Consider the following 57075-nt stretch of genomic DNA (forward strand, 5'->3'; position numbering starts at 1 on the left):
AACAGGACGAGCCCGAACACTACGGCACCGCCATCAACTGGAACGAGTTCCACACACCAGTCAGATACCCCAACACCACACTCTGACCAACACACAACCAAACCCACACACAGAACCTAAAACAACGCGTTTAGTTCCTATAGGCCCCGATCTGGCGTTTGCAAGCCCAACGAATATAAAAAGATCCCGAGGTGACCTCGGGATCCTATCTGTGGAGCTAGGGGGATTCGAACCCCCGACCTTCTCCATGCCATGGAGACGCGCTACCAGCTGCGCCATAGCCCCGTGCTTGCCTTGCTTGGTGAAGCCTTGCTTATAGTACACCGGGATTGGCGAATGGAGCAACTCAGTGTGTTGCCCCGGAATTGCAGGGATTGTGAGCTATTTGATGGATTTTATCCTCGAATGGTCTTGAGGCATTCCTGAGCTTGCAAGTGCGCTAGCATGATGAACAAGGGGCGACCAAGGGGGTCGGCAGCAACGGAAAGGCGGCGGACCATGACCGGCAAAAACGATGCCGAAGTGCGGGTTCAAAAGCGGAACGAGAACCATCCTGGGGACCAGCTCATCATCAACTGCCTGCCCTTGGACCAGAGTGAACGACAGGAATTCCTCCAGGCGGCTCCAGGCGTTCGTCAGGAGTTCATTGTCGACACGGACATGCGGCAGAGCATGCATTGGCTCATCGATGTCCCTGAATCCCTCCGATCGGAGGCCACGATCATTTTGGGTAATCCGCCGGCCGAGCAGGTGGTTGCCTGCCGTAACCTGGTCTGGCTGCAGACCAGCAGCGCGGGTGTGGATGCCTACATGAAACCGGGGGTTCTGCCTCCGGACGCCATGTTGACCAGTGCCTCAGGCGCTTACGGGCAGTCGGTCTCCGAGCACATGTTCGCCATGATGTGGGCTCTGATGAAGGACCTGCCGGCCTACCGGGACAATCAGCGTTTGGGCCGTTGGGAACCTCGCGGGGCCGTCCTTTCGCCGCATGGCTGCCAGGTCCTGGTTTTAGGCACAGGGAATATCGGAGCCTCCTTCGCACGTCTGGCCAAGGCCGTAGGCGCGCGGACCATCGGTATCAGGCGCCATCCCGACCAGCCGGTGGAAGGGTTCGACCGTCTGGCAGGTTTTGACGATCTGGATGCCCTGCTGCCTGAGATGGATGTAGCGGCTCTGGCCCTGCCTTCAACGCCGCTGACCCGGCACATCATCGATGACCATCGTCTTGCATTGATGAAGTCCACCGCCGTACTGATCAACGCGGGCAGGGGAGATGCCGTGGACTGCATGGCTCTGGCCCAAGCCCTGGATAAGGACGGCATTTTCGGTGCAGGGCTGGATGTGACCGAACCGGAGCCCCTGCCTGAAGACCACCCACTCTGGAGGCAACCACGCTGCCTGCTCACCCCCCATGTGGCCGGGGGAGCCCACCTACCCTCCAACATGGACAAGGTTCGGGAAATCTGCCTGGATAACCTTCATCGATTCATGGATGGCAGGCCCCTGCGCAACCGGATGAGGTGACCGTTATGCCGACAGAGCGAAACAACAGAGGCCGCAGCCAGCGGCGGACAGTGGTTCTGCGCTGGGCGGCTGTCCTGCTGGCGCTCGCATTGATTGTGGCGGGCTCCTTGGCCCTGGCTGGCAGGCTGGTGGGCGTCGGGCCTGCTCGCCATTCAGACAATCAAAGCTCCTCCGCAAACGGCCGCAGGACTGCTTCCCACGGCCCTCCCGGGTATTCTCCCGAGCAGACCGCGGCCCATTCGCCTCTGACCTCGCCTGTGGACTACAACCATGACGGCGTGGACGACTACACGGCCATGGTGCGTGGAGCCCATCAGGAGGCCCGCCGCCATCCTCATTATGACAGTGGCTACTATCAGGGCGGCTATCCCCCCGATGACCGCGGCGCCTGCACCGACGAGATCTGGAGGGCCTTCCGACAGGCCGGCTACGATCTGAAAGCCATGGTCGACGCCGACATCGCCTCGTCTCCTGGGGCCTATGCCGGAGTCATCAGCAGCCCGGATCCGAACATCGATTTCAGGCGCACCAACGTCCTGGGCGTATTCCTGTCCCGGCATGCCCAGCGCCTGACCAACGACACGGCGGCCACCGACCAGTGGCAGCAGGGCGACATCGTCATCTTCGACACCTCCTGGCACATCGGCATGGCCTCCGATAAAAGGGACAGCCGGGGCATTCCCCTGCTTCTGCACAACATGGGTCAGCGCGACAGGGAGAACGACTACCTGGGTTCGCCGGGCCACCGTCCCATCACCGGGCATTTTCGCTTCGACGCCTCAAAAATCCAACCCGCCGTCCTGCGGCCATGGCGGGGATGACCGGGGACTACCCTGCGGAATTGAACACGGCGGTAACTGGTTATCTGCTACTATCGGTTCGGCCAGAAACGTCGGCCAGGTTTGAGCACGAGAGGCGGTGATGGCGATGATGAGAGTATTCAGCACCATGAACGGGCAGATCGAGCAGATCGGCAAGGCTTCCAAGGGCTCATGGATATGCTTATCGGCGCCCACCGATGTAGAGCTGGCCAACGTCTCCCAGACCACCGGCATCGACCTGGCTGACCTGCGTGCCCCCTTGGACGATGAGGAGCGCTCGCGTGTGGACGTGGAGGACGAGTACACCATGGTCATCGTCGACATTCCCCGCGCCGAGGAACGCGACGGGCGGGACTACTACGAGACCATCCCCCTGTCCATCATCGTCACCGAGGATCTGATCGTCACCGTCTGCATGCAGGACACCGTCCTGCTTCATCCCTTCATGGAGGGCACCATCCGGGGTTTCAACACCTTCATGAAGTCCCGCTTCATCCTGCAGATCCTCTACCGGAACGCCACCCTCTACCTGCGCTACCTGCGCATCATCGACCGCGAGTCGGACCGGCTGGAGCTCAAGCTGCGCCACTCCATGCAGAACCGCGAGATCCTCATGCTGCTGGAGCTCAACAAGACCTTGGTCTACTTCGCCACCAGCCTCAAGTCCAACGAGATCGTCCTGGAGAAGCTGACCGGCCTGGAGCGGATCAAGCGCTACCCGGACGACGAGGACCTTCTGGGCGACGTGATCACTGAGAACAAGCAGGCCATCGAGATGGCCAACATCTACTCAAGCGTGCTTTCGAACATGACCGACGCCTTCGCCTCCATCGTCTCCAACAACGTCAACAATGTGATGAGGATCTTCACCATCATCTCCATCAGCCTGTCGGTGCCCACCCTGATCTTCTCCATGTATGGCATGAACTTCAACCAGGGCATGTTCGGCATGCCCTTCACCGACAAACCTTGGGGCTTCGCGGTCGTGGTCATTCTCTCGGGTCTGTTGACCGCCTTGGTAACCTGGTTCCTGACGCGTTCGAGAATGTTCAAGTAGGGGCCGATCATGTTTGCACGCAGGATTGCGGCGGCTCTGGCGGCACTGGTTCTGGCGGTGCCCCTGAGCGGGTGTGGCCGCCAGGAGGATCGTTACCGGGCGGGTTCCATCGGGCCCAAGATCAGCGTGGGTATCTCCTTCGACCAGCCCGGGCTTGGATTTGCCCAGTCCGGCCAGTACCGGGGTCTGGATGTGGATGTGGCCCAGTATGTGGTTCATGAGCTGGGATACGCCCAGTCGCAGATTGTTTTCCGCCAGGTGAAACCTGCGGACCGCGAGCGCATGCTCGAACAGGGTCAGGTGGACATGGTCGTGGCCGGCTACTCCATCACCCAGGAACGGCAGAAGCTGGTGGATTTCGCCGGGCCCTACCTGGCTGCCGGGCAGGACCTTCTGGTTCGTCGCGCTCAAAACGACATTGCCGGGGTGGAGGATCTGGCACAAAAGCGGGTCTGCGTGGCAGCGGGATCCACCTCCGGGGCTCTGGTGCGCTCGCTGGCACCCCAGGCCCAGGTCCAGGAGCGGGAGGAGTTCCCCGAGTGCATCACGGCCCTGCTCAGCGGGGATACGGATGCCGCCAGCGGTGACGACTTTGCCCTGGCCGGACTGGCTCATGTTCGTGGCGGTGGCCAACTGCGCCTGGTCGGTAAGCCCTTCTCCAACGAACATTACGGTATCGGCGTGCCCCACGGGGATCCGGAGCTGGTGGACGTCATCGACCAGGCCTTGAAGAGGATGATGCGGGACGGCTCCTTCAAGGCCGCCCTGGGCCGGGCATCCAAGTCCATCGGCTATTCCATTGATGCCGCCGCCCGCACCCTGCGGCCCGGCGATCGCTGAGCAAGGCTTCCGCCAGGATGACGGATGCTGGACATTGGCTCGGCCGTGTCCATGTGAATGGCGATAATTCACCATATGAACGCGAATGAAGACAGGGATCATCAGCAGACCCAGGAATCCGATCAGCCCAAGTTCCGCTACGATGCCGCCATGGCGCAGACCATCGAGGAGCACTGGCAGAAGCGCTGGGACAAGGAGGGCACCTTCTGGGCAGCCAACACCAAGGGTGATTTGACAGATGCCCAGGGAGATCACGCCGGAGGCCGCAGTCCCTACTTCGTCATCGACATGTTCCCCTATCCCTCGGGCAAGGGCCTGCATGTGGGCCACCCACTGGGCTACATCGCCACCGACGTGGTCAGCCGCTACCACCGGATGAAAGGTGAGAACGTCCTGCATGCCATGGGCTACGATGCCTTCGGCCTGCCCGCCGAGCAGTATGCCGTCCAGACCGGCCAGCATCCCCGGGTCACCACCGAGCAGAACATCGCCAACATGCGCTGGCAGCTGCACCGGCTGGGACTCAGCTTCGATGACCGGCGCTCCTTCGCCACCATCGATACGGACTACGTGCGCTGGACCCAGTGGATCTTCTCGCGCATCTACGAGTCCTGGTACGACCCCGACTACCGACGTGCCGACGGGGGTACGGGCTCGGCCAGGCCCATCAGCGAACTGGTCGAGGCTTTCAAGTCAGGAAGCAGGCCCATCCCCGGCCATCCCGATGCCTCCTGGGAGGACCTGGACGAGGCCGAGCGCTCCGAGGTGCTCAACGACTTCCGCCTGGCCTACATCTCGCGTTCGCCGGTCAACTGGTGCCCCGGACTGGGCACGGTCCTGGCCAACGAGGAGGTGACCGCTGAGGGCCGCTCCGAGCGTGGCAACTACCCGGTCTACCAGCGTGAACTCAAGCAGTGGTCCATGCGCATTACCGCCTACGGTCACCGGCTTCTGGAGGATCTGGACATTCTGGACTGGCCCGAAAAGGTCAAGCTCATGCAGCGCAACTGGATCGGGGAGTCGCACGGGGCCTCGGTGGACTTCACCGTGCCCAGCCCTGACGGCGATCAGACCATGGAGGTCTACACCACCCGTCCCGATACGCTTTTCGGTGCCACCTTTGCTGTGGTCTCTCCCGAGCACGACCTGCTGCAGCACCTGCCCCAGGAGTGGCCTGAGGATGTGCCTGAACAGTGGAAGGGCGGTTATGCCAATCCTGCGGAGGGTGTGCAGGCCTATCGACGGGCCGCCGAGGCCAAGACCGCCAAGGATCGTGTGGACGAAGGCGGGGCCAAGACCGGCCTGTTTACCGGTCTGTATGCTCTCAATCCCATCACCGGGGCCAAGCTGCCCATTTTCACCGCCGACTACGTGCTGATGGACTACGGCACGGGCGCCATCATGGCTGTGCCTGGGGGCGATCAGCGCGATTACGATTTCGCTGTCAAGTATGGTCTGCCCGTCGTCTACACGGTCAGCCCGCTGGATGATTCCGGACAGACCCTGGACGACTATCGCGGCAAGGCACCTTTCGTCTCCCATGACGGTGTTGTGGTCAACTCTTCGGTCCAGGCCACCCAGGCCGCTGGCGATCCGCTCAGCCTGGACGGTCTGCGGGTTGACCAGGCCATCGAGAAAGTGACCGCATGGCTGGAGTCGGCCGGCGTGGGCCATGGAACGGTCTCCTACCGGCTGCGTGACTGGCTCTTCTCCCGTCAGCGCTACTGGGGCGAGCCATTCCCCGTGGTCTATGACGACCAGGGCTTGCCCCACCTGCTGCCCGACGACCAGCTGCCGGTGGCCCTGCCGGATGTGCCCGACTATTCGCCCAAGACCTTCGACCCCGAGGATGCCCAATCCAGCCCCGAGGCACCGCTGAGCCGCAACCAGGACTGGGTGAACGTGACCCTGGATCTGGGCGACGGCCCCAAGGTCTACCACAGGGACACCAACACCATGCCCAACTGGGCCGGCTCCTGCTGGTACTACATGCGCTACATCGACCCCAAGGACGACCAGCACATGGTTGATCCGGAGGAATACGACTACTGGCTGGGTCCCAAGCACAATGCCACTGCCGGGGAGTCAGGCGGCGTCGATCTCTACGTGGGCGGTGTGGAGCATGCGGTGCTGCACCTGCTCTATGCCCGCTTCTGGCACAAGGTCCTCTACGATTTGGGATACGTCTCGTCCAAGGAGCCCTTCCACAAGCTCTTCAACCAAGGAATGATCCAGGCCTACGCCTACACGGACCAACGCGGACAGTACGTGCCTGCCGCCGAGGTGGAGGAGCATGATGAGGGCGGCAAGGTCAGCTACACCTGGCAGGGGCAGCCGGTCAACCGCGAGTTCGGCAAGATGGGCAAGAGCCTTAAGAACATCATCACCCCTGACGACATGTATCGCACCTATGGGGCTGACACCTTCCGCCTCTACGAGATGAGCATGGGCCCCCTGGACGAGTCCAGGCCCTGGAACACGCGTAATGTGGTGGGCGGCATGCGCTTCCTGCAGCGGCTCTGGCGCAACGTGGTGAACGAGCAGACCGGCGAGGTGATCCTGGACGAGGGAGAGCCCGACCAGAAGACCCTGAAGCTGCTCAACACCACCATCCACGACGTGACGGTGGAGATGGAGGCCATGCGGCCCAACACGGCCATCGCCAGGATGATCGTGCTCAACAACCATCTGACCGGCCTGAATCCGACACCCAGGGCAGCCATCGAGCCCCTGGTGCTCATGCTCTCGCCCATCGCCCCCCACATCTGCGAGGAGCTCTGGAGTCGTCTGGGTCACAAGGAGTCCCTGGCGCATGCCCAGTGGCCGACCTGGGACGATCGCTATCTTGGCGAGGACACGGTCACCGCCGTGGTCCAGGTCAAGGGCAAGGTCCGTGGCAAGCTGCAGGTCAGCCCCGACATCGCGCCTGATCAACTCGAGGCCATGGCCCTGGCACTGCCCGCCGTCCAGGAGCGGCTGGGTGGCAAGGAGCCGCGTAAGGTCATCGTCAAGGCACCCAAGATCGTTTCGGTCGTGCCAGCCTGATCCTGCACTGTCCACAGACAGGCTGTGGACAGGCGATGACCTTCGACCACATAGCCCCCCCGACCTCATATCGGGGGGCTTTTTCATGTCAGGCTGGGTCCATGAGCATCAACATCACCCAGCCGCCGGCGCCGCCCCTGCAGGCTCTGGCTCTGAATCAATCCGCCCGGTCAAGGGGGTCGGCCGAAGATATGGCCGAATCCCAGACTCGGCGTGATCGGCCCGTCTGGTCGTTTACGCCGCTTCAGGCCTTGACAGCCATTCTTATCCTGGTGGTTGCCCTTGCGATCAGTCTGACCCTGCTGGCCCAGCAGGGACGGGCGCTGGCCGCAGGAGTGGCAGTCGACGGATCCGGGGGCAAGTCATCGGTCCCGGCAAAGGACGATGCCAACGGTGCTGCACACCGAAGCAAGCATGTTTCAGGAAGCGATGGTAGACGGAACACCCATGATGACGAAGGCAGCGAGCATACCGAATCGGCCTCGGATTCCGCTCAACATGGTGAAGGGGCAGGCAATGCCTCTGCAGCTCCGGCCTCCAGTGCCTCCGCGGGAACAGCGGATCAGACCGGACGGGTGAATCTCAATAGTGCCAGCCAAGAGGATCTGGAGAATGTCAAGGGGATCGGTCCGGTCACGGCAGCAAAAATACTGGAGCATCGGCGTGCTCTCGGCGGTCACTACGTTTCGGTCGATCAGCTTCTGGATGTCCCCGGCATCGGTGCCAAGACCCTGGCCCGATTACGCCCATATCTGGTGGCACAATGATGACCTGCCGGGCAGAAGATCGTCTTGCTGCTGATCGAGACAATGGCAATCGCAATCTTCGCATGCTTCCCGCTGCTTGTCTGGCCTGGGCTATTGCCCTGCTGATCCCATGGCTTCTGGACCGGAGCGTGGGTGAATCTGTGGCCGGATCAGCCAAGAACGAGGACTGGTCCAAAACGGCAGGGGAGTCCAGAGGCGACATGGGTATGTCGGTCTGGTTGATGCCGCTTGTCTTGGCGCTCCCATTGCTGATAGCCATGGTCCTGCTTGCCTTCAAACTCGTTTGCTTGCTTGTTACAGGGGACGCTGATTGCAAGAGACAGGTACTGCGTCCGCCCTATCGCTCATGTCGGCGGATCTGGCTGCACCAAGTTTGTCAGTCTCCCTGTATTCCCACCTGGCTTGGTCCTCGGAAGCTGCCGACATTGGCTGTCTTGGCTGCTGTGGCTCTGACTGTGGCATTGGCCGCCGCAGTTGGTCATGAGTCAGTGCGCAGCGGGCCGGCAGCCCGGCAGATTCGTCAGGGAAAAGCACTGGCTGAGGTTCGTGGCTGGGCTGTGGGCCCCATGAGTGCATCCTCTCGGCGAGGCTGGGACTGTCAGGCGGAGGTCAGGCTGGCATGGGTGACTGTGGCCGGGGTGCGCATGCCTTCCGATGAACGGATCATCCTCTTCGCCCGAAGCCGTTCATGCCTGCTGCAACAGGGCGGGCAGTATCGTGCGCGAGGCCTCTTGGAGCCCTCTGCTTACGGCCGTCCTATTCCCTGGCTGGCTGTGGAAGAGGGGGCGAAAGAGGTCGAGCCGCCAGGCCCCTGTAGACGATTGATCGCCCGTATGCAAAGGGCCTTTCTCGAACAGACCAGCAGACTGGACGATCAGGGACGGATCCTGGTGCCGGGTTTGACCATGGGCATTCTGGGCAACCAGGCTCTGCCCGGGTCGGATGGCTCCCTGGGCAGGCCGGCAGTGGAGCCTGCCTATGCCACCCGTCTGACCCAGGACTTCCGGACATCGGGCATCCTGCACCTGATGGCGGTCTCTGGCGGGCACTTCATGATCCTGGCCTCGCTGCTGGTCAGGATCATGCGAGCCCTGCGCTCGCCGCCCTTGCCGATGGCCTTGGTTTTGTCTGCCGCCTATCTGGGTTTGGGCATGCTAATGGTCCCAGGTGATTCAGTTCTGCGAGCTCAGGCCATGGGGCTTCTTTCGGCCTTGGCTCTGGCTGTCTGCCGGCCGGCCCAGTCATTGAACACGCTGTCCTGGTGTGTCCTGCTGGTGCTGATCCTGCGACCTTCCATGGCTGCCAGCTTCGGCTTCGCGCTCTCTTGTGGAGCCGTGCTGGGCATCGGTCTGGGTAACCGGCGGTTGGCGGCCCTTCTTGAAGATCATCTTCCGACATTTTTGGCACGTCCATTGGCCACGACCCTGTGCGCCCAGGCCGGAACCCTGCCCGTGCAGGTGTTGATGAGTCCCGGGTTGCCGCTACTGGCTCCACTGGCCAACCTGCTGGTCACTCCTGTGGTCGACGCTGCCACAGTGACCGGCCTGCTGGCTCTGCTCACCTCCTGGCTCTGGCCTCCAGTGGGTCTGTTCCTGGCCCGACTGACCTCTCTGGGTACCGGAGTCATGGCTTTTGCCGCCAGGTGGTTGGGCGAAGCGGCTGCTCCGGCGGCCTGGCCACCGGGACCGGTCGGTAGCGTCTGCCTGGTTGGTCTGGGTCTCATGGCCGTGATCGATCATCGGCTGATTCGATTCATCCGTGATCTGGGGCGAGACCATTCATGGCCGGCTGTAACAGGGGTGAATTCCGGGGTTCCCTTCCGGCCGTCCGCTTGGGTGTCAATCAAGGGCTGGCTACGGCAGACCTATGGCCTTCTAGCCCAGCTGGTCTTCAAAAATGACCGAGGGTAATGTCCAGCGATGAAGGGAGATTTGAGTCATGACCAAAGCTCAGCAGGAGAACCCTTCCGTCCATCTGGTGGTCGGCGGCGATCCCTTCCTCAACGCCCAGCGTTTCAAGGAGCTGTGCGCGCAGGCATGCGCCGCTCACCCGGACAGCGAATACATTGAGCTGGACGCGGCGGACTGCGACGCTTACGCCTTTCAGGAGGCGGTCGGACCCTCCCTGCTCAGTCAGACGGCCGTGGTTTGTCTGGATGATCTGCAGGCGGCTGATGAAGCCCTGAGCCAGGCCTTGATCGATTTCTGCCGCGAGAGCGCAGGGGACGAATCCAGTATCGTCATCGCACGTCATGACGGGGGCAACCGGGGCCGCAGGCTCCTAGACCAAATGGCGCGGGTCGGAGCTGTCACGGAGCGGATGCCGGATCTGAAGAAGTTCGACGACAAGATCGACTTCGTCTATGGGCGTTTCAAAGCTCATCAGCGCCGTATACAGCCACGGGCTGCCCAGCGCCTGGTGGATGTTCTGGGCGAGCGCACTCCGGAACTGGCTGCCATGTGCTCCCAGCTCTGCTTCGATTTTGACCAGAATCCCATGACCCTGGAGATCGTCAACCGTTATCTGACCGACAACCCGGCTGTATCCGGATTCGCGGTGGCGGATAGGGCCCTTGCTGGCAGGCCGGCCCAAGCCGTCGTCGCTCTGCGTACGGCTCTGGAGCAGGGCAACGAACCAGTCTCCCTGATTGGCGTACTGGCCCTGAAGCTGCGGACGCTAGCCAAGGAGGCGGCCATCGAGTCGGGATCCATTACCACAGCCGAGGCCAAGGCTGCCTACTGGCAGTTGCGGGAGGCCAAGAGACAGCTGCATGGATGGACCTCCTCCGGCTTGGCGGCCTGCATCGAGGCCTTGGCCCAGGCTGATGAGATCAGCAAGACCAGCAGCGGCGACGCCCGCTATGCTCTGGAACGGGCGGTGGAGCTGATCGCCGCCAAGGGAAGGACATTGGCATGAGCCAGCAGGATGGATTGGAACTGGCGGTGCCTACAGGCGAGGACATGCAACGCCTGGGCAGAAACCTGGCCTCGTGTCTGCAAGGCGGGGACGTGATCCTCCTGTCCGGGCCTCTGGGGGCGGGTAAGACCACCCTGGCTCAGGGGCTGGGCGACGGACTTGGAGTGGACGGCCCTGTGGTTTCGCCCACGTTCACCATCGCCAGGGAGCTGCATGGTCGCCTGTCCGGCGGCTCGCCGGTTACCTTGATCCACGTGGATGCCTACCGGCTGGGCGGACAGGACTATCTGCCTGGCGAGGATGCCGTGGATCGGCTCTTGGACGAGCTGGAGTCCCTTGGTCTGGATGAGGAATTGGAAGACCCGGGCCAAAGGACCATCATTCTGATGGAATGGGGCGAGCAGATGGCCTCTGCCCTGGCCGATCAACGTCTGGAAGTGAGCATCGCCCGACCCGTGGATCCCCGGGAAGATCCTGAGGCGCCACCCAGCTCCCAGGGTCAGCGTATGGTACGTCTGCGTGGAGTGGGTCCGTCTTGGGCCAATAGAATGGATCAGCTGAGAAAGGCGATGACGGCATGAGCGGGACCGATACGTCCCTTTTGGTGATCGATACCTCCTATGGCTCGACTGTGGGGCTGCTGGGGCGGGAGCCGTGCATCGAGACCGACTCGCGCTCGCACGTAGAACGCCTCCAGGTCAATATCGCCAAGGTCATGGATCAGGCTGGGCTGTCTGCAAACGATCTGCGGACCATCGTGGTGGGACTGGGGCCTGCACCCTTCACCGGTCTGCGGGCGGGCATCGTCACTGCCAAAGCCCTGGCGTTTGCCACGGGTGCCCGTCTGCTGGGACAGGACATCCTGGAGCCGCAAGCCCGCTATGCCTACAGCCGGTTCAAGCGGCAGGGCCAGGATCATTCACGGCTTCTGGTCCTGGCTGTCAACGATGCACGACGGCGGCAGCTCTACTACCGTCTTTTTGACGACTTCGATGGCGCGGAGGCCCCGGCCCAGCCGCTGACCGACATGAGCATCGACTATCCAACGGTGATCTGTGAGAAGATCGCGGCCATCGTGGAAGAGCGGGAGTCTGTGGACCAGGGGCCAGTCACTCTGGTCATTAGCGGTCATGGAGCCGGCCGCTATGCCGACCAATGGGAGCGTCTGGATAAGCGTTCCGATATACGGGTGGTGCTGGATGAAGGATCCTTCCTGGAGGATCGGACACGGGGGACAGGCCTGATGGCTGCTTGCGCTAGCAGACGTGCCCAGTATGGGCTGATCGACCCGGTGGAGCCCCTTTATCTTCGCCGGCCGGACGTCTCAGTCCCCAATCCGCTTAAGCACGTGGCAATCCAATCATGATTCGCGGGGCGGTCTTTGAGGACCTGGACCGGCTGGTCGATCTGGAGTCACGCGTCTTCGGTGACCAGGCCTGGAGCCGGCAGGAGCTGCGGTTCGAGTTGTCTGCGCCTTCGCGCACCTACCTGGTCTGGGAAGACCAGGGTGCCATCCTGGGCTACGGAGGTTATTGGTCAGGCGAAAGGGATGCCGAACTGATGACCCTCGGGGTCTTGCCGGAAGCCCGGCATCGGGGTATTGCAGGATCTCTGCTGGCCAGGATAATTACGGGAGCCGATCGCGAGGGTCTGCAACGCATGAATCTGAAGGTCCGCGTAGATAACCCTGTGGCCATTGACCTCTACAAGAACTTTGGCTTCTCACAGGCCGGTCTATGCAAGGGTTACTATCAGCCTGAAGACGTGGATGCCTGGGCTATGACCAGACCTTTGAGCTCGATTGGACCGGGACCGGTGGGTTTTGTCAGTAACAAGCCTTCGGAAGGACAGGAAAGGATCATTGACCATGAGTGAGCCACTGGTGCTTGGCATCGAATCCACCTGCGACGAGACCGCTGCCGCCCTGGTTCAGGGCAACCGGCTGCTGTCCAACGTGGTGGCATCCTCCATGAACGAGCATGCCCGCTATGGTGGCGTCATCCCCGAGATCGCCTCGCGGGCACATGCTGAGTCCTTTGTGCCGGTCGTCTCCAAGGCCCTGAAGGATGCGGATATGGACCTGTCCCAAGTGGATGCCATAGCGGTCTCGGCTGGTCCTGGACTGGCTGGATGCCTTGCTGTAGGCGTTTCCGGTGCCAAGGCGTTGGCTTGGGCGGCGAAGAAGCCCTTGTATGGCATCAACCATGTCATCGGACACATAGCGGTCACCCAGCTCCAATTCGGACCATTCCCTCAGAATGCCCTGGCCCTGATAGTCTCCGGCGGCCACACCTCGTTGCTGCATGTGGATGATCTGGCGCGATCGGTCCAGGTGGTGGGCACCACCCTGGACGACGCGGCGGGGGAGTGCTTCGACAAGATCGCACGCCTGCTTGGCTTCCCCTATCCTGGCGGCCCCCACATCGACCGCCATGCCCGTCTGGGCGACCCCCACGCCATCGCCGTGCCCCAGGGATTGACCAAGGGCCGGGCCGGAGCCGAGCATCCTTATGATTTCAGCTTCTCCGGAGTCAAGACCGCCGTGGCTCGATGGGTCGAACGCAGACAGCAGGCCGGACTCGACATTCCCGTGGACGATGTCTGTGCCTCCCTGGCTGATTCCGTGGGCACCGTCCTGTCCCGCAAGGCCATGGCCGCCTGTCACAGTTTCGACACGGATACCTTGATTGTCGGCGGCGGGTTCTCGGCCAACTCGCAGCTGCGTGGCAAGCTTCAGGAATTCGGCGAGCAGGAGGGCATCAAGGTCCGCATTCCCAAGATCAACCTGTGCACGGACAATGGCGCCATGGTGGCCATGCTGGGCGTCAATCTGGTCCAGGCCGGACTGTCCCCCTCCGCTCCTGACTTCTCCATCGATTCGGCCATGCCCATGGACAGGATTCTCATGTAATCGACACGCCAAGTTGTCGGATGCAAGGGTCCTGACTATAGTATGGTAATTGTGTTCAGCGAGAGTTGAACGGGACATTCCCGCATAGCTCAGTTGGCAGAGCGTTCGACTGTTAATCGAAATGTCGCTGGTTCAAGCCCAGCTGCGGGAGCTCTCAACCGCCGGTTTTCCGGCGGTTTTCTTTATGTGAGCCATATTGGTTTGGTTCTATCTGCAAGGAACTGGCCTGTCATTGCAATGGGCTAGCTTATTGTTTTCTACTTAGTGACTGATGGGAAATTGTCAAGGCTCTGCCTCCCTACGTGTTTCCTTTAACCCAATGTGTAGATAGTCGGCTTTGAGATTTAGCTATAGATATAGCAGTCAAAAGACCCAACAGACCCTTAGGCATCGTGTTGCATCGGATGGCGTGTCGCGTGTATTCTCAGGCGAGTTAGAACAACGTTGTATGTCTTGTTGGTTCTGCACTTTCTTTTTGTTGTATAGTGTATTTAGTGATGTGCAGGGTTGCACGGAGAAAAGCGAGGCAAAGAAATGATTCTTCTGCATATTTCGTGGTAAAACAACGTTGTACTCAAAAGAGAGAACCCTGCACTGCTGATGGACATAAAAGGCAGGGGAAAGGAGACCAGATCCATGGAAGAACGGCAACAATCAAAGCCTGGAAAAGCGCATCTGATTCTGGACACGCAGACAAGGTCCATCCCCATCAATGAACGCGTTTTCGGCTCGTTTGTTGAGCATTTGGGTCGTGGTATCTATACAGGCATCTACGAACCAGATCATCCGACTGCAAACAAGGCGGGATTTAGACAGGATGTCATTGATTTGGTAAAGGAGCTTGGCGTCACTGCTATCCGCTATCCCGGCGGGAACTTTGTATCCGGCTATCGCTGGGAGGATGGTGTCGGGCCGCGCTCTGAACGTCCAAAGCGCATCGATCTGGCCTGGCATTCGGGCGAAAGCAATGAATTCGGTCTTCATGAGATGGCGGATTGGCTGGATGAATTGGGCGGCAACGAACTCATGGAAGCTGTCAATCTTGGTACACGGGGTATTCAAGAGGCCCTTGATCTACTTGAATACGCCAATATTCCTTCTGGTACGGCTTTATCTGACATGCGCCGACGCAATGGTCGTGAGCAGCCGTTCGGAATTCGAATGTGGTGCTTAGGCAATGAGATGGATGGTACTTGGCAGATCGGTCACAAGACCGCCCATGAATACGCCAGACTGGTCACTCAGACTGCAACGGCGATGCGTATGGTCGACCCCGATCTAGAGTTGGTGGCCTGCGGCTCTTCTTCGCACAGCATGCCTACTTTCGGTGAATGGGAACGTACTGTACTGGAGGAAGCCTACGATCAGATTAATTTCATTTCCTGCCATGCGTATTATGAGCCGCACAATCGCGATATGGCCAGCTTCTTGGCTTCCGGTGTCGATATGGATGGGTTCATCCGCGATGTGGCTTCAGTCATAGCGGCGGTTCGTGGCAGACTCAAGAGTAAGCACAAGGTCTATATATCTTTCGATGAATGGAATGTCTGGTATCAGGATGCAGAGCCGAGTAAGCCTCCAGTAGGTATAGGTAACTGGCCTCAGGGTTCGAGACTTCTGGAAGATATCTATTCAGTTGCTGACGCAGTGGTGTTTGGCGATCTGCTCATCACCCTGCTCAGAAATGCTGATGTCGTGCATTCCGCCAGTCTGGCTCAATTGGTCAATGTCATTGCTCCAATCATGACAGAACCTGGTGGTCCTGCTTGGAGACAAACCATTTTCTTCCCGTTTGCTCTGACTGCCAAATATGCCAAGGGTGGCAGTGTGCTGCCCTCTCAGGAAGATGCCGACAGATGCGAAACCAGCCAATACGGCGATGTGCCGATGACGGACTCTGTTGTGGTAAGAGGAGCTGATGGCTCGCTGACTGTTTTCGTTGTCAACCGCAGCCTTGATCGGAGTGTAGAGTATCGTTCCGATCTTTCCGGACTCTACAGAACTGGCAAAGTGGTTGTTCGGAGCCTCCATGACGAAGATATTGCTGCTCGCAATACGCTTGAGGATCCAGAGCGTGTCGGTTTGCAGACGCGTAAGGACTTTACCTTTGAGAACGGCAAACTGAGTATCATGCTTCCTCCGGTTTCGTGGACGGCTATCCACATAGATTGATAATTACAAATTGTTGGTTTCCACATATATTCAAAGGAGAAATAATGAGGAGAACTGTGAGAATCATTGCAGCGGCACTCTCGGGAGTCTTAGCGATTTCCATGGCTGCCTGTGGCGGCGGTGGAGACGCCAAGAGTGAAAGTCAGGCTGAGCATAGTGATAAAACTGCGAATGCCAATGCACAATGCCAGAACAAGGTTAAAAAGCCGAATGCGGAAAAGGTCACCGTGTGGGCCTGGTATCCAGCCATTCAGAAAGTAGTCGATGAGTATAACGAGAACCATGATGACATCCAAGTGTGCTGGACGAACGCTGGTCAGGGAAGTCCTGAATACACCAAATTCAATAATGCTATAAAAGCCAAGTCCGGCGGTCCTGACATCATCCAGCTTGAGTATGAAGCGATGCCGCAATTCGTTGCGGGGGCTCAGAAGCACCTGGTTGACCTTAGCAAGTATGGAATGAATGATCACAAGCAGGAGTACACGGAAGGCGCCTGGAAGAGCGTCAGCATGGGCGGCGGCAACTCCGTTTATGGCGTTCCTGTCGATCTTGGTCCCTTCGTCATGTACGTGCGTCAGGACATCTTCGATAAATACCATGTCAAAGTTCCAACCACTTGGAAGGAATTCGAGCAGGCGGGCAAGGATCTTAAAGCTGCCGGTTTCGACGGATTCCTGAGCGATTGGGCTCCTAACGGCACCGCTGTCAATCCTGCGCTCTTTGCTCAGGCGGGAGAGAAAGTCTACAAGTATTCGTCAAAGACGCCTGACAAGGTAGGCATTAAGTTGGATACCCCAGGTGTGCAGAAGGTTCTAGAGTACTGGCAGAACCTGGTCAAGGAGGGCCTTGTCGACACGACGGACGCCAACACGACTGACTGGAACAACAATATGATTTCCGGCAAGTATGCTGCCTATGTTCAGGCTTCCTGGCTGACTGGTTACATCAAGGGCTTGGACAATTCTTCAAGCGGCAATTTCAGGATCTATAAGGCACCGGTTTGGGATGACTCCACGCCTCAGGTCAACCAGGGAGGATCCGCTTGGGCTGTAACTGATCAAGCAAAAGACACCAAAGCAGCGGCCAGCGTTGCTCACGATCTGTTCGATTCAGATACAGCACAGCATATCGGTGTCACCGATGGTGCATTGTTCCCATCTTGGAAGAAGCAGCTCGCATCGGATGCTTTCAAGAACATGCAAGAGCCATTTTTGGGCAACCAAAAGCCTAATGAAGTCACCATTCCAGTGGCTAATGCTTGGAAAGGTGACGAGTTCCTGCCCTTCCAGACTTATGCCTATGACGAACAGACCAAGTCCTTCTCTGCAATTGTCAAGAAAGGCAATGATTGCAAGGAGACCCTGAAAGCTCTGGAAACCAAGCTGAACAATTATGCCAAGCAGCAAGGTTTCACTATAGAGTGACTGCTCATTTTAATTGGAGGGATGTCGTGATCGGTATCCCTCCTTTTTAGGAGGTTCTGAAATGGCTTCGAACGCAATAGTTAAGCCGAGAAAGACGAAAGCCAATATCGGCAGCAGTCGTAGGGCAATGTGGGGATGGTTCTTCACGGCTCCTTTTGGGGTCATCTTTCTGCTGTTTCTTGTGATACCGCTTGCTTACGCATTCTATGTATCGTTGTTTACTTATACTCAAGTCAAAGGGGAGTCCTTCTCGGGGTTCGCCAATTATCAGCGCGTTTTTACTGACTCGATATTTCTGGTCGGCATGGGGCGCGTCATTCTCTATACCGTCGTCATGGTTCCGATCCAATTGGGTCTGGCCCTGATATTCGCTCTGCTCCTGGACTCTTTTAAAAACAAGTTTGCCTCGGTCTCTCGCCTGGTTATTTTCCTGCCTTATGCAATTCCTGGTGTTATCGGTGCCTTGATGTGGGGATTTATGTACTCCAAGAATATGGGTCCGTTCACTACCATATTTGGGCTGTTTGGAATGCAGACTCCCGGTTTCCTCACCGCCAACGGCATCTTTGGTTCATTGGTCAATGTCGTGACTTGGCAATGGACGGGGTACTACATGGTGATTTTGTATTCGGCCTTGCAGTCCATTCCGCATGAACTCTACGAGTCAGCCAGAATAGATGGGGCTTCAGAACTGAAGATTGCTACAAGAATCAAGGTGCCGATGGTGTCAGGATCATTGGTCATGGTGACTATCTTCTCCCTTATCGGGACCCTGCAGTTCTATACAGAACCCACCATTTTGCGCAATCAGGCGCCAACAGTCATACCGCCCGAGTATACGCCCAATATGTATGCGCAAGCTCTCGCTTTCAACTACAACCAGACCAACTACTCTGCCACGGTTTCGTTTGCTCTGGGATTGGTCGTGGTGATATTCAGCGTTTTGTTCATGAGACTGACTCGTCATCAGTCTGGATTGGAGGACTGACATGTCAGCCACAAGAACAAGTGGCACTCGCAGAAGTGCTAAGCGCATCCAGGGTAATACCAGCGTTTTCGTGTATGTAGTACTGATATTGGCAATGGTCTATTTCCTCCTGCCTGTATGGTGGTTGATCGTTGCCTCCACAAAGTCGAATTCGGGATTGTTCTTCGGCGCCCACGGCTCTATGTGGTTCGATAAGGATTTCGACCTGTGGAAGAACATCGGTCAACTTACGACCTATCAGGATGGCATTTACTGGCGCTGGATTTTTAACTCCTTCCTTTACGCTCTTGTAGGAGGATTTGGTGCCACAGTAGTGGCGGTTATGGCCGGGTATGGTTTTTCCAAGTTCAGATTCCGTGGACGAAATCTATATTTCAACATTGTTCTTGGTGCTTTGATGATTCCTTCGACGGCCTTGGTGATACCCACGTTCCTGCTGATGTCTGACATCGGTATGACCAACACCATTTGGGCTGTGCTTTTGCCATCTCTGCTTAATCCAATGGGTGTTTACTTGATGAGAATCTACTGCATGCAATCCCTACCCGATGAGATGATCGAGGCGGCTCGAGTTGATGGGGCAGGTGAATTGAGAACTTTCACACAAGTTTCTCTGCCCATTATGACCCCAGCAATTACTACAGTCTTTCTGCTTTCCGTGGTCGGTGCTTGGAACAACTTCTTCCTGCCCCAGGTTGTTCTCACTAATCCAAAGTTGTTCCCGATTACGGTCGGGCTGACCCAATGGCAGACAAAATCCCAGGCCGGAGCAGCATCAGAACAGGTATGGAATTTGGTGACTTCAGGAGCCTTCATCTCGATTATTCCCATGGTCTTGGCTTTCCTCTTCCTGCAAAGGTACTGGGTAGGAGGATTGACGGCCGGATCTGTTAAATCATGATTCAAGGAAGGACCTGGTATTTAGGCTGTATGTTCTTTGTTGAGATAAACTGAAAACAGAATTGTTGTTACATATTCCGAATTCGCATAAGTCCACTATGTGGAGTTGCGCGAATTCGGAATATATGTAATTACCGACTGGTAAGGGGCTCTATTGACAACCAGAGTGACTATCAAGGATGTAGCCAGGCATTCTGGTGTTTCCATCAAAACAGTGTCCAATGTTATCAACGGTACCGGCAGTATGCGTGATTCCACCAGACAACGCGTGCAGAAATCCATTCGTGAACTTGGCTATATGGTCAATGTATCGGCTCGTTCATTAAAAACGGGTGCCACCAAGCTCATAGGTCTGGGAATTTTTGATTTTTCGCAGCCATTCGCCCCTTATTTGGCAGATAAAGTCATAGACATATCACGAAAACACGGTTATGGAACAGTGATTAGTACATACGGGTCGGACGGATCAGGTCTGCCTGTCATCATGGACGAAATTACAAAGCTGTCAGCAGATGGGTGGCTGCTTTTTTCGGACCAACCTTTAAAGAACGAAGGTATCATCCTTGATCAGCCCTATCCGATTGTTCTAGCCGGTGACTACAACTCCTACGATCGTGTTGACTGGGTGACTATGCCCAATACGAGAGCCATTCGGTATGTCACAGGCAGGTTGCTCGATATGGGATGTCGTCATATAGCAGTCTTCGGTGCACCGGAAAAGCCAAAGACGCGCAATGAATACATGTGCGCTACCGAAGGCCTGCAAGAACTGAGAATTAGGGGATATATCGAGGCCTTCGAAGAGCGGGGGCTATCGGTGGATTGGCAGATGCTTCTGCCCAAGGATTGGATGGAAGGAGTTAGCGGCGTACAGGCTGTGACACAAATGTTGTCCAAAGGTATACGCCCGGATGCGATTATTTGCCTGACTGATGCCATGGCGCTGGGTGCCTTGCATGGTTTGCAGAACGAGGGAATTCGCATTCCCGAAGATGTTCAAGTCGTGGGATTCGACGATGTACCGGAGTCGTCCTACTCGACTCCATCACTGACTACCATCGATCCATACCTAAATGATTACGTTGAGCATGCTATTGATATGTTGATTGAGCGCATTAATGGGTACAAGGGCAAATCTCGGACTTTTGTGACTGATTTCCGACTCGTTGAGAGAGATTCAACCTTGGCTTTCCCCACAGAAAAACATACTAAAGCAATATCCGCAACAAACTAGGCAGAAGCGGCTTGATCTTTAATTATGGTTCAACAATTGCACGAAATGTAATTTTTTGTTGAAGTAATTACTGATGAATTCGTTTTGGGCCTATACATCTGTGAGCTTTGCTGATTCTAGTTCTCCAACTTTTTAATAGCTTGGCAGTAGTTTCTTATTCGCATATTTACATTAGACGATATATACGTAGGAACCCATCTGCATTCAATAACAGTTTGTGTAACCTTTACCTAATTTTATTAGAAGGATTCTCAGTTTACAAAGTATAAGTTCGGTCAACACTTTTGACAAGTCTTTTTCGCATTCCTTGCGCTCTTGTAGGAACAATCACCATTAGGTTTTCGCCGGACGAGCTGTGGAAGACTACATATTTGACCACATGCCTCTTTCTGGTTCACATGGCTTTGGCATCCAGTCCATCATGATGGTGGACGCCCAACCGGGCATCCGTAATGACGGAATGAAGGTGCGACTTTGGCCTGTGCGCGTGACCATAAGAACAAGGGCATTGGGCGATTTACCAGCCGGATGCCCATCATGCCTTCCGGCTGTCGGCCCCCTTGGTTTCCCAGGTCGCTGCTGGCACTGACGCTGGCCCTGGTCCTGTCGACCGCGGGGCCTACGGCAACCGTCGCGTCTCAGCCTGCGCCGACCCTGCCTTCGGCTGCAGCTCCGGCGCAGAACGGTCGAGTTACCTCATCGACCTCAGCCTGTCGCCGGGGCTGGCTGTGGCCCCTTGAACCTTTGCCTGGTGATAAGGCCGCCCCAGAGATTATGCGTCCCTTCGATCCTCCGAATCATCCATGGCTGAGTGGTCATCGCGGAATCGATCTGGTAGTGCAACAAGGCAGGCACATCCGGGCCCCGGCAGGTGGTGTCATCACTTTTGTCGGTTCTGTAGCAGGCAAGGACGTGGTCTCCATTCGTCACGGCAAACTGACCTCCACCTATGAGCCAGCGAAGAGCTCATTGCCGGCAGGAACCCGGCTGCAGGCCGGCACAGTCTGGGGAAAAGTAGATGGGGTCTCTGACCACTGTGATCAAGATTGTCTGCACTGGGGGCTGAAAGATGGTCACAATCACTATCTGGATCCAGGCGCTAAAGTCGGACGGCACCGCATTCGTCTCAAGCCTCTATAGGAGTGCGTGGTCCGCCTGCGAGACTCGCGCGTCAGCAGACCAGGTATATCGCCGGCCCGGGGGAGCGGTTAGAATCGTAAAGCATAACGCCGTTTCAGCAGGGAGTGGTCATGCAGAACATGCAGGAAGAATTTACGCGTCCGCTTGAGAAGCCCATAGACGCCGATGCCGGTGTCTTCTCCCTGCTTGAGGACAGGGTGGAGCGCCTGGGCGACGATCCTTTGATCGAATACCGGAGCGGACGCGAGTGGAGTACGATAACGGCCCGTGAGTTTCGCGACCGTGTGATCGCGCTGGCCAAGGGGCTTATGGCCCGGGGGGTAGGCCGGGGGGATTCAGTGGCTATCGTCTCGCACACCCGATGGGAATGGACTGCCCTGGACATGGCCATCCTGTCCATCGGAGCCGTGACGGTGCCGGTCTACGAGACCGACTCTCCCGATCAGATTCGGCGCATCTTCAACGACTCCCATGTCGGCATGGCCTTTCTGGAGGATGACGATATGAGGGCCCGAGTGGATGCGGTTCGCTCCCAGTGTGCCTATCTGAACGACTTGTATGTGATCACCAGGGGAGCGCTGACCACCATGACCGCCTACGGACGGGCGGTGGACCAGGCAGACTTCCAGGCCCGTGCCGACTCGGTGCAGGGTTCCGACTTGGCCACCATCGTCTATACCTCAGGCTCCACGGGTAAGCCCAAGGGTATAGAACTCAGCCATAGCAACATCGTCTTCACTGTCCGTTCAGGTACTCAGGCAGTCCCTGACATCTGCCTGGGTGAGGGCAAGCGGCTTCTGCTCTGCCTGCCCCTGGCCCATGCTTTCGCCCGCTGCCTGCAGTTCTTCGCCATTGCCACGGATCTCACCCTGGGGCTTACCGGGTCCATCCGCAATCTGTTGCAGGACATGCAGACCTTTAAGCCCACTTTCATCCTGGCTGTGCCGCGAATCTTCGAGAAGATTTACAACGCTGCCTCCCAGCGGGCCGGAACAGGTGCCAAGGGCAGGATTTTCCTGGATGCTGCAGGAGTGGCCAGGCAGTGGTCCCGTCATCAGCAGACCGGAAGCCGGGTTCCCATGTCGCTGAAGACCAAGCACCTCATGTACACAGGCACCGTTTACGACCCCATCCTGGAGGCCTTGGGCGGCCGGGTCCGGTATGCCATTTCGGGCGGTGCCCCCCTGGACAGGGACATTGCGGACTTCTTCAACGGCATAGGTCTGCCCCTGCTGGAGGGCTACGGCATGACCGAGACCATGGGCCCGGTGACGGTCAACCCCACCGAAGGCTACAGGCTGGGCACCATCGGCCTGCCCATGCCCGGCATCACCGTAGGCATCGACCAGGAGGGTCAGCTGTGTGTCAAGGGCCCCGATGTCTGCATGGGCTACCACAACCATCCGGAAATCACCACGAGGCAGATTCGCGACGGTTGGCTGCTGACCGGCGATCTGGGCAGTCTGGACGAAGACGGGTTCGTTCGTTTGACCGGTCGGCGCAAGGAGATCATCATCACTGCAGGGGGCAAGAACATCTCGCCGTCGTTGCTGGAAACAGCCGTTGAGCGTTCGCCCATCATCAGCCATTGCATGGTCATCGGGGACCGTAGGCCTTTCATTTCGGCCCTGATCACCCTCAATCTCGAGGAGGTCAACAAGTGGTTGCGGGACCAGGGCGCTGAACCCTTGAACGATGCCGCTTCGGCTGGGGAGAACCCTATCATCCGCACGGAGATCGATCGCGCGGTAGACGCGGCCAATGCGCAGGTCTCCCGGGCCGAGGGAATCCGACGCTATCTGGTTCTGGACCAGGACTTCACTCGTGAAAATGGACTGCTCACCGCATCATACAAGCCCCGTCGCCAGGAGGTTCTCAAGCGGTATGAAGACCAGATCGAGCAGAAGATCTATGCTCAGAGACCCGCGTCGGCTGGCTTGATGTAGCCTGTATCAATCAGAGCCGCCTTGAGGTTGGAGGCCGAAACCGCAACCAAGGGTCTTGACAGGCGGCGCTGTTGCTTGCCGTCCTGGTTGACGGTGTGGATCGTATCCATGGCTGGCACCTTGCCCTGGCTGTTGAGCCCGACACAGGCCTTGGCCATATCAGCCGCAAGACCCAGTCTGTCCTCCAGACCAGTCATCCACTGCCGTCCGTCCACGATTTGAGGGATGTTGTCCACGTAGGCGCCGTATCCACTGATGACGGGCCAGGCAGCATGGTCGTCCGAGGGTGTGGAATCCTGAGTCCTGCCCGTGGTCTGTGAAGGATCAGCCTGCGACGCTGTCGGATTCTGGGTTGCAGGGCTCTGAGCGGGTTTGGGCACGCGTTGCCGGTGCAGATCCTGATGACCGACCATGGATCCCACAATGCCTGATATTGAGATCTCAGGGTTGACGTCCGCCGAAGAACCCCGATAACCCAAATCCCCGAGCTCAGAGACCACGCCGGAAACAATGAAGTCGTTCATGGCCAGAATACCGTCCACCTCGGTGTGGGTCTTGGCGTCATCGTTCGTGGCCAGGCGGGTCGCCAGCTCTTTGCCGGTAGCCGAAGCGTCCTTGCCTGGATCAAAGGCGATCGCCTGCCAGTCCTTTTCGGTGCTGTCTGCCTTCAGGAGCCCGGAGGGGCTGATAGCCCGTCCATCCTTGAAGTAGGGCCCCAGCACCTGCCAGATTCCAGCGAAAGCCTGGGCGGGGAAGGAATCCTGCTCAGCCTGGACGGTTTCAACACCCTTGTCAGCAGGGGATGCATCAGATGATGCGTCAGCTGTCCGGTTCGGCAGCAGAATCTCGATGCGGCAGGGGTTGTCCTTGCTGGCCTTGTCCAGTTCAAGTTTGCTGGCCAGCTTGTCCGCCTGCATCTGACCGATGGCCCGTGCATCAGATAATTGCACGAACAAATCCGGTTGGATGCCCGGCACCTGGTTGGCCAGCAGGACCACATGCATGCCCGCGCCCGCAGCCAGACGCAGAGAAGAGACCAGACGTGCGCGCGCCTTGTCTTTGGCATCGGCATCCAATGGCTGGCTGATATAGTCGCCATACTGGCGGGTAATGGAATCTGGCGAGGTCATGGGTGCCACCACCAGTGTGGTCGGCTCTGAAGTCTTTCCGGCCTTGCGCTCCGAAAGGCGGTTGACCAAGTAATCCTGCAGCTCCTTGCTTTGATCCTCCAGGTTCCCGCTGGTGTAGGCATCGATGTGTTTATTGGGAAGATGCTCCTTGGCCAGTGCTGCCTTAAGCTCAGGAACCAGCGCGGCCCACTTGTTGATGGGCGTGTGCTGGGAGAGGGTGATGCCGTCGGAGGGAGTGAAAATGGCCACCCGACCGGGGACCTCAGCGGCCGCAGTGGCCCCCTGGCTCGGTGGGGCGCTCGGAGACTGTTGCCCACTGCCCAAGGCCGGACCACCGCAAGCACCAGCCGATGCCACCATGGCCAAACTCGCCAGCAGGGCCAGCAAGCCGGACAAATGCCGTGCAAAGCCGGTCTTCTTCACGTTCGCTCCTTCGTTCCGACAGAGCCCGACTCTGGCCGGGTCCCGAGCAACCATTCTATGGGCTCTCGGGCAGGAGCGTATGAAGGGCCGATGTTTCGCTTACACGGTCCTCGCCGGTGGGACTGACAGCGAAGGCTGATCTGTGGAGAGTAACCGCCTGCAATAACCGTCTGCAATGGCAAGGAGAGAGGGTTGTTGTCTTATCTGCTAGTCTGCCTTGGCCGCCTTGCGTCCCCTGGCATCTGCAGCACCTGAAGACATACGCTCGGCAAGAGCATGGTCCAAGGCGTCCATGAACCCTTCGGTGTCCAGCCAAGGCTGATCAGGACCCACCAGGCTGGCAAGATCCTTGGTCATGCGACCGGAGCGTACGGTCTCGATGACCACGGATTCCAGTGTTTGCGCGAACTCGGCCACCTTGGGGGTGTCATCCAGCCGCGCCCGCTGCTTGAGCCCGCCGGTCCAGGCGAAAATGGAGGCGATCGGGTTGGTGGAGGTGGTTTCCCCCTTGAGCCAGCGCCGGTAATGCCTGGTCACGGTCCCATGGGCGGCCTCAGCCTCTACGGTCTGCCCATCGGCCGTCATCAGCATGGAGGTCATGAGACCAAGGGACCCGAACCCCTGAGCAATTGCATCGGACTGGACATCGCCGTCGTAGTTCTTGCAGGCCCAGACATAGCCGCCCTGCCACTTGAGCGAGGAGGCCACCATGTCGTCGATCAGCCGATGCTGGTAGGTCAGCCCCTCTTGTTCGAACCGACTCTGGTACTCCTGCTCGTAGACCTGGGCGAAAATGTCCTTGAACCGGCCGTCATAGGCCTTGAGGATGGTGTTCTTGGTGCTCAGGTAGACCGGATAGTGCCTCTGCAGGGCGTAGTTGAAGCAGGAACGCGCGAAGTCGCGGATGGAGTCGTCGAGGTTGAACTGGACCTGGGCCACGCCAGGACCTGGGTAGACGGTCACCTCTCGGGTCACCGGGTCGCTCCCGTCTTCAGGAGTGAAGACGACGCTGAGCTTTCCCGGCCCGGGAACAGTGAAATCAGTCGCCTGGTATTGGTCGCCGAAGGCATGGCGGGCCACCACGATGGGCTTGGACCATCCGGGAACCAGCCGGGGGATGTTGTCGATGACGATGGGCTCGCGGAAGATGGTTCCGCCAAGAATGTTGCGGATGGTACCGTTGGGCGACTTCCACATGCGCTTGAGGCCGAATTCCTTTACCCGGGCCTCGTCCGGGGTAATGGTGGCGCACTTGACGCCCACGTGCTCGCGCTGAATGGCCTGTGCCGCCTGTACGGTGACCTTGTCGTCAGTGGCGTCCCTGTTGCGGATGCCCAGGTCGTAATAGTCCAGGTCCACGTCCAGGTAGGGCAGAATCAGCCGTTCCTTGATCATTTTCCAGATGACCCGGGTCATCTCGTCACCGTCGAGTTCGACGATGCGTCCTTTCACGGCGATCTTGTCCATGGCGGCCTCCTATCGATCGGCGGGTCGGGGGCCGGATCCTGCTCCCGATGTCTCAGTTGCGCTCGCGAACTGTTTTATCCCAAGTTTGTTACTCTCTGTTCCCATGCTCGTAACCCGTTCGTAGCACGCCAGAGCGTCATTGTGAGGCGCTAGGCTGGCAGACATGACACAGGAAATCGAAATCGGTCTCGGCAAGAAGGCCACGGTGGCCTACACGCTCGATGATGTCTCCATACTCCCCTCAAGAAGGACCCGGGATCCCCAGGATGTCTCCACGGCCTGGCAGGTGGATGCCTACGAGTTCGACCTGCCACTTTTGGCAGCGCCCATGGATTCGGTCACCAGCCCGGAGACGGCCATAGCCCTGGGACGGATGGGCGGATTGGGCGTGCTGGACCTGGAGGGACTGTGGACCCGTTATGAGGATCCGCGTCCGCAGCTGGACCGGATAGCCCATGCCTCGCCGGAGCAGGCGACCGGGGTCATTCAGGAGGCCTACCGGGAGCCGGTCAAGACGGAGCTGATCACCCGCCGTCTACAGGAGATTCGCAAGGCCGGAGTCACGGTGGCCGGAGCCCTGTCCCCTCAGCGCACCCAGGAGTTCTATGCCACGGTGGTCGATGCGGGCGTGGACCTCTTCGTGATCCGAGGAACGGCGGTCTCGGCCGAACACGTGTCCACCAGCCATGAGCCCCTGAATTTGAAGAAGTTCATCTACGACCTGGACGTTCCAGTCATCGTCGGCGGGGCCGCCACCTATCAGGCTGCCCTGCATCTGATGCGCACCGGAGCCGCCGGGGTGCTGGTCGGGTTCGGCGGGGGAGCGTCATCCACTGATTCCGCCACCATCGGAATCCAAGCGCCTATGGCCACGGCCATCTCGGATGTGGCCGAGGCGCGTCGCGACTACCTGGACGAGTCGGGCGGACGTTACGTTCAGGTCATCGCTGACGGGGAGACCGGTACCTCGGGTTCCTTTGTCAAGGCCTTGGCCATGGGGGCCGACGCGGTCATGCTGGGCACGCCCTTAGCCAAGGCTACGGAGGCTCCCGGCCAGGGCATGCACTGGGGGGCCGAAGCTCATCATCCTGAACTGCCGAGGGGCCGCAGGGTCCAGGTCGGTCAGGTGGGCAGCCTGGAGCGCATACTCTTCGGTCCCAGCGATCGCACCGACGGCAGTCTGAATCTGATCGGGGCCCTGCGCCGGGCCATGGCTTCCACCGGTTATGTGGATGTCAAGAACTTCCAGAAGTGCCGTGTGGCAGTGACCCCCGCCCCCCGCTGCTGAGTAGAACAGGACATTCACGGTCCATTTATCCACAATCTGTCTAAAGGCCGGTCCAGGTTGACCACATTCCTGAACCGGCCTTTACAATCCCTCAGCGCATTCCTACTCTGGACGTATTCGCTGTCGTTGCGTCGGTTGCCCAGTGCACCTCGCCGGCATGGGAGGGGGAACAAGCACATAGTAGTGCGAGGGGAGAAGTATGACGGAGTATATGGATCTGGCACCGGTCTGGGACCAAGATCAAGCAACCGAGGAGTCGACAGGACAGGAAGTCGGCGGCTGGTGGCCGTCTACCTGTACACAGGTGCCCTTGGGATTTGGTGACATCAATCTGACAGTGCGAACGGTCAACTTCATCCGGCCTGGGGATGCTGCCGGGCATGAGGGTCTGTCTGCGGATCTCAAGCGTATTCTTGTCAATCTGTGCGCCTTGGCATCCAGGGTCTTCGATGTGTTGCGGGGTCGTTTACCTATGAAGAGCCTGGATCGTGTGCTCAACCGCGTCTGCATGGAACGATTGGCCCTGCTGGCCCAGTTGCTACGGGATCGGCATCTGGGCATGGTCCGTACAGCGGACCATGCCGGCATGACTTACCTGCCGCTGATTCCTAAATTGGTCGAGATCTACCGCGTAGACCGTGACCGGTACGAAACCACCATCGGATTCCTGGTCGGCGAGCGCACTGTGCTGACCAACCTGATCGTCGCCAGAAGCGGTTCGCGCTGGGTCTGTGTGCGCTTCGACATGGGCTAGGCGGCGGCTTTGGCGGGTTGACCCATATGATGGTGGGTATGTTGCGTGAATATACGGTCGAGCTTCAACACCCGACGACGGACAAGGACACCATCTATTCACTCCTGGCAAAACGCACCGCCCGTGACCCTGAAGAGCTGGTTGCCCAGTGGCAGGATCCCATGACCAGAAACTGGCACGATGTCAAGGCCGGGCAGATGTCCGCACGGGTTCGCGCCGTGGCCAAGGGCATGATGGCTTTGGGCGTGGAAAAGGGCAGCACTGTGGTCATCTACGCCTCCACCAGTTATGACTGGGGGGTCACGGACTTTGCCTGCGCTGCCATCGGGGCGGTCTCTGTCCCCATTTACGAGACCGACTCGCCCAGCCAGGCCCAGAAGATCGTTCAGGATGTGGACTGCATCCTGGCCTTTGCCGGTGACTCAGAGCATGCACAGATCCTGGAGCAGGTCCGGGGATCCTCGCCCAAGCTCAAGTACGTCTTCAATTTCGAAGCCGGGGGCCTGAACGCAGTCAGTGAATTCGGCCAGGGGATCGAAGATGAGCGCCTGGATCAGGCCATTGCCCAAGTCAAGGCCGACGATCTGGCCACCATCGTCTACACTTCGGGCTCAACTGGGGAGCCCAAGGGCGCCATGCTCTCCAACCGGAACTTCGTCCACATCGTCTTTGTGGGCTGGGATGTGCTCTACCACATGCTGGCAGCGCCCTCCCGCCTGATGCTCTTCCTGCCCCTGGCCCACTGCTTCGCCCGCTACATCCAGTATGTGGCCATCGGCGCCCAGGGCGTGGTCGGATACGTCTCCAACGCCAAGCACCTGCTGACCGATCTGCGCACCTTCCGGCCCACATATCTGCTGGGCGTGCCACGCGTCTTCGAGAAGGTCTACAACGCTGCCTCGCAAAAGGCCGGCACCGGCATGGCCGGCAAGGTCTTCGCCAAGGCCACCAAGCACTTCATCAAGTGGTCCAAGGACGAGCAGGAGGGGAACGGTCATTCGCTGTTTACCCGCCTCGCCCACGCCTTCTACACCAAGACCGTCGGCAACACAATCGAGTCCGCCCTGGGCTCCAACTTGAGCTACCTGGCCTGCGGCGGCGCACCCATGAACGCCGACCTGGCCCATTTCTTCAATGGGATCGACGGGATCACCTTCATTCAGGGCTACGGGATGACCGAGACGGCAGCACCCTGCATCGTCAACTTCGAGGATGCCAACGAGGTGGGATCGGTCGGCCGCCCTGGCTCGGGCATCACGGTCAGGCTGAGCGACGACGATGAGCTCCTGGTCAAGGGTCCCAGCGTCTTCATGGGCTACTACCACCAGCCTGAGCTTGATTCCACCGTGCTCGATAAGGATGGCTGGCTGCACACCGGTGATCTGGCCCAGATCGACGACCAGGGCTTCGTCTTCATCACCGGCCGTAAGAAGGACGTCATCATCACCGCCGGCGGCAAGAACGTGAGCCCGGCTCCCCTAGAGGATGTCATCAGCACCTGCCCCATAGTCTCCCAGGCCGTGGTCGTGGGCGACGGCAGGCCCTTCGTAGGTGCCCTGGTCACCCTGGATGCGGGCATGCTGAAGTCCTGGCTGACCTCACAGGGTCTGGACGCTGACATGAGCATGGAGCAGGCCAGCCACAACGAGGCCATCCATGCCTTCATCCAGCAGTACGTGGACAAGGCCAACTGCAACGTCTCGCGGGCCGAGTCGGTGCGCAAGTTCCTGGTGCTGGACAAGGACTTCAGCCAGGAGGACGGCACCCTGACCCCCAGCCTGAAGGTGGTGCGCCCCGAGGTACTCCGCCAGTACGCTGAACTCGTGGACAAGGTCCTCTATGCGCCCAGGACGCCAGCCAAGCCTGCTGCCAAGGAGAACGATATTGTCAGCAGGGCACGGACCACCATGAGCGATTCCCTGGCAAGCATGACCGGACGCAAGCGTGATGGCCGCCAGGAGGAGGAAGCGGCCCCGGAGGACGAGAAGGACGGCCACGACGGCCGGGATGACGAGGAGTAAGCAGTGGCGATTCGTACAATCAGAGTGGTTCCCGATCCGGTTTTGCGAACCCCCTGCGATCCAGTGACCAGCATCACCCCGGCTGTGCGCAGTCTGGTCCGTGACCTGGTGGACACCGTGGACGACCCGGGCAGGGCAGGCCTGTCGGCCAATCAGATCGGGGTGGGCCTGCGCGTCTTCTCCTACAACATCGGCGGCAAGGTGGGCTACATCATCAATCCGGTCATCGACAAGACCTCCGGTGAGCAGTATGGCGAGGAGGGATGCCTGTCCCTGCCCAACCTCTGGTATCCGACCAGGCGTGCCGACTACGCCCGAGCACACGGCATCGATCTGGATGGCAAGACGGTGACTCTTGAGGGCCATGGCATCATGGGACGGATGATCCAACACGAGTGCGATCACCTGGACGGCCATGTCTATGTGGATCGGCTGGAGAGCGACGTCCGCCGCAAGGCCATGCAGCAGCTGAGATCAGCCAGGTAGGCAGAGGGCGAACATGATACTCGAGGTCATTGGCCTCGGGTATCATAGTAATTCGGCGTGTCACTGCGCAGGTCTGCTGTCACGGGCGGGCAGGCGCGCCAAGAGTATTCCCGAACACACGCCGCAAATTCGCGCCATGTCCGCGACGTCCTGTGTCGGTCGGCTCCTCGGAGTTGCACGCAGGTGCACATGGCCAGGCAATAACCGACAATGAAAGGTATAGACATGGCACAGATCACCATGAGCGAAATGCTGAAGGCCGGCGTCCACTTCGGACACCAGACCCGTCGTTGGAACCCCAAGATGAAGCAGTACATCCTGATGGAGCGCAACGGCATCCACATCATCAACCTCTTCAAGTCGCTCGGTCTGATCGACCAGGCCTATGACTTCATCAAGCAGACCGTGGCCCACAACGGCACCGTGCTCTTCGTGGGGACCAAGAAGCAGGCCCAGGAGGCCATCAAGTCCCAGGCCACCCGGGTGAACATGCCCTACGTCTCCGAGCGCTGGCTGGGTGGCATGCTGACCAACTTCCAGACCGTGACCAAGCGGGTCGGCCGCTTGAAGGAGCTGGAGGAGATGGACTTCGACGACGTGCATGGCTCGGGACTGACCAAGAAGGAGCTCCTGCTGCTGCGGCGCGAGAAGGATAAGCTGGAGCGCCAGCTGGGCGGCATCCGCAATATGAACCGCACCCCCTCGGCCCTGTTCGTGGTCGACATCAACAAGGAGGCCCTGGCGGTCTCCGAGGCCAACAAGCTGGGTATCCCGGTCGTGGCCCTGGTGGACACCAACACGGATCCCGAACTTGTCACCTACCCCATTCCCGCCAACGATGATGCCATCCGTGGCGTCGAGCTGCTGACCAGGCTGATGGCCGATGCCGTGGCTGACGGTCTGTTGGAGCGCTCCGGCAAGGCTGCCAAGACCGAGGAGGCCTCCGACCAGCCCATGGCCGAGTGGGAGAAGAACCTGCTGGAGAACAAGGACGGACAGCCGCAGGAGCAGGCCCAGGAGACCGCCCAGGCTCCCCAGGCCGAGCAGCCTGCGCAAGAGCAGCAGGAGACCCCCGCTGCCGATCAGGCCGCCTGAAATCTGACGTCTAGATAGGAGAGTTTCATGGCAAAAATCACCGCTGCACTGATCAAGGAGCTGCGCGATCAGACCGGCGCCGGCATGATGGACGTCAAGAAGGCCCTGACCGAGGCCGAGGGCGACATGGCCCGCGCCAAGGAGATCATCCGCGCCACCGGTATCCAGGCCGCAGGCGCCCGCGAGGGCCGCAAGGCTCAGGAGGGCCTGATCGCCTCTACCGTTGTTGAGGGTGGACAGGGTCAGATCGGCTACGCCGTCGAGCTCAATTCCGAGACCGACTTCGTGGCTAAGACCCCTCAGTTCGTCGAGTTCGGCCAGGAGGTCATCGACGACGTGGCCAAGGCTGATGCCTCCAACGCCGAGCAGGTCGATGCCGCTCCATCCAAGTCCGGCACCGTCAAGGAGACCGTGGAGGAGGCCGGCGCGCTCTTCCATGAGCACGTCAAGGTCGGCCAGGTGGCCCGGGTCGAGGGCCCCCGTGTGGAGATTTACGCCCACCGCAAGTCCGTGGAAATGCCCCCCTCCATCGTAGCCATGATCGCCACTGATGAGGCCGGCGCCCAGGTGGCCCATGAGGTGGCCCTGCAGATCTCCGCCATGAGCCCCAAGTGGCTCAGCCGCGAGGATGTGCCTGCCGACGTGGTGGAGTCCGAGCGTCGCGTGGCCACTGAGAAGTCCCAGGCCGAAGGCAAGCCCGAGAAGATCATCCCCAAGATCGTCGAGGGGCGTCTGAACGCCTTCTTCAAGGAGACCGTCCTGCTGGAGCAGCAGTACGTCAAGGACACTTCCAAGACCATTGGCGACCTCTTCAAGCAGGCTGATGGCAAGGCTCTGGCCTTCGCCCGTCTCGAGGTCGGCAAGGGCGACGAAGAGGAGTAGCCCAGCAATGTACTGAGTTGCCTGGCCTGATCCTGAGCTGAGGGATAGGCAGATGACCAGCATTGATGGTAATTGACGATAGGGGAGTGGCTTTCGTGGCTGCTTCCCTTCTTTTGTCCCGAGCCTGACCAGGAAGGGGTTGTCGTCCAGCACCGATACCCTAGTTAGCGGCGTATTCCGCCCATCATCATGTTTGGAGAAAGGGCTTTTATGACCGGATCCGATTCAGCGCAAAACCCAGCATCGCCTCGTCGTGTGCTACTCAAGCTCTCCGGAGAGGCCTTCGGGGGAGGCGAGGTCGGCATCGACGTGCAGGTGGTCAAGCGGGTGGCCAAGGAGATCGTCCAGGCAGTACAGAGTGGCGTGCAGGTGGCCATCGTGGTGGGCGGCGGCAACTTCTTCCGCGGAGCCGAGCTCAGCCAGGCCGGGATCGAGCGTTCGCGCGGCGACTACATGGGCATGCTGGGCACGGTCATGAACTGCCTTGCCCTGCAGGACTTCCTGGAGCAGGATGGTCAGGCCACCAGGGTACAGACAGCCATCACCATGGGTCAGGTGGCCGAGCCCTATATCCCGCTCAAGGCCATCCGTCACCTGGAAAAGGGTCGTGTGGTCATCTTCGGTGCCGGATCAGGCATGCCTTACTTCTCCACCGACACCGTCTCCATCCAGCGGGCTCTGGAGATCCATTGCGTCGAGGTCCTCATGGGCAAGAACGGTGTGGACGGCGTGTACACGGCTGATCCGCACAAGCAGGCTTCTGCGCGCATGTTCACCAATCTGAGCTACCAGCGGGCTCTGGTGGACAATTTGGCCGTCATGGATGCGGCAGCCCTGTCCATGGCCCGGGACAACGATATGCCCATCCGTGTCTTCGGACTGGAGGGTGAAGGCAACGTGACCGGAGCGCTCAAGGGCCAGCGTCTGGGCACCCTGGTCCACGGTGGTCCTGACCGTACCCTGTGACCGGTTGCGGGCACACCCCGCGCCGCTTGGCCCCTGTGGCCCCATGGCCGTAGAGTATAAGAATGACGGACCTCGCGCGCACAGGCGGATGGTCCATACAGCAAGGAGCAGATCATGACCACAGTGGTGGACCAGGCCGGAAGGCAGATGGACAAGAGCATCGAGGCGACCAAGGAGAACTTCTCGGGAATCAGGACCGGGCGTGCCAACCCCTCCTTCCTCAACGACATCATGGTGGAGTACTATGGCACTCCCACGCCCATCAAGTCGCTGGCATCCATCGGCGTCCCGGAGCCTCGCACCCTGGCCGTCACCCCCTTCGACCCCTCCCAGGCGGGTGCGGTCGAGAAGGCCATCCGCGATTCGGACCTGGGCGTCAATCCCAGCCGTGACGGCAACGTCATCAGGGTCACCATGCCCGAGCTGACCGAGGAGCGCCGCCGGGATTACGTCAAGCTGGCCAAGACCAAGGCCGAGGAGGGCAAGGTGGCCGTCCGCAACATCCGGCGCAAGGTCAAGGAGGAGCTGGAGGCCAAGGTCAAGGATGGCGACCTGGGCGAGGACGAGGGCAACCGGCTGCAGAAGGAGCTGGAGACCGTCACCAAGCAGAAGAACGACATGATTGATCAGCTCCTGGATGCCAAGGAGAAGGAGATCCTCGAGGTCTGATCCGCCTGGGGAGGGTCCACACTTCATGAGTACTAAGGAAAGCTCGGCCGAGAAGGCCGGTCAGGATGCCGTCGCAAGCCTGAACAAGCGGACCGGGCGCAACATGCCGCAGGCGGTGGCCACTGGCGCGCTTTTGGTGGTCATCATCCTGGCCTGCATCCTGGTGCGCATCGACGCATTCATCTACCTGATCGTGATCTTCATGACCCTGGGGCTCTGGGAGCTCAGGGTGGACTTTGCCACGGCTGGCCTGCATATACCGGTGGTCGAGCTCTGGATCTGCTCGGCTGCCACCATGCTGGCCTCCTTCTACGCTCCTGATCACGTGGCGGTCATGACCGCCGGAGTTCTGATCACCGCCCTGGTCGGGGCCCTTGCGGCCACCCGCAACCATCGCCTGGGCGGTCGGCTGGTCAAGGCGGTGAACGCCAAGCTCTCGGGTAAGGATGCGCAGACCATGGCCGATGCCTCCTACGGCGCCGTAGATGGGGAGAACCGATCAAGCAGCCTGGCCAATGTGGGCGTCACCCTTCTGACCGTTGTCTACATCACCCTCCTGGCCTGTCTGATAACCCTGCCCACCACCTTCGGCGGGCATCCCGCCGCACACGCATTCATGGTGATTTTCCTGCCCGCCTTAAGCGACATCGGTGGTCTTCTCTTTGGCTCGCTCTTTGGCAAGCACAAGATCTCGCCCCGTATCTCTCCCGGCAAATCCGTGGAGGGGTTGGCAGGCTCCATGCTCTGCTGCCTGGTTGGCGCCCTGGTCATCTTCGCGGCCACCTATCCCATGGCGGTTTGGGGGCAGATCTGGTGGGTCGCCCTGCTCATGGGCATCATGGTCGGAGTCACAGGCACCCTAGGGGATCTGAGCGCATCCTTGATCAAACGTGACCTGGGAATCAAGGACATGGGCCACCTGCTCAAGGGCCATGGCGGAGTACTGGACAGGGTGGATTCCATCCTCATGTCCGCACCATTCATCACACTGGTTCTTTTGATTACCGGTCTGTGACCGGTAATCGACGGCTGATACAGGATGAGGTAGAGGTATGACAGATGTCGATTTGACCGGTGCCGAGCCTGAAACCGGCATCACCCCAGGAGGCAAAGATGGGGCTTTCCGCGACGTTCTGGCGGCCGACCACGCCCGTCGAGGCAAGCCACCGCGCCACTTTACGGATATGGACCAGCAGGAGCGTCAGGAGGTCTGCGCGCAACTGGGGCTGCCGAAATTCCGGGTCTCGCAGCTGGCCAACCATTACTTCAACCATCTGTCTACCAATCCGGACGACTTCACGGACTTTCCCGCAGCCAGCCGTCAGGAGGCCGCGCACCGCTTCTTCCCTGAACTGATCACCCCGGTCACTGTCCAGAAGGCTGACCAGGGGACGACCATCAAGACTCTCTGGGAGCTCTTCGACGGATCCAGGATTGAGTCTGTGCTTATGCGCTATCCCTCCAGGGCCACCCTCTGCATCTCCAGCCAGGTCGGCTGCGGCATGGGCTGTCCCTTCTGTGCCACCGGTCAGCTTGGATTGACCCGGAACATGTCGACCGGCGAGATTCTGGAACAGGTCAGGGCCGCCTCCCGGATGATGCGGTCCGGACAGGTTGCCGGAGGGCCCGGGCGTCTGAGCAACATCGTCTTCATGGGGATGGGCGAGCCCATGGGCAACTATCGGGCTGTGCTTTCCGCGGTCAGGCAGATCAGTGCCCTGCCGCCCAAGGGATTCGGCATCTCGGCCAGGAACATCACCGTCTCCACGGTGGGTGTGGTCCCCGGCATCCGCAAGCTCACCAAAGAGGGCATTCCGGTCCGTCTGGCCGTCTCCCTCCATGCTCCCAGCGACAAGCTGCGCGACGAGCTGGTGCCCATGAACAGGCGCTTCAACACCACCCAGGTTCTGGACGCGGCCCACGACTACTACCTGGCCAGCGGCAGACGGGTCAGCATCGAGTACGCCCTGATGCGCGGCATCAACGACCAGGCCGAGCATGCCCACCTTCTGGCCAAGCGCCTCAACCACTACGGGGACGACTGGGCTCATGTCAATCCCATACCCTTGAATCCAATCGAGGGGTCTCGTTGGACGGCCTCCAAGCCCGAGGACGAGCAGCGCTTCCTGGACATCCTCCACAAGGCTGGTATCACTGCAACCATGAGGGACACCCGCGGATCGGACATCGACGGTGCCTGCGGGCAGCTGGCAGCCAAGGCCGTCAAGCTTCAGGCCTGAATCAGCTTTTACAATGCGTTCATGCCATAGTGTGGACATGCCAGGGTCTTCGGACACCAGAGCAGCTAAGGTCTTGACTCAAACAAATCGGTTCAGGCAGGAAGGCAGGTCGCATGGCGGTAGCGGTTCGTGTCATTCCCTGCCTGGACGTAGACCAGGGCCGTGTGGTCAAAGGCGTCCACTTCAAAAATCTGCGCGATGCGGGCGACCCGGTCGAACTGGCTTCCGCTTACTACCAGCAGGGCGCTGACGAACTGACCTTTCTGGATGTGACAGCCTCTGGAAGCGGACGAGCCACCATGGTGGACCTGGTCAAGAGCACTGCCGACCAGATCTTCATTCCATTGACCGTCGGCGGAGGCGTGCGGACCCCGCAGGATGTCGATACTCTTTTGCGGTCAGGGGCCGACAAGGTCGGCATCAACACGGCAGCCATTGCCAATCCGCAGGTCATCGGGGATATCGCCCAGCGGTTCGGTCGCCAGGTCCTGGTGCTTTCGGTCGATGCCCGCCGATCCAATGCCCAGGGCATTACCTCAGGATATGAGGTGACCACCATGGGTGGCCACCAGTCCACCGGCATAGATGCCATCGACTGGGTCAAGCAGGCCCAAGAACTCGGAGCCGGTGAGATCCTCCTCAACTCCATGGATGCAGACGGCACCCGTCAGGGATTCGATCTGGAGATGATCGCCGACGTGCGCAAGGCCGTATCCCTTCCCCTCATCGCCAGCGGTGGCGCAGGCAAGGCCGCCGATTTTCCTCCTGCGGTCAAGGCCGGGGCCGATGCGGTCCTGGCGGCTTCCGTCTTCCATTTCGGCCAGGTGTCCATCAAGGATGTCAAGCAGGCGCTCCATACGGCCGGGTATCCGGTTCGATGGCAGGCCTGAACCCAATCTGGCAGATAATTTCGACATCACATGCTGCATGGCACTTGCTGGCCATGTTGGCAGTCATCGGGAAACCATACCCATACCATAAACAATCAACCGGCAAGGATGTGTCGGACAAATCAGGAGAATGAGGATCAATGTCACAGTCTTCGAAGGACCAGGAAGCACGTTTGGATCCGAGCATAGCGGCCAGGCTGAAGAAGGATTCCAAGGGACTTGTTGCCGCTGTGGTCCAGCAGTATGACAGCCGTCAGGTGCTCATGGTCGGATACATGGATGAGGAGGCCCTGAGACGGACCCTGACCACGGGGAGGGTCACCTTCTGGTCCCGCTCCAGGCAGGAATACTGGCGTAAGGGGGACACCTCCGGACATGTCCAATACGTCAAGGGCGTCAGCATCGACTGTGACGGGGACGCCTTGCTTATCGAAGTCGACCAGGTGGGGGCGGCCTGCCACACCGGACACAGGTCGTGTTTTGAAGCCGGAGGACCCTTGCCTGCGGTGCAGGGCAATCGTACTCAGGCACAGATGCAGAGCGAGGAAGGGTAATGGGTAATCCAGTGCAGAAAGACGCTAAGGTTGTGACAGGGAATACACAGGAAACTGGAGGGAAGGGCTCTATGACCGTCTTGGATGAACTGGTTGCCGGCGCCGTGGAGGATGCAAGGAGCCGGGTGCAACAGATTCCCTTGGAAAGTCTCAAGCAACAGGTCAGGAGCATGAAGCGCAAACCTCTGGATGCCGCGCGACTGCTCAGGGAGAGCGTCGGCATTCCGATCATCGCGGAAATCAAGCGAGCCTCGCCCTCCAAGGGGTACCTTGCCGACATCAAAAATCCCGCCGCTCTAGCCCGGCAGTATGCCAACGGGGGTGCCTCGGCCATATCGGTCCTGACCGAGGGCAGACGCTTCCTGGGATCCTTGGAGGATCTGCGGCAGGTCAGACAGGCCGTGGGCATTCCCGTGCTCAACAAGAACTTCATCGTCTCCGACTACCAGGTCTGGGAGTCCAGGGCCAACGGGGCCGACATGATCCTGCTGATTGTGGCAGCCTTGGATGACACACGTCTCAAGCACCTGCTGGACCTGGCCGGGAGCCTGGGCATGACCGCCCTGGTCGAGACGCATGATCGTCAGGAGATCGAACGGGCCATCGCGGCCGGTGCCAAGGTGATTGGCATCAACGCCCGGAATCTGAAGGACCTGAGCGTCGACGTCGACCAGTATGCCCGCCTGGCTTCCAACCTGCCCAAGGATGTGGTCAAGGTGGCCGAGTCCGGAGTGTTCGGCACGGTCGAGCTGGAGCGGTACGCGCGGGCCGGGGCCGATGCGGTCCTGATAGGAGAAGGTCTGGTCACCTCCCAGGACCAGGAGGGTACGGTTCGCTTGCTGGTTCAGGCTGGTCACCGCTTCAAGGCCGCCGAGGCCAGACCCCTGTCGACCCATGACGGTCCCTATTTCGGCCCCTATGGCGGACGTTTCGTCCCTGAGGCCCTGGTGGGCGCCCTTGATGAGCTGGAGCGTGTCTACAAGGAGGCCAAGGCCGATCCGGCCTTCCGTGAGGAGCTGAACAGACTCAACCGGGTCTATGTGGGGCGTCCCTCGGCCCTGACACCAGCTCCTCGATTCGCCAAGCTGATCGGCGATCGGGTCGGCGGCCAGGTCAGGGTCTTCCTGAAAAGGGAGGACCTGAACCACACGGGCGCCCACAAGATCAACAACGCCCTGGGTCAGGGGCTCCTGGTCAAGCGCATGGGCAAGACCCGGGTCATCGCTGAGACCGGTGCCGGTCAGCACGGTGTGGCCACGGCCACGGTCTGTGCCCTCCTGGGCTTCAAGTGCCGAATTTACATGGGGCAGATCGATGCCCGCAGACAGGCCCTGAACGTGGCCAGGATGCGGATGCTGGGAGCCGAAGTCGTCGAGGTGACTACAGGGACCAGGATCCTCAAGGATGCCATCAATGAGGCCTTGCGTGACTGGGTGACCAACGTAGAGTCCACCCACTACCTGCTGGGCACGGTCGCCGGCCCCCATCCCTTCCCAACCATCGTCAGGGACTTCCAGAAGATCATCGGCGAAGAGGCATCCGCACAGCTTTCCGCATACGGCATCGACCATCCTGACGGGGTTGTGGCCTGCGTCGGCGGGGGTTCCAACGCCATCGGCATCATGAACACCTTCCTGGACGATCCACGGGTCTCCCTTTACGCATATGAGGCCGGCGGGGAAGGGCCCAAGTCGGGCAAGCACGCCATCCGCCTGTCGCCAGGCACCGGTCAGATCGGCGTCTTCCAAGGAACCAAGTCCTATCTCTTGGAGGACGACCAGGGTCAGACCATGGACACCTACTCCATCTCCGCCGGCCTGGATTACGCTTCGGTTGGACCCGAGCATGCCTGGCTGCACGACATGGGCCGGGTCAAGTATGACTACGCAACCGACAAGGAGGCCATGCAGGCTTTCAGTGACCTCTGCCGGACCGAGGGCATCATCCCCGCCCTGGAGTCCTCGCACGCCTTGGCCGGAGCCAGCAAGGCAGCCACCGACCTTTTGCGCAAGGGAATCAGGAATCCTGTCATTCTGATCAACATCTCGGGCAGGGGCGATAAGGATGTAGCCACGGCGGGCAGATGGTTCGGCTACCTGTCCGAGCAGGAGGCCAGCGCTTTGGAAGCCCAGGCCGGGCACAGCAGAAGCGATCAAGCAGAAGAGGAGGCCTGATGATGGTCAACCAGCAATGGCAGTGGCAGAAAGCGCCCGTCCAGCCTGTCCAACCCCAGCCTGTGCAATCCCAGCCTGTCCAGCCTAAGGGGTTCAGCCGCACGGCCAGCCCGGTGGCGTCCACGCTGCAGGCCCTCCGCCAAGAGGGCAGGCCAGCATTCATCGGCTACTTCCCTTACGGGTTCCCTGACGTGCCCACATCCTTGGAGGCCATGCGGGTCATGGTGAAAAGCGGGGTCGACATCGTCGAGATCGGTCTGCCCTACAGCGACCCGGTCATGGATGGTCCGGTCATCCAAGCGGCCAGCAAGTGTGCCATCGACAATGGCGTCAAGGTCGAGGGTGTCTTCGACGCGGTCCGTCAGGTTCAGGCGGACGGTGCCAGGGCTCTGGTCATGAGCTACTGGAATCTGATCATGCATCACGGAGTAGCGGATTTTGCCGCCCGGATGGCCGAGGCCGGCGGGTCCGGGCTGGTCACCCCGGATCTGATCGTCGACGAATCCGGGGAATGGATAGAGCAGTCGGACCGGTATGGTCTTGACCGGGTCTATCTGGTCTCGCCCGACTCAAGTGATGCACGTCTGCAGATCACCTCCCGTGCAGCCAGAGGATTCGTCTACGCGACCTCCCGGATGGGCGTGACCGGCGAACGTACCAGCATGTCCAACTCGGCGCAGAACCTGGTGGCGAGAGTCAGGCAGGCTGGGGCCCCTTATGTCTGCGTGGGCATCGGGGTGTCTACCGCCCAGCAGGCCTCTCAGGTTGGCGCCTACGCGGACGGGGTCATCGTCGGCTCGGCCCTGGTCCACTGCCTTCTGGATGACGAGGGCAGGCCGCGGAAGGACCGTAGAAAGGCACTGGAGTCCCTGGCTGAGGTTTGCTCCGACCTGCGTTGGGGCATCTCCCAGGCCAGGAAGTGAGTGGGGCTGTAAGGCCCAGGGGCTAGATTGGGGCTTTATGACGCTTGCCTACATTCCATCGCCAGGAATCTCCAGCTTCCATCTGGGGCCGGTCACCATCCGGTTCTATGCGCTGACCATGCTTCTGGCCATCATCGTGGCTGCCTGGATCACCGCCAGGCGCTGGAAGAAGGAGGGTGGCCGGACCGACCAGATTCTGGACATCGCCATCTGCGCAGTACCGGCCGGCATCGTCGGCGCCAGGCTCTACCACGTCATCACCACCCCTGAGCGGTATTTCGGAGCTGATGGCAATCCAGCCGATATTCTGCGCATCTGGCGTGGCGGTTTGGGCATCTGGGGTGCAGTCCTCCTGGGAGCACTGGCAGCCTGGGCCTGGTGCCGTCACAAGAGCTACCCGACCGCCCTGCTGGCCGACAGTGTGGCTCCTGCCCTTCTGGTGGCCCAGGCCATCGGGCGGCTGGGCAACTGGTTCAACCAGGAACTCTACGGGGCCCCCACCACGCTGCCCTGGGGACTGAAGATCGATGCGGCAGGTTCCGCCATTGGCAGCAGCGAACAGTGCTATGACGGGGCCACATGTCCGACAGGCACCCTCTTCCAACCCACATTTTTGTATGAGATGATCTGGAACCTGATTGGCGCAGCCCTCCTGGTCTGGATCGGCCACAAGGCCGTGAACGTGCTCAAAGCGGGCTCGCTCTTCGCACTCTATGTCATGTGGTACACCCTGGGGCGCACCTGGATCGAGGCCCTTCGCATCGACTTCGCCCACGAATTCCTGGGTGTCAGGGTCAACGTCTGGGTGTCCATGACGGTCTTCTTCCTGGCGGCTGCAGCCTTCGTCCTCATAGCGCGCAAGGGCAAGCCGACCTCCCTGCTGTCCGAAAAGCTGCGGACCATCACCGAGCTTGAGGTGCGTCAGGAATCCGAGGCCCGGAGCAAGTAGGACAGGGGTCAGCTATCTGGGGGTCGGTAGGTGTGCAATTGAGCCACAAACCGGTGCCGCCGGTCTTCCGTACAACATAGAATAATCTCCATGAGCATTCAGATAGCACCCAGCATTCTTTCCGCCGATTTCGCCAACTTGGAGCGGGATCTCAAGGCTATTGCCAATGCCGATATGGTTCACGTGGATGTGATGGACCACCATTTCGTTCCCAACCTGACGCTTGGCGAGCCCGTGGTGGAGCGCATCTGCCAGGTGACCGACCTACCGGTGGACGTGCATCTGATGATCGAGGATCCCGACCGTTGGGCCCCGGAATTCGCCAAGCTGGGTGTTGCCTCCGTCACCTTCCATACCGGAGCCGTCCATGCCCCGGTCCGTCTGGCCCGCCAGCTGCACGACATGGGGGTCAAGGCCTGCCTGGCCGTGCGCCCTGCCGAACCTGTGGAGCCGATATTCGACATTCTCGATGAGTTTGACATGATTCTGGTCATGACGGTGGAGCCAGGCTTCGGCGGCCAAAAGTTCCTGGACAATCAGATGCCAAAGACCCGCCGTCTTCGTGACCAGATCACCGCACGCGGTCTGAAGACCCACATCCAGGTGGATGGCGGGGTAAGCCCCACCACGGCTCCTATAGTGTCAGAAGCTGGAGCCGACGTTTTGGTCGCAGGCTCCGCGGTCTACGGCGCTGACGACCCGGCCAAGGCCATTGACCAGATCAGGCAGGCCGCGCAGGTAAGCTACAAGGACTGACGGGTTTTGCAGGAAGAATGGAGATAGCCAGATGAAGACCTTCGATGGGTTGTTTGAGGAGCTTACGACCAAGGCCAAGGAACGTCCGGATGGATCCTTGACCGTGGGCGAGCTGGATAAGGGCACGCATTTCATCGGCAAGAAAATCAATGAAGAGGCTGGAGAGACCTGGATCGCCGCTGAGTATGAAGGCAAGGAGCGGACGGCCGAGGAGATGAGCCAACTGCTGTACCACATTCAGGTCATGATGATCGATCGGGGCATCACCCTGGAGGATGTCTACAGGTATCTGTGACCCCTGATCCTATCCCGCTGTAGATTCGCTTCCGCAATTAGGAGGTTGCCGTGTTGAAGGTCGCGGTGCCCAATAAGGGCATGTTGTCCCAGCCCGCATGGAGGCTGCTGTCAGAGTCTGGCTACCGTCTGCGTTCCAACGATCGGCAACTGGTGGTGGATGACGTCGACAACGACATTCAGCTCTTTTACTTAAGACCCAACGACATAGCGGTCTATGTCGGCTTGGGAACCATCGATCTGGGCATCACCGGGCGTGATCTTCTGCTCAACTCCGGAACCCGGGCCGTCGAGGTCACGCAGTTGGGATTCGGTGCGTCCACCTTCAGATTCGCCGCTCCGGAAGCCAGTGCCATCAGCACCTTGCAGGACGTGGACGGCAAACGCATTGGCACCACCTTCGACCGGCTTCTTGAGGACTACCTGACCAGCAAGGGACTCAAGGCCGAACTGATCCACTTGGACGGCGCAGTGGAGTCTTCGGTTCAGCTGGGGGTAGCCGACCTGATCGCCGATGTGGTCTCCACCGGCACCACCCTGCGTAATGCCGGGCTACGGGTCTTCGGCGATCCCATTTTGAAATCGGAAGGGATTCTCATCAGATCACCCCGTCTGGATCCAGACGATGAGCGGTTGGCGGTCATGTCCCGCAGGCTGGAGGGTGTGCTGACAGCCCGCCGCTATGTACTGATGGATTACGACATCCCGGTTGAGCGCGTGGCCATGGCCGTGGGCATCACACCAGGCTATGAGTCGCCGACAGTCTCCTCCCTGCACGACAAGCAGTGGGCCGCAGTCAGGGCCATGGTTCCCAGGGACCAGGTAAACAACCTCATGGATCGCCTTTATGGGATCGGTGCGCGTGCCATCCTTGTAACTGCCCTTCAAGCTTCTAGAATGTAGTCGGATGGCACTGATTGATCGAATTTCACGCAGCAGGTACAGCCCTGAGCCAAGGTCGGTAATTCTCACCGTACCCAATGTCATCAGCCTGCTTCGTATCCTATCCATACCGCTTATTGCCTATCTGGTCGCCAACCGGCATCTGATCATTTCCTTGGTGGTCATGCTGATTTCGGCCCTTTCAGACGGTGTGGATGGAATCATTGCCCGCAGGTTCAACCAGGTCAGCAAGCTGGGGCAGATCCTTGACCCGGTTGCCGATCGGCTGCTGATTCTCTGTTCCGTCCTTGCCCTGAGCATCGCCTCCATACTCCCATGGTGGCTTCTGGCCCTAGTCGGTGCCCGGGATGTGCTCATGGGTCTGTTGGTTTTGGCGCTGGCCCAGCATGATTATGGCCCCTTGCCGGTGCACTTCGCTGGCAAGACCGGCACGGCCGTGCTCATGCTGGCCATACCGGCCCTGATTTTTGCGGATGTGGGCACTTCAGCCTTCTTCCGTTTCTTCCACCTGGTGGCTCTTGCGGCTGTCATCTGGGGGGTTGGCCTTTACTGGCTGGCAGGGCTGATCTACGCACGCCAGGGCATCGGGCTGCTTCGTCAGGACCGCCATCATGACTGAACCGCAGATGACCCCCCAATCCTTCCCTGTGCCGCCTGACCGTGCCTTGATTCACCGCCGGGCGGCTTTTTCGCATTCCAGCGCAGGTCTGGAACGCCACTATGTGGACCAGGAAAGCTCGGAGCCCGCCCAGGAATCCATGCGTCGGCGCATGGCTGATGAGTCTCTGAGGCTGATTGATGACCTGACCAACCGTCCCATGGATCCCATGTTCGAGGATGCCCGTCTGCTGCCTGCCGAGCGTAGATCGCCGCTGAGCATATGGGTCAACCGAATACTGGTCTTCGTCATTTGTGTGCTGGTCGGCCTGGCAGGCACGGGTATAGTGCAGGTGTTGCACCGGGACCCGCGTCAGAAGGTACGTGAGAAGCTCATCTCCCAGGTGGAGGCGGTCAGCAAGCGTGCCAACGATCTCAACGGTCAGATCTCGGATCTTAACGGCAACATTGATACGCTCTCGGCTCAAGAGGGCGGCCAGGGGCAGAGCAGTACGCAGACCGCTGACGATCTGACCAACGGCACCAGCAAGGTACAGGGGCAGGGCGTCGTCATCACCTTGGCCAACCCAATTGCCTCCAAAGATTCCCGGGAGAATGCTGATCAGATCAAATTGCTCACCGACCAGGACCTGCAGTGGTTCCTGACCAAGCTTTGGTCTGCGGGGGCCGAAGCCATCGCCATCAACGGCAATAGAATAGGAACACAGACATCAGTGCGTACGGCCGGTCAGACCATTTTGGTGGGGACCACATCGATCGAGTCACCCTATAAGATCGAAGCCATCGGCGATCAAGGTGCCTTGTCCGATCTGATGGTTCGTAGCGATCTGCAGGGCCGCCTGCGGGACCTGAAGAAGGCGAACATCACTGTCAATGTGGTCAAACAGCGACGCCTGAGTCTGAATGCAGTGAGTTTGCCCAATCTGTCCTATGCCGGAAGGAGTCATTGACATGTCGGCAATTCTCGGCCTGATCCTAGGCGTGGTGGCGGGCATCTTCCTGAAGCCCGACATTCCCATTGTCCTGCAGCCTTATTTGCCCATCATGGTGGTGGCCGCCCTGGATGCCCTGATGGGCGCGGTCCGCTCCTACTTCGAACGCAGCTTCTCGGACCGGGTCTTCGTGGTCTCCTTCATCTCCAATGTGATCACGGCTACACTTCTGGTCTTCCTGGGCAACCAGTTGGGCGTTGGTTCTCAGCTGTCTACGGCCGTCATTGTGGTGCTGGGCATCCGCATCTTCTCCAACGTCTCCGCTATTCGACGGTTCATTTTCAAGGGGTGAGCATATGAGACACACCCTGAGGAAGAAGCGCGATGAGGGAATGCCCAAGAGCATTCCGCCTAGGAGGCCTGGACGGGTCAGGGCTCCGGCCGACGACACGCAGACCGGTGCTTTTCCGGTGGTTCGCCGTCGGCCTCTGCGCACCCTTAATTCCAACGCCACCAGGGTCAGGCTGGTTACCAGCGTCCTGGTGGCCCTGATGTGCGCCCTGTTGGGCTTTGGTTATGCGGTCCAGGTGCATAATAACCAGTCCTCCTACCAGAGTCTGTCCGAGGAGGAGCTGGTACGGGTGCTGGATGAGACCAGCAACCAGGTCGACAAGCTGGAGGAGCGCAAGAGCCAGCTCAACCAGCAGCTGACCTCCATCAAGTCCGCCGCCGACAAGCAAAAGGAAGCCGCCCGCATAGCCCAGCAGAATGAGCAGAGCAGCGGTATCCTGGCCGGACGTCTGCCTGCACAAGGCAGGGGAGTGGTGGTGACAGTCACCGAAGACAGTGATCGGGTGGATGCTTCTACCATGTTCAATCTGATCGAAGAGCTGCGCAACGCCGGCGCCGAAGTCATATCCTTCAATGATGTCCGGGTGGTTACCAGTACTTATCTGTTGGACACCCGCACCGGCCTGCAATGTGACCACGCCAAGCTGCGCAGCCCCTACGTTGTCAAAGCAATTGGGGATCCGGACAGCCTGCAGAATGCCGTCCAGATCGCCGGGGGAGTGGGTTCGCGGATCAAGGTGCAGTTCCATGCGACCGTATCCGTGGAGCAGTCGAATAGTGTCAGAATCGACCAGGTTCGACGCGTGCAGGACTACCAGTATGCAAAGCCTGTAGAATAGGCAATTATGACAGATCCTATTCCCACTGCGGGCGAGACGACCATCATCGGCATGCCGGCCCTGAACATTCCAGTCACCTCCAACGGTGACCGTCCACTGACCAAGGACGACTTGGAGACCATGGCTCGATTGCCTGAGGGTACAGCCCTGCTGATCTCTACCAGGGGAGCGGTGTCAGGATCGCGCTATCTGTTGGACGAGGATCAGGTCAGCGTGGGTCGTGATCCGAAGGCGGACATTCTGTTGGACGATTCCACAGTCTCCCGGGCGCACGCCATATTCGTGCGGACTGACCATGGTTTTCGGGTCGAGGATACTGGCAGCCTCAACGGCACCTATGTCAACCGCGAACGCGTGGACCAGGCCGACCTGCACAATGGCGACGAGATCATGATCGGCAAGTTCAGGTTGGTCTACTTCGATAATCGGGCAGTCATCGCCAAGAACTGACAGGGGGCATGACATGGCCGGTCAGATGCCGACGCTGGTACAGGGTGAACTCTTTTCTCCTGAGCAGGCTGAGGGCACGACCCGGGGCTACCGGGGAACGGTCGCGGCCAAGGTGGCCGGCATCACCTATCGGCAGCTGGATTATTGGGCTCGCAAAAGGATTGTAGAGCCGTCAATCAAAGCCTCACACGGGTCAGGCTCCCGCAGGCTCTACTCCTTCAAGGATGTGGTTATCCTGGCTGTCCTCAAGCGTCTCTTGGATGCCGGTGTCAATTTGGTCAATGCCACGAATACGGTGAACTATCTCGAGCGTCGAACTGTTGGTCAACTCGAGCATGTAACGGTGGTCTGCGATGGTGATCAGGTCACCGAATGTTCAGGACCTGATCAGGTCTTTGCGCTGATGCAGTCCGGGCGTGCCGTTTTTGCCATCTCTGTGGGTGCTATCTGGCATCGCATGGATCTTGAGCTGCAGACCTGTGATCATGTGGATTTGACTACCGGACAGCTGACCCCGGGTCTGCCTGAGCGCCCTATCGACGAGCTGACGGCTATGCATCTGCGTCAACGCCTGGAGCAGCAGCACGAGCAGCGTCAGCGGGCTGCATGATTGTCGCGTTGGAAGCCGAAAGAGGGGAGAAAAACAATAAGTGATTTGACATAACGTACATTATCGGCTTACTAGGTCACGATTCGATTTTGCGTTTTCCGTTGATTTCATGGTTGCTCGGTTGTGGCCAATTTGGTGAGGTTGCAATAGCATCACTCACAAATTATAAGGGTCACCCGGATGATCTCGGGTGACCCTAAAAGAGACGATACAGTTCTGGCCGACTCAGTGCTGATTCTGATTGTTGGCGAAGTAATCCTCGGCAGCCTGGCACAATTGGTCGACTTGGTTGATGACTCGATAACAGCCGTGAGATTCGAGTTCTCCGGGCTCAGCATAGCCCCAGCCGCATCCCAGACAGTCCAGGCCGGTTTCCAGCGCACCATCGGCATCAGTCCAGCGGTCGCCGACCATAAGGGCACGGTCGCCGCCTTTATCGTCAAAGCCAAGCTGTTGCAGAGCGTGGCTGATGACCTGGGCCTTGGTGATCCTCGTGGAGTCCTTGCTGGCGCCATAGACGCCATCTACCAGTGGCGTCAGTCCGAAGTGGTCACATACCGGCTGAGCCTGGTACTCGGGTTTGCAGGTGGCCACGGCCAAGGTCAGACCTTGCTCATGCATACGATTCAGCTGTTCGGGGATGCCGTCAAAGACCGTAGCGAGCAGACGTCCAGGGATGTGTTGTCCAGGATGGTCCGGATCATCAAATGCCGCTATCTCGCTGTAATAGCGCCGGTAAATCTGGACGCCCTTATCGATGTCTTCTTCTCTGATGCCGTTGCGGCGCAGGGATACTTCAACGGCAGGGCCTATGAATCGGCGAAGCTCGCTTTCATCGGGCACAGGATGACCAAGCTCTTTGAAAGTTTGCACTACGGAGGCGATAATGCCTGGATGCGAGGCGGTCAGGGTGCCGTCCAGATCCAGCAGAACCAGACGGCGCGGTGATTTACTCATAGTCGGGGAACCATCCTTCACGGTGCATTTTCAGACGCTTGTCAAGCACTGCCTTGAGCTCATCTTCCGACCGGCGCTCCAGCAGCATGTCCCAGTGGGTCCTGGTCGGTTTGCCGGTCTTGCCGGACTCCTGCTCGTCATGTCCTTCAAGGTGAGCAATCTGCCCGCAGCGGCACTCCCACTCCTGCGGCACCTCAGCGCCTTCAGCCAAGGGCAGGATAGTCCGATGGCCCTTGGGGCAGACATAGGCGACCTCGCTGCGTGCAGCAAAATCCACATTCTGATCGGATTCCAGGGACTTCGCCCCAATACTCATGCCGCGAAGACTGCGCTCTGCCATGATTCCTCCATACTCGTGTCCGTCACTGCCTCCAAGCTACAGAACAGTGTTGACCTGATACTTATTCCCGGATTGGGCCCGTGTTCACTCCACGCCTGTATAAGCCACAATGCCGCGATTGACCTGGTCTGCGGCGATGCTGGCAGTCCTGGCCAGGTGGTGCCCTCCCCTGCCTAGATAGGGCTCCACTTGGACGATCTGCGTGAGCACATCGGACAGACGCTTGGCGTTGCGCACGAAGTCCCCCGCCGTCAGATCGCTGTCACGCAGGATGGTGGTCAGCGAGTCACCGCAGGCCCAATCGTAGATGGTCGGCCCCAAGCCAAAGTCGAGTTCCGGGGGCAACTCCAATCCAGCCTGGTCGCAGCGCTCCTGTACCTGAGACCACTGACGTTTCATATCCTCCATGGCGTCAACCAGCCTGGGAGCTCGATACCCGGCCCTCTCCCCCGGCTGCTCCCCTACCCCACGGCGGGATTCGTAGACCAGCCCGGAGACGGCCGCTGCAAGTTCAGCGGGCTCCAGATCGTTGAGGATGCCACGATCCAGGATCTCGGCAAGGCTCAGATCCTGCTCGCTGTAAATGCGCCGAAGCAGCTGCCCTTTCCGGGTCAGTCGGCAGTCGTCAGGATCCACGGGCCGTGTGTAGCGCAGGTCGGCCAGAATCTGGCAAATCCTGTCGAACTGGCGTGAAACTGACCCTGTCTTGGACTCGTACTGTTCCCGGGTGCGCTGCAGCTCCTTGTCCATGCGGATCCACCGGTTCCCCCAGCGCAGGTGTTTGGGCAGATCCGGGCACTGGCGACAGGGATGGTTGCGCTCCTGCTCGCGCAGCTGATCGATGTGCCGGTCAAGATCTCGGAATGCCCGATCGCGGGCTTTTTCACTGGTGAACCTCTGCCGCTTCAGGCGGCGGCGATCGTTCTTCTGGGCTGATGAGAGGGCTGCGCGAATGCGCATGAACTCGATCAGATCGCCACGGCTGCACTGGGCAGCCTTCCGGTAGTCCTCCAGACCGTTGGTCAGAGTCTCGATGCGTTCCTCCAGCTCCGAAGCTGATCGGTTGGCTTCCCACTGGGCAAAGGAGTGGTCCAGGGTATCCCGAGCACGCGTATAGCTGGATGAGTTGAGCAGGTTGACAGCCATGTTGAAGGTGGGCCGGAAGCTGGAGTGCAGCGGGTAGACCCTCCTGCTGGACAGGGCGGCCATGGTCTTGGGACTGAAGTCCCGGTGATCGACCACTACTACATGGCCGATGTCATCAATGCCGCGCCGGCCGGCCCGACCGGTCAACTGGGTGAACTCGCCGGGGGTCAGAGCTACATGGCCGGTGCCGTCGAACTTCTCCAACTTCTCCACCACGACACAGCGGGCGGGCATGTTGATGCCCAGGGCCAAAGTCTCGGTGGCGAAGACCACCTTAAGCAGTCCGAGTTCGAACAGATGTTCGACTATCTGTCGGAAGAGGGTGACCGCGCCAGCATGATGGGCGGCGAAGCCCTGCTCCAGAGCAAAGCGGAACTGGGAGAATCCCAGCGCTTTGAGATCCTCCTTGCTGAGCTGGCCGGCCGCCATGGAGTCCACGATGTGCCGTATGCGGCGGGCCTCTTCGTCGGTGGTCAGCTGTAGTCCTGCCCGGAGGCACTGCTGGACGGCCTGGTCGCAGCCGGTGCGGGAGAAGATGAAGTAGATGCCAGGCAGCATGTCCATGAAGTCCAGCTCGTCGACCACGTCGGCCCGGCTTGGACGATACCTCTCCCCCATCCGTCGCTCCGGCCTGCCGCCACGGCCATGGCGATGGTGATGCCCCTTGTTGCGGGCCTGGATGCGCTCCTGTCCGGCCTTGTCCAGCTGGGCCAGACGGGAGACCAGACGCGGGTTGATCTTTGGGGTCTGCCGTCCTGAGCCGTCGTGCCGATACAGATCCAGGATCTCTGGCTCGGTGTGTCTGTCGGCCTGGACCAGGACATGCTGCTCCAGCGGCACGGGCCTGCGCTCGGAGACCACTAGATGGGTGCGTCCGCGCACCGAGGAGATCCAGTCGGAGAATTCCTCCACGTTGGACACGGTGGCTGACAGTCCCACAATGCGGGTGGATGCCGGCAGGTGGATGATTACCTCCTCCCAGACGGGCCCCCGGAAGCGGTCGGCCAGATAGTGGACCTCGTCCAGGATTACGTACTTCAGGGCAGTCAGGGTCGAGGACTGCTCATAGAGCATGTTGCGCAGGACCTCGGTGGTCATGACCACGATGTCCGCCTCGGAGTTGATGGAGGTGTCGCCGGTCAGCAGCCCCACCCGATCCTCCCCGTAACGGTCGACCAGGTCATGGTATTTCTGGTTGCTCAGGGCCTTGATGGGGGTGGTGTAGAAGGTCTTGACGTTCTGTTCCTGGGCCAAAAATACCGCGAAGTCGGCCACAATGGTCTTGCCGGCGCCGGTCGGAGCGGCCACCAGGACGTTGTCGCCGTCCTCCAGGGCAGTGATCGCCTCCAGCTGGAAGTCATCCAGTGGGAAGGGCAACTTGGACTGAAAACGTGCGGGAGCACCGGTCATTCGTTTACGGTGACGACTGAAACGGGCGTAGCGTTCCGCCGGCCCCGGTTCGGATGTTGGTGAATCCTGTCCGTGGTGACGATGACCTGACATGTTCCTCCAAGAACTACTTATTGAACTGCTTCCACCGCCGCCAGATGCGGCCGTGGTTCCTCCTGCGCTGCTCCTTGCGTTGCAGGACCAGGGCATGGGCCTGGCTGTATCGCTCGGTTGACTGTGACAGGGGCAGGGCGAAGGCCGGGCCCTCAGTCCTATCCGTTGCCTGGGCCTGCCCCGCCGCCGGAGGTTGCGGCATATGGCGGTTCAAATCGTCCGAGACCCGCCCTATGGAGCGGCTGGCTGCCATGGCGTGACGGATGGCGTAGACGGCTCCGCCGATCAGCATGGCCAGCATGAAGATCACCAGAAGGATCCAGATCCATCCAGGCATGGAACTCCTCTCCGACCGGGATTAGTGCCGGTCCTGCTCCTTGTCGTGAGCGTCGCTGATGGTGATCTCGCGCTGGGCACGGGCCAGGATCATGGTGCGCAGGGTCTTGGGCGCCACTGCGGTGATGTGCTTGGCGTGGGCGATGCAGAAGGCCACGAACCAGGAGTCCGAGGAGACGGTCAGGTGAACCTTCTGACCGGAACCGCAGGGCTCCACCGAGGCGCCCGGCAGGGACTTGATGTAGGGCAGATCCGGCCGGTCGGTGATGAAGACTGCGGCTGTGCCGTTGTCGAAGGACCACTTGCGCAGCTCGCTGACCGGCACGTCGGGGAACTCCACCTTGTGGCTGGGCTTGACGATGGTCGCATGTTCGATTCTGGCGATTCGCAGAACCTGCCACTGCCGGTTGCGTCCGGTGCCCTGTTTGAGGTGGCGGCTGGAGTCCGAGGGCGCGTCCGCAGCCTCGGTGCCCTCTGCTGCGTCGCCGATATCGGTCCAGGCGGCGACATAGTAGACACCCTCATCCACGAAGATTTTGGCAGGGGCCACTACCTTGCGGCGGGTCCGGCCGGCGGCGTCCGTGTACTCCATGTCCAGCAAGGACTCGGTCTTGATGGCTCGGCGAACGACAGAGAAGCTCTTGGGCTCGGTCTCATACCCGGTCAGGGAGAGCCAGGGTGTCTCGCCCGGACCTACGTGCGTGCGCAGGCGCTGATAGAGCGACTCGGCCTGGGTGCGGGACTGCTCGGGCAGCAGGGGCGAGTGGGCCAGGTAGTTGAGCGAGGCGGTCAGCATGCTCAGGTACTGGGGCGAAATGCCGGCCAGCCGTTCCAGTCCCAGTGAGTTGGTAGCCGAGACGATACCACTGTCGTCCAGCAGGGACCAGTCAATGTCGAAGAACTGGCTGCCGGCCATCTCCCCGTCGTCCGAGACCGTGGTCAGGGTGTTGATGTCCTTGTGGATGGTGTTGACGTACTTGCGCAGCTCTTCCTTGCTGTTGGGGTGGCCGATGAAGCGCTCGGCCAGTTCGGCCAGGGAGAACTCCTCGCCCAGGTGTGCGGACAGGAAGAGCATGAGCCGCAGTCGACGGTCCACCTCGGACCCGGTCTGGAAGGAGGATGCGCTGGCCCGGCGGGCGTGTCTGAGGTCGGTGTCGTCGTCACTGAGGTCGGTGGCGAAGTGCTCGACGCTGGTGCGAGCGATCTCCGGGGAAATGACCGTTGCCGCTCCGGGGCTTATCGATTCGTCGGCCAGCTTGAAACGGGCGGCTGCATCCAGGCGCCGCCGGAAGGCGTCTGCGGCCTCCTGCGGGCTGACGATGGAGGCATCGGGGTGTTCCAGGACGAACATGGCCAGATCGTCCGAGTCGGCATAGGCCACGTTCAGATTCTCTCCGTCCACGTCCACGGTGGCGGCGAAGCGGCGGGAGTCGATGACCTTGACCAGATTGTCGGGAATGCGCTGGGTACCCAGTCCAGGAGCTATGGAATCCAGGCCCAGACCAGGGATGGGCACCTGCGGCACCCGAGGAGTGGTGCGCGAGGCCGGGCGGACGGGCTCTTCGCATGCCTCCTGGGACATGGCGATGGATCGGGCCAGGTAGTTGGCTGCGGCCAACACCGGCATGTCCTCCTGGTTGAAGTGCATACGGATGCGGGGCTCGTCCCCCAGTTGCAGGCGGTAGGAGGCGAAATCCTGGCCTTCGGACTTGGAGGAGTACTCGGGCTGGCGGGATTCGATGGCGATCCCCATGGCTGCCAGCTTGGCTCGGTCACGCTGGAACTGTTTGGCGAAGGCGGCCTTGGCGGCCTGATCGGCCAGCTCGCCATAGGAGTCGGCATAGGCCTTGACCCGCTGCGCTATCTGCCGAGAAGTCAACCATTGAGGGAAAGCGGACGATAAGACGGCCAGGACATCGAGTTCGTGTTTGCCCCACTTATCTGAGAAACGCCGTCTTCCGTTCGTACCTTCTGCCATCAGTCCTCGCGTATCGTTAAAATTTTGACTATTAGTGCGCCTAGCGCACATCTGTCTATCATAGATTCATTTTCAGGAACGTGGGAGCCAAACACTCAAATACGGTCCCTTTTCTTGACAGGCTGAACCCTCTTGCGCCTGGCTTTAGACCCACTCGTCCGGTTCGATACCCTGGGGTCCCACATACTGGCCATTGGGAACGTATGAGGAACGCCCCTGGTCGCTCAAATGGGCATCCGCATACAGGGTCACATCCCTGCCGAAGGTCCAGTCCCCCTCGATGGTGACAGAGTTGGCAGCCGCCAGGCTGGGAACCCCGTAGGGGAAGCGCTCATCGAAGTCGGCGATGTACTTGTAGTAGCGTTCGTCCAGTTGGACGTTGGGGAAATCGTAGTTGCCATCCTCCATCTCGTAGGAGTCGGTCAGATGGAAACGGTCGGAGCGCATGATGAACAGGTCGTCGGTGGTCTTGACGGGTAGGAAGCGCATGCGGTCCACCTGCACGCAGATGGCTCCCTCAAAGAGCGTGGCGGCGGAACCCATGGCGGTCTCCAGTTGCACCACGGGTCTGGTGGAAGGGTCGGTGGGATCGACGGTCTTCCGGTTCTCGATGATGGGCAGTGGCAGTACCCCATCATATTCGGCCAGCTTGTCGCGTAGGGCATCGACCCTGACCCAGATGCTGTTGGTATTGAAATAGGGATGCTTACGGATGGACATGGCTGAGCTGCGGTCGTGCGGATCCACCTGGGACATCTCTCGCAGGATGAGGTGTCCGGTGGCCTTGTCGATGACGATGTGGCCGCCTTTGCGGTCAGCCTCGGTCCGTTCGGCCACCTCGATCATGAAGGGCGCTCCGGACTGTGCGAAATAGCCGGCCAGGGTCCTTGAAGGCCTGGCGCCCAGGTTGTCGGAGTTGGAGATGAACAGGTAGTCGATCCCTTGCTTCTTGAGTGTGTCCAGCAAGCCCGTCTCCCAGATGGTCGAGAAGATGTCGCCGTGGCCGGGAGGGCACCATTCCAGATCGGGCTTGGCCGGGAAGTCGACCGGACGACCGGTGTCGGCATCGATCTTGGGTTCGATGTGCTGAATGATCTCCATGGGCACATCATTCTGAACGAAGCGGCGGTCCTGCTTGACCACGCGCATGGTGTCACGGGAGGTGCGGAAGGAATTCATGAAGATCAGCGGCAGGGGTACTCCTAGGCGCTTGCGGGCAGTCAGCACCTGGCCCATGATGATGTCCAGAAAGCGCATCCGACGGGCCTTGTGGCGGCGGATGGGCAGCAGGGACTTGGCCTTTTCCAGACCCATGGAGGTTCCCAGACCACCGTTGAGCTTGATGAAGGCGGTGCGGGAGAATGCATCCAAGGCCATGTCCATATCCATGGAGTCGTGGATGTCCTTAGTGCGGGGCACATCCTTGAGCGGGGTGATGTCCTTTTCGCGCACGCAGGCTTTGGCATCTACCCGTTCCCAGGTTTCGTAAAGGTGCCTGAACTGGTTGATGGAAACTTCACTCATGCCCTTGTCGCGCATCTTTGCGGCCGAAAGGTCGAAAACGTCTGTGCTCATGGAACCCCTTCCGGGCTGGGACGACTTGCGGCCGACGCGGATTGCGCCGACCGTCAAGAATCATGATAGCAAGTTGATCATTGGGCTCGGTCTGTCTGCACTTGTCTGCCGGGACTCGCCGAACCATTGTCGGTCCTGCGACGCTGTGCTACTATCTCTACTCGGTGCTGATGCACCGTCGGGCCGTAGCGCAGTTTGGTAGCGCACTTGACTGGGGGTCAAGGGGTCGCGGGTTCAAATCCCGCCGGCCCGACCAATAGCAACGATTCCAAGGTCTTAGGCCTTGGAATTATTTGTATTTCCAGGCCTTTGATATCTATTTGCATATCTTCGGCGCCTCGCTTGTTCTTCACGTTTCCCTTCATTTGCTGACTGTGAGTTCGTGATCGGCCAGCAGATCTTCGGGGTCGGCATTGAGCTGAGCGTAAGCCGTCATCAGCTTCTTTCTCAGAGTCCCCGGCAACGCGACCGCGCCTTCCCTTGGTGCTGATGGTCTCTGCGGATGCATTCCTGCGCTGATACAGGCGCAAGTCCTCTATGCCATCCTCTTCCGTCCAATCACGTAGGTCGTGGTAGTCAACCTGGACCAGTTGACGTTTGTGACTGGCTTCGGCCTGGCGGACGATCAGGGTTGAGGTTGCCGCTATCCTGTTGTTCTGTGCAGAACCACAAAGGAGCGTACCCAGGGCAACTGCGGGAGTCTGGTAAAGGGTCATAATCAAATCCACCGCCCTGGGCCTGGCCCGAGATGTCATCTCGTTGAGTGCCGTGTACGCTCGGCCTTAGCTCTGAGCGGCAATCGAGTCTTGAAGTTTTGCGTTCGGCGCCCTCACGATGTAAAGTAAGTTCTGTTAGAAGCCGCCACTGCCTCTACTGCCTTTCGGGGTG

Annotated in this window: 51 protein-coding genes and 3 tRNA genes; 45 read left to right on the top strand and 9 right to left on the bottom strand. The window is 59.7% G+C overall.

Features of this window, described 5'->3' with window-relative positions:
- Window positions 1-212 precede the first annotated feature (212 nt).
- Window positions 213-285 (bottom strand) — tRNA-Ala (locus LPC22_RS06200).
- Window positions 286-498: 213 nt separating this feature from the next.
- Between LPC22_RS06200 and LPC22_RS06205 the strand changes: the two genes are divergently transcribed.
- The 20 genes from LPC22_RS06205 (at window position 499) to LPC22_RS06300 (ending at window position 23688) form a co-directional block, all read left to right on the top strand.
- Complete coding sequence (locus LPC22_RS06205; RefSeq protein ID WP_229133162.1) at window positions 499-1524, top strand: D-2-hydroxyacid dehydrogenase; 1026 nt, start codon at window positions 499-501, stop codon at window positions 1522-1524.
- Window positions 1525-1529: 5 nt separating this feature from the next.
- Window positions 1530-2345 carry a DUF1287 domain-containing protein gene (locus tag LPC22_RS06210; protein WP_229133163.1) on the top strand — a complete coding sequence of 272 codons (816 nt, stop codon included), beginning with the start codon at window positions 1530-1532 and terminating at the stop codon, window positions 2343-2345.
- A 106-nt stretch (window positions 2346-2451) separates the two neighbouring features.
- A complete protein-coding gene (locus tag LPC22_RS06215) occupies window positions 2452-3402 on the top strand; it encodes a magnesium transporter CorA family protein (protein ID WP_046322833.1) in 951 nt (316 codons plus the stop codon).
- A gap of 9 nt (window positions 3403-3411) precedes the next feature.
- Window positions 3412-4242 carry a glutamate ABC transporter substrate-binding protein gene (locus LPC22_RS06220; protein ID WP_029676253.1) on the top strand — a complete coding sequence of 277 codons (831 nt, stop codon included), beginning with the start codon at window positions 3412-3414 and terminating at the stop codon, window positions 4240-4242.
- Between the two features lie 75 nt (window positions 4243-4317).
- Window positions 4318-7287, top strand: a complete 2970-nt coding sequence (gene leuS / locus LPC22_RS06225) for a leucine--tRNA ligase (protein WP_229133164.1) — start codon at window positions 4318-4320, stop codon at window positions 7285-7287.
- Between the two features lie 101 nt (window positions 7288-7388).
- Window positions 7389-8054, top strand: a complete 666-nt coding sequence (locus tag LPC22_RS06230) for a ComEA family DNA-binding protein (RefSeq protein ID WP_229133165.1) — start codon at window positions 7389-7391, stop codon at window positions 8052-8054.
- 443 nt (window positions 8055-8497) lie between these two features.
- Window positions 8498-9964: a ComEC/Rec2 family competence protein gene (locus tag LPC22_RS06235; protein ID WP_229133281.1), complete on the top strand. Its 1467-nt coding sequence runs from the start codon at window positions 8498-8500 to the stop codon at window positions 9962-9964.
- Between the two features lie 28 nt (window positions 9965-9992).
- Entirely contained in the window at window positions 9993-10970 is a 978-nt protein-coding gene (gene holA / locus LPC22_RS06240; protein WP_229133166.1) for a DNA polymerase III subunit delta, read from the top strand.
- Window positions 10967-11551, top strand: a complete 585-nt coding sequence (tsaE, locus tag LPC22_RS06245; protein WP_229133167.1) for a tRNA (adenosine(37)-N6)-threonylcarbamoyltransferase complex ATPase subunit type 1 TsaE — start codon at window positions 10967-10969, stop codon at window positions 11549-11551. The genes holA and tsaE overlap by 4 nt, the downstream gene beginning before the upstream one ends.
- Window positions 11548-12336, top strand: a complete 789-nt coding sequence (tsaB, locus tag LPC22_RS06250) for a tRNA (adenosine(37)-N6)-threonylcarbamoyltransferase complex dimerization subunit type 1 TsaB (RefSeq protein ID WP_229133168.1) — start codon at window positions 11548-11550, stop codon at window positions 12334-12336. Before tsaE ends, tsaB begins: the two co-directional genes overlap by 4 nt.
- The gene (gene rimI / locus LPC22_RS06255) at window positions 12333-12845 is read left to right on the top strand and encodes a ribosomal protein S18-alanine N-acetyltransferase (RefSeq protein WP_229133169.1); all 513 of its coding nucleotides are present in this window, start codon (window positions 12333-12335) and stop codon (window positions 12843-12845) included. The genes tsaB and rimI overlap by 4 nt, the downstream gene beginning before the upstream one ends.
- Entirely contained in the window at window positions 12838-13881 is a 1044-nt protein-coding gene (gene tsaD, locus LPC22_RS06260) for a tRNA (adenosine(37)-N6)-threonylcarbamoyltransferase complex transferase subunit TsaD (protein WP_229133170.1), read from the top strand. Before rimI ends, tsaD begins: the two co-directional genes overlap by 8 nt.
- Before the next feature lie 78 nt (window positions 13882-13959).
- Window positions 13960-14032 (top strand) — tRNA-Asn (locus LPC22_RS06265).
- 485 nt (window positions 14033-14517) lie between these two features.
- A complete protein-coding gene (arfA, locus tag LPC22_RS06270; protein WP_229133171.1) occupies window positions 14518-16053 on the top strand; it encodes an arabinosylfuranosidase ArfA in 1536 nt (511 codons plus the stop codon).
- 56 nt (window positions 16054-16109) lie between these two features.
- Complete coding sequence (locus tag LPC22_RS06275; protein WP_229133172.1) at window positions 16110-17480, top strand: ABC transporter substrate-binding protein; 1371 nt, start codon at window positions 16110-16112, stop codon at window positions 17478-17480.
- Window positions 17481-17541: 61 nt separating this feature from the next.
- The gene (locus LPC22_RS06280) at window positions 17542-18468 is read left to right on the top strand and encodes a carbohydrate ABC transporter permease (RefSeq protein WP_229133173.1); all 927 of its coding nucleotides are present in this window, start codon (window positions 17542-17544) and stop codon (window positions 18466-18468) included.
- Window position 18469: 1 nt separating this feature from the next.
- The gene (locus LPC22_RS06285) at window positions 18470-19369 is read left to right on the top strand and encodes a carbohydrate ABC transporter permease (RefSeq protein WP_229133174.1); all 900 of its coding nucleotides are present in this window, start codon (window positions 18470-18472) and stop codon (window positions 19367-19369) included.
- 153 nt (window positions 19370-19522) lie between these two features.
- On the top strand, window positions 19523-20602 hold the full coding sequence (locus LPC22_RS06290) for a LacI family DNA-binding transcriptional regulator (protein ID WP_308443383.1): 1080 nt from the start codon (window positions 19523-19525) through the stop codon (window positions 20600-20602).
- A gap of 774 nt (window positions 20603-21376) precedes the next feature.
- Window positions 21377-21742 (top strand): M23 family metallopeptidase, encoded by a 366-nt coding sequence (locus LPC22_RS06295; RefSeq protein ID WP_229133176.1) that lies wholly within the window; start codon window positions 21377-21379, stop codon window positions 21740-21742.
- A gap of 119 nt (window positions 21743-21861) precedes the next feature.
- Entirely contained in the window at window positions 21862-23688 is a 1827-nt protein-coding gene (locus LPC22_RS06300) for an AMP-dependent synthetase/ligase (protein ID WP_229133282.1), read from the top strand.
- On the opposite strand, the gene LPC22_RS06305 is transcribed toward LPC22_RS06300, so the two are convergent.
- Together LPC22_RS06305 and LPC22_RS06310 are read right to left on the bottom strand one after the other, a co-directional pair.
- Window positions 23658-25178, bottom strand: a complete 1521-nt coding sequence (locus tag LPC22_RS06305; RefSeq protein ID WP_373312914.1) for a type 1 periplasmic-binding domain-containing protein — start codon at window positions 25176-25178, stop codon at window positions 23658-23660. The two genes, LPC22_RS06300 and LPC22_RS06305, sit on opposite strands and share 31 nt — an antisense overlap.
- 270 nt (window positions 25179-25448) lie before the next feature.
- On the bottom strand, window positions 25449-26708 hold the full coding sequence (locus LPC22_RS06310; RefSeq protein WP_229133178.1) for an NADP-dependent isocitrate dehydrogenase: 1260 nt from the start codon (window positions 26706-26708) through the stop codon (window positions 25449-25451).
- A gap of 163 nt (window positions 26709-26871) precedes the next feature.
- Here LPC22_RS06310 and LPC22_RS06315 point away from each other — a divergent pair, with 163 nt between their 5' ends.
- The 24 genes from LPC22_RS06315 (at window position 26872) to LPC22_RS06430 (ending at window position 48352) form a co-directional block, all read left to right on the top strand.
- Window positions 26872-27996, top strand: a complete 1125-nt coding sequence (locus tag LPC22_RS06315) for a GuaB3 family IMP dehydrogenase-related protein (protein ID WP_229133179.1) — start codon at window positions 26872-26874, stop codon at window positions 27994-27996.
- Between the two features lie 199 nt (window positions 27997-28195).
- Window positions 28196-28750 (top strand): hypothetical protein, encoded by a 555-nt coding sequence (locus LPC22_RS06320; RefSeq protein WP_034524942.1) that lies wholly within the window; start codon window positions 28196-28198, stop codon window positions 28748-28750.
- A 38-nt stretch (window positions 28751-28788) separates the two neighbouring features.
- Window positions 28789-30771, top strand: a complete 1983-nt coding sequence (locus LPC22_RS06325; protein WP_229133180.1) for an AMP-dependent synthetase/ligase — start codon at window positions 28789-28791, stop codon at window positions 30769-30771.
- Window positions 30772-30774: 3 nt separating this feature from the next.
- Window positions 30775-31257, top strand: coding sequence for a peptide deformylase (locus tag LPC22_RS06330; protein WP_015021747.1), 483 nt, complete (start codon window positions 30775-30777; stop codon window positions 31255-31257).
- A gap of 225 nt (window positions 31258-31482) precedes the next feature.
- Entirely contained in the window at window positions 31483-32352 is an 870-nt protein-coding gene (gene rpsB / locus LPC22_RS06335) for a 30S ribosomal protein S2 (protein WP_229133181.1), read from the top strand.
- 27 nt (window positions 32353-32379) lie between these two features.
- On the top strand, window positions 32380-33234 hold the full coding sequence (gene tsf / locus LPC22_RS06340; RefSeq protein ID WP_229133182.1) for a translation elongation factor Ts: 855 nt from the start codon (window positions 32380-32382) through the stop codon (window positions 33232-33234).
- A gap of 210 nt (window positions 33235-33444) precedes the next feature.
- Window positions 33445-34200, top strand: a complete 756-nt coding sequence (gene pyrH / locus LPC22_RS06345) for a UMP kinase (RefSeq protein WP_015021750.1) — start codon at window positions 33445-33447, stop codon at window positions 34198-34200.
- Between the two features lie 114 nt (window positions 34201-34314).
- Complete coding sequence (gene frr / locus LPC22_RS06350) at window positions 34315-34869, top strand: ribosome recycling factor (RefSeq protein WP_024627683.1); 555 nt, start codon at window positions 34315-34317, stop codon at window positions 34867-34869.
- Between the two features lie 25 nt (window positions 34870-34894).
- A complete protein-coding gene (locus tag LPC22_RS06355) occupies window positions 34895-35884 on the top strand; it encodes a phosphatidate cytidylyltransferase (protein WP_229133183.1) in 990 nt (329 codons plus the stop codon).
- Between the two features lie 37 nt (window positions 35885-35921).
- Window positions 35922-37109 carry a dual-specificity RNA methyltransferase RlmN gene (rlmN, locus tag LPC22_RS06360; RefSeq protein WP_229133184.1) on the top strand — a complete coding sequence of 396 codons (1188 nt, stop codon included), beginning with the start codon at window positions 35922-35924 and terminating at the stop codon, window positions 37107-37109.
- Window positions 37110-37222: 113 nt separating this feature from the next.
- A complete protein-coding gene (hisF, locus tag LPC22_RS06365) occupies window positions 37223-37999 on the top strand; it encodes an imidazole glycerol phosphate synthase subunit HisF (RefSeq protein ID WP_024627686.1) in 777 nt (258 codons plus the stop codon).
- A 140-nt stretch (window positions 38000-38139) separates the two neighbouring features.
- On the top strand, window positions 38140-38553 hold the full coding sequence (gene hisI, locus LPC22_RS06370; protein ID WP_024627687.1) for a phosphoribosyl-AMP cyclohydrolase: 414 nt from the start codon (window positions 38140-38142) through the stop codon (window positions 38551-38553).
- 71 nt (window positions 38554-38624) lie between these two features.
- A complete protein-coding gene (trpB, locus tag LPC22_RS06375) occupies window positions 38625-40727 on the top strand; it encodes a tryptophan synthase subunit beta (protein ID WP_229133185.1) in 2103 nt (700 codons plus the stop codon).
- A gap of 2 nt (window positions 40728-40729) precedes the next feature.
- Complete coding sequence (gene trpA, locus LPC22_RS06380) at window positions 40730-41650, top strand: tryptophan synthase subunit alpha (protein WP_229133186.1); 921 nt, start codon at window positions 40730-40732, stop codon at window positions 41648-41650.
- Between the two features lie 37 nt (window positions 41651-41687).
- On the top strand, window positions 41688-42599 hold the full coding sequence (lgt, locus tag LPC22_RS06385) for a prolipoprotein diacylglyceryl transferase (protein ID WP_198189705.1): 912 nt from the start codon (window positions 41688-41690) through the stop codon (window positions 42597-42599).
- A 90-nt stretch (window positions 42600-42689) separates the two neighbouring features.
- Window positions 42690-43355 (top strand): ribulose-phosphate 3-epimerase, encoded by a 666-nt coding sequence (gene rpe / locus LPC22_RS06390; RefSeq protein WP_229133187.1) that lies wholly within the window; start codon window positions 42690-42692, stop codon window positions 43353-43355.
- A gap of 31 nt (window positions 43356-43386) precedes the next feature.
- The gene (locus tag LPC22_RS06395) at window positions 43387-43650 is read left to right on the top strand and encodes a phosphoribosyl-ATP diphosphatase (protein WP_229133188.1); all 264 of its coding nucleotides are present in this window, start codon (window positions 43387-43389) and stop codon (window positions 43648-43650) included.
- Between the two features lie 50 nt (window positions 43651-43700).
- Entirely contained in the window at window positions 43701-44552 is an 852-nt protein-coding gene (gene hisG / locus LPC22_RS06400) for an ATP phosphoribosyltransferase (RefSeq protein WP_229133189.1), read from the top strand.
- 4 nt (window positions 44553-44556) lie between these two features.
- Window positions 44557-45171 carry a CDP-alcohol phosphatidyltransferase family protein gene (locus tag LPC22_RS06405; RefSeq protein WP_045924372.1) on the top strand — a complete coding sequence of 205 codons (615 nt, stop codon included), beginning with the start codon at window positions 44557-44559 and terminating at the stop codon, window positions 45169-45171.
- Window positions 45164-46120 carry a DUF881 domain-containing protein gene (locus LPC22_RS06410; protein ID WP_229133190.1) on the top strand — a complete coding sequence of 319 codons (957 nt, stop codon included), beginning with the start codon at window positions 45164-45166 and terminating at the stop codon, window positions 46118-46120. The genes LPC22_RS06405 and LPC22_RS06410 overlap by 8 nt, the downstream gene beginning before the upstream one ends.
- 1 nt (window position 46121) lies before the next feature.
- Window positions 46122-46454, top strand: coding sequence for a small basic family protein (locus LPC22_RS06415; RefSeq protein WP_015021764.1), 333 nt, complete (start codon window positions 46122-46124; stop codon window positions 46452-46454).
- Between the two features lie 4 nt (window positions 46455-46458).
- On the top strand, window positions 46459-47292 hold the full coding sequence (locus tag LPC22_RS06420; RefSeq protein WP_024627696.1) for a DUF881 domain-containing protein: 834 nt from the start codon (window positions 46459-46461) through the stop codon (window positions 47290-47292).
- Window positions 47293-47298: 6 nt separating this feature from the next.
- Window positions 47299-47742 (top strand): FHA domain-containing protein, encoded by a 444-nt coding sequence (locus LPC22_RS06425; protein ID WP_024627697.1) that lies wholly within the window; start codon window positions 47299-47301, stop codon window positions 47740-47742.
- Between the two features lie 13 nt (window positions 47743-47755).
- The gene (locus tag LPC22_RS06430) at window positions 47756-48352 is read left to right on the top strand and encodes a MerR family transcriptional regulator (protein WP_373312912.1); all 597 of its coding nucleotides are present in this window, start codon (window positions 47756-47758) and stop codon (window positions 48350-48352) included.
- A gap of 225 nt (window positions 48353-48577) precedes the next feature.
- On the opposite strand, the gene LPC22_RS06435 is transcribed toward LPC22_RS06430, so the two are convergent.
- The 6 genes from LPC22_RS06435 to LPC22_RS06460 form a co-directional block, all read right to left on the bottom strand.
- A complete protein-coding gene (locus LPC22_RS06435; RefSeq protein ID WP_229133191.1) occupies window positions 48578-49309 on the bottom strand; it encodes an HAD hydrolase-like protein in 732 nt (243 codons plus the stop codon).
- Window positions 49302-49649 (bottom strand): RNA polymerase-binding protein RbpA, encoded by a 348-nt coding sequence (locus LPC22_RS06440; protein ID WP_024627700.1) that lies wholly within the window; start codon window positions 49647-49649, stop codon window positions 49302-49304. The genes LPC22_RS06435 and LPC22_RS06440 overlap by 8 nt, the downstream gene beginning before the upstream one ends.
- Before the next feature lie 84 nt (window positions 49650-49733).
- A complete protein-coding gene (locus LPC22_RS06445; protein ID WP_229133192.1) occupies window positions 49734-52298 on the bottom strand; it encodes a DEAD/DEAH box helicase in 2565 nt (854 codons plus the stop codon).
- Between the two features lie 13 nt (window positions 52299-52311).
- Window positions 52312-52635, bottom strand: a complete 324-nt coding sequence (locus tag LPC22_RS06450; RefSeq protein WP_229133193.1) for a hypothetical protein — start codon at window positions 52633-52635, stop codon at window positions 52312-52314.
- A gap of 21 nt (window positions 52636-52656) precedes the next feature.
- Window positions 52657-54612: a helix-turn-helix transcriptional regulator gene (locus tag LPC22_RS06455; RefSeq protein WP_024627703.1), complete on the bottom strand. Its 1956-nt coding sequence runs from the start codon at window positions 54610-54612 to the stop codon at window positions 52657-52659.
- 144 nt (window positions 54613-54756) lie between these two features.
- Entirely contained in the window at window positions 54757-56187 is a 1431-nt protein-coding gene (locus LPC22_RS06460) for a UTP--glucose-1-phosphate uridylyltransferase (protein WP_229133194.1), read from the bottom strand.
- A 179-nt stretch (window positions 56188-56366) separates the two neighbouring features.
- Between LPC22_RS06460 and LPC22_RS06465 the strand changes: the two genes are divergently transcribed.
- Window positions 56367-56443, top strand: a tRNA-Pro gene (locus tag LPC22_RS06465).
- Window positions 56444-57075: the final 632 nt, after the last annotated feature.

Source organism: Bifidobacterium mizhiense, from assembly GCF_020884755.1.
Taxonomy (GTDB): domain Bacteria; phylum Actinomycetota; class Actinomycetes; order Actinomycetales; family Bifidobacteriaceae; genus Bombiscardovia; species Bombiscardovia mizhiensis.

What these genes read in the sequence shown, in the direction of transcription:
- LPC22_RS06205 (WP_229133162.1), top strand. Translation starts at nt 499, where the DNA reads ATGACCGGCAAAAACGATGCCGAAGTGCGGGTTCAAAAGCGGAACGAG.
- LPC22_RS06210 (WP_229133163.1), top strand. Translation starts at nt 1,530, where the DNA reads ATGCCGACAGAGCGAAACAACAGAGGCCGCAGCCAGCGGCGGACAGTG.
- LPC22_RS06215 (WP_046322833.1), top strand. Translation starts at nt 2,452, where the DNA reads ATGATGAGAGTATTCAGCACCATGAACGGGCAGATCGAGCAGATCGGC.
- LPC22_RS06220 (WP_029676253.1), top strand. Translation starts at nt 3,412, where the DNA reads ATGTTTGCACGCAGGATTGCGGCGGCTCTGGCGGCACTGGTTCTGGCG.
- leuS (WP_229133164.1), top strand. Translation starts at nt 4,318, where the DNA reads ATGAACGCGAATGAAGACAGGGATCATCAGCAGACCCAGGAATCCGAT.
- LPC22_RS06230 (WP_229133165.1), top strand. Translation starts at nt 7,389, where the DNA reads ATGAGCATCAACATCACCCAGCCGCCGGCGCCGCCCCTGCAGGCTCTG.
- holA (WP_229133166.1), top strand. Translation starts at nt 9,993, where the DNA reads ATGACCAAAGCTCAGCAGGAGAACCCTTCCGTCCATCTGGTGGTCGGC.
- tsaE (WP_229133167.1), top strand. Translation starts at nt 10,967, where the DNA reads ATGAGCCAGCAGGATGGATTGGAACTGGCGGTGCCTACAGGCGAGGAC.
- tsaB (WP_229133168.1), top strand. Translation starts at nt 11,548, where the DNA reads ATGAGCGGGACCGATACGTCCCTTTTGGTGATCGATACCTCCTATGGC.
- rimI (WP_229133169.1), top strand. Translation starts at nt 12,333, where the DNA reads ATGATTCGCGGGGCGGTCTTTGAGGACCTGGACCGGCTGGTCGATCTG.
- tsaD (WP_229133170.1), top strand. Translation starts at nt 12,838, where the DNA reads ATGAGTGAGCCACTGGTGCTTGGCATCGAATCCACCTGCGACGAGACC.
- arfA (WP_229133171.1), top strand. Translation starts at nt 14,518, where the DNA reads ATGGAAGAACGGCAACAATCAAAGCCTGGAAAAGCGCATCTGATTCTG.
- LPC22_RS06280 (WP_229133173.1), top strand. Translation starts at nt 17,542, where the DNA reads ATGGCTTCGAACGCAATAGTTAAGCCGAGAAAGACGAAAGCCAATATC.
- LPC22_RS06285 (WP_229133174.1), top strand. Translation starts at nt 18,470, where the DNA reads ATGTCAGCCACAAGAACAAGTGGCACTCGCAGAAGTGCTAAGCGCATC.
- LPC22_RS06295 (WP_229133176.1), top strand. Translation starts at nt 21,377, where the DNA reads ATGCGTCCCTTCGATCCTCCGAATCATCCATGGCTGAGTGGTCATCGC.
- LPC22_RS06300 (WP_229133282.1), top strand. Translation starts at nt 21,862, where the DNA reads ATGCAGGAAGAATTTACGCGTCCGCTTGAGAAGCCCATAGACGCCGAT.
- LPC22_RS06305 (WP_373312914.1), bottom strand. Translation starts at nt 25,178, where the DNA reads ATGGTGGCATCGGCTGGTGCTTGCGGTGGTCCGGCCTTGGGCAGTGGG.
- LPC22_RS06310 (WP_229133178.1), bottom strand. Translation starts at nt 26,708, where the DNA reads ATGGACAAGATCGCCGTGAAAGGACGCATCGTCGAACTCGACGGTGAC.
- LPC22_RS06315 (WP_229133179.1), top strand. Translation starts at nt 26,872, where the DNA reads ATGACACAGGAAATCGAAATCGGTCTCGGCAAGAAGGCCACGGTGGCC.
- LPC22_RS06320 (WP_034524942.1), top strand. Translation starts at nt 28,196, where the DNA reads ATGACGGAGTATATGGATCTGGCACCGGTCTGGGACCAAGATCAAGCA.
- LPC22_RS06325 (WP_229133180.1), top strand. Translation starts at nt 28,789, where the DNA reads ATGTTGCGTGAATATACGGTCGAGCTTCAACACCCGACGACGGACAAG.
- rpsB (WP_229133181.1), top strand. Translation starts at nt 31,483, where the DNA reads ATGGCACAGATCACCATGAGCGAAATGCTGAAGGCCGGCGTCCACTTC.
- tsf (WP_229133182.1), top strand. Translation starts at nt 32,380, where the DNA reads ATGGCAAAAATCACCGCTGCACTGATCAAGGAGCTGCGCGATCAGACC.
- pyrH (WP_015021750.1), top strand. Translation starts at nt 33,445, where the DNA reads ATGACCGGATCCGATTCAGCGCAAAACCCAGCATCGCCTCGTCGTGTG.
- frr (WP_024627683.1), top strand. Translation starts at nt 34,315, where the DNA reads ATGACCACAGTGGTGGACCAGGCCGGAAGGCAGATGGACAAGAGCATC.
- LPC22_RS06355 (WP_229133183.1), top strand. Translation starts at nt 34,895, where the DNA reads ATGAGTACTAAGGAAAGCTCGGCCGAGAAGGCCGGTCAGGATGCCGTC.
- rlmN (WP_229133184.1), top strand. Translation starts at nt 35,922, where the DNA reads ATGACAGATGTCGATTTGACCGGTGCCGAGCCTGAAACCGGCATCACC.
- hisF (WP_024627686.1), top strand. Translation starts at nt 37,223, where the DNA reads ATGGCGGTAGCGGTTCGTGTCATTCCCTGCCTGGACGTAGACCAGGGC.
- hisI (WP_024627687.1), top strand. Translation starts at nt 38,140, where the DNA reads ATGTCACAGTCTTCGAAGGACCAGGAAGCACGTTTGGATCCGAGCATA.
- trpB (WP_229133185.1), top strand. Translation starts at nt 38,625, where the DNA reads ATGACCGTCTTGGATGAACTGGTTGCCGGCGCCGTGGAGGATGCAAGG.
- trpA (WP_229133186.1), top strand. Translation starts at nt 40,730, where the DNA reads ATGGTCAACCAGCAATGGCAGTGGCAGAAAGCGCCCGTCCAGCCTGTC.
- lgt (WP_198189705.1), top strand. Translation starts at nt 41,688, where the DNA reads ATGACGCTTGCCTACATTCCATCGCCAGGAATCTCCAGCTTCCATCTG.
- rpe (WP_229133187.1), top strand. Translation starts at nt 42,690, where the DNA reads ATGAGCATTCAGATAGCACCCAGCATTCTTTCCGCCGATTTCGCCAAC.
- LPC22_RS06395 (WP_229133188.1), top strand. Translation starts at nt 43,387, where the DNA reads ATGAAGACCTTCGATGGGTTGTTTGAGGAGCTTACGACCAAGGCCAAG.
- LPC22_RS06405 (WP_045924372.1), top strand. Translation starts at nt 44,557, where the DNA reads ATGGCACTGATTGATCGAATTTCACGCAGCAGGTACAGCCCTGAGCCA.
- LPC22_RS06410 (WP_229133190.1), top strand. Translation starts at nt 45,164, where the DNA reads ATGACTGAACCGCAGATGACCCCCCAATCCTTCCCTGTGCCGCCTGAC.
- LPC22_RS06415 (WP_015021764.1), top strand. Translation starts at nt 46,122, where the DNA reads ATGTCGGCAATTCTCGGCCTGATCCTAGGCGTGGTGGCGGGCATCTTC.
- LPC22_RS06420 (WP_024627696.1), top strand. Translation starts at nt 46,459, where the DNA reads ATGAGACACACCCTGAGGAAGAAGCGCGATGAGGGAATGCCCAAGAGC.
- LPC22_RS06425 (WP_024627697.1), top strand. Translation starts at nt 47,299, where the DNA reads ATGACAGATCCTATTCCCACTGCGGGCGAGACGACCATCATCGGCATG.
- LPC22_RS06430 (WP_373312912.1), top strand. Translation starts at nt 47,756, where the DNA reads ATGGCCGGTCAGATGCCGACGCTGGTACAGGGTGAACTCTTTTCTCCT.
- LPC22_RS06435 (WP_229133191.1), bottom strand. Translation starts at nt 49,309, where the DNA reads ATGAGTAAATCACCGCGCCGTCTGGTTCTGCTGGATCTGGACGGCACC.
- LPC22_RS06440 (WP_024627700.1), bottom strand. Translation starts at nt 49,649, where the DNA reads ATGGCAGAGCGCAGTCTTCGCGGCATGAGTATTGGGGCGAAGTCCCTG.
- LPC22_RS06445 (WP_229133192.1), bottom strand. Translation starts at nt 52,298, where the DNA reads ATGTCAGGTCATCGTCACCACGGACAGGATTCACCAACATCCGAACCG.
- LPC22_RS06450 (WP_229133193.1), bottom strand. Translation starts at nt 52,635, where the DNA reads ATGCCTGGATGGATCTGGATCCTTCTGGTGATCTTCATGCTGGCCATG.
- LPC22_RS06455 (WP_024627703.1), bottom strand. Translation starts at nt 54,612, where the DNA reads ATGGCAGAAGGTACGAACGGAAGACGGCGTTTCTCAGATAAGTGGGGC.
- LPC22_RS06460 (WP_229133194.1), bottom strand. Translation starts at nt 56,187, where the DNA reads ATGAGCACAGACGTTTTCGACCTTTCGGCCGCAAAGATGCGCGACAAG.